Annotated in this window: 53 protein-coding genes (2 of these 53 running past the window's edge); 27 read left to right on the plus strand and 26 right to left on the minus strand. The window is 70.2% G+C overall.

Annotation, left to right across the window (positions count from 1 at the left end; all coding sequences use genetic code 11):
* From AB0H50_RS13410 to AB0H50_RS13435, 6 genes are all read right to left on the minus strand, one after another.
* Positions 1–711, minus strand: partial view of a DEAD/DEAH box helicase gene (locus AB0H50_RS13410; protein ID WP_357450921.1) — the beginning only. Its footprint begins 1,110 nt before the window's first position; 711 of the gene's 1,821 nt are visible here — the first part of the coding sequence; the start codon lies at positions 709–711; the stop codon falls past the left edge of the window.
* 126 nt (positions 712–837) lie between these two features.
* On the minus strand, positions 838–1,776 hold the full coding sequence (locus tag AB0H50_RS13415; RefSeq protein WP_357450924.1) for a M56 family metallopeptidase: 939 nt from the start codon (positions 1,774–1,776) through the stop codon (positions 838–840).
* A gap of 79 nt (positions 1,777–1,855) precedes the next feature.
* Complete coding sequence (locus AB0H50_RS13420) at positions 1,856–2,248, minus strand: BlaI/MecI/CopY family transcriptional regulator (RefSeq protein ID WP_067778283.1); 393 nt, start codon at positions 2,246–2,248, stop codon at positions 1,856–1,858.
* A gap of 100 nt (positions 2,249–2,348) precedes the next feature.
* Positions 2,349–3,182: an ABC transporter ATP-binding protein gene (locus tag AB0H50_RS13425; RefSeq protein WP_357450927.1), complete on the minus strand. Its 834-nt coding sequence runs from the start codon at positions 3,180–3,182 to the stop codon at positions 2,349–2,351.
* Positions 3,179–4,288: an iron chelate uptake ABC transporter family permease subunit gene (locus AB0H50_RS13430; RefSeq protein WP_357450930.1), complete on the minus strand. Its 1,110-nt coding sequence runs from the start codon at positions 4,286–4,288 to the stop codon at positions 3,179–3,181. Before AB0H50_RS13430 ends, AB0H50_RS13425 begins: the two co-directional genes overlap by 4 nt.
* Positions 4,289–4,340: 52 nt before the next feature.
* Positions 4,341–5,387 carry an iron ABC transporter permease gene (locus AB0H50_RS13435; RefSeq protein ID WP_357450933.1) on the minus strand — a complete coding sequence of 349 codons (1,047 nt, stop codon included), beginning with the start codon at positions 5,385–5,387 and terminating at the stop codon, positions 4,341–4,343.
* 125 nt (positions 5,388–5,512) lie between these two features.
* Between AB0H50_RS13435 and AB0H50_RS13440 the strand changes: the two genes are divergently transcribed.
* From AB0H50_RS13440 to AB0H50_RS13450, 3 genes are all read left to right on the plus strand, one after another.
* Positions 5,513–6,223, plus strand: coding sequence for a hypothetical protein (locus AB0H50_RS13440; RefSeq protein ID WP_357450936.1), 711 nt, complete (start codon positions 5,513–5,515; stop codon positions 6,221–6,223).
* A 134-nt stretch (positions 6,224–6,357) separates the two neighbouring features.
* Positions 6,358–7,062, plus strand: a complete 705-nt coding sequence (locus AB0H50_RS13445) for a response regulator transcription factor (RefSeq protein ID WP_357450939.1) — start codon at positions 6,358–6,360, stop codon at positions 7,060–7,062.
* On the plus strand, positions 7,049–8,443 hold the full coding sequence (locus AB0H50_RS13450; RefSeq protein ID WP_357450942.1) for a HAMP domain-containing sensor histidine kinase: 1,395 nt from the start codon (positions 7,049–7,051) through the stop codon (positions 8,441–8,443). Before AB0H50_RS13445 ends, AB0H50_RS13450 begins: the two co-directional genes overlap by 14 nt.
* A 348-nt stretch (positions 8,444–8,791) precedes the next feature.
* Here AB0H50_RS13450 and AB0H50_RS13455 read toward each other — a convergent pair whose 3' ends face one another.
* Both AB0H50_RS13455 and AB0H50_RS13460 read right to left on the minus strand, forming a co-directional pair.
* The gene (locus AB0H50_RS13455) at positions 8,792–9,466 is read right to left on the minus strand and encodes an MspA family porin (RefSeq protein ID WP_357450945.1); all 675 of its coding nucleotides are present in this window, start codon (positions 9,464–9,466) and stop codon (positions 8,792–8,794) included.
* Between the two features lie 67 nt (positions 9,467–9,533).
* Positions 9,534–10,208 carry an MspA family porin gene (locus AB0H50_RS13460; protein WP_357450948.1) on the minus strand — a complete coding sequence of 225 codons (675 nt, stop codon included), beginning with the start codon at positions 10,206–10,208 and terminating at the stop codon, positions 9,534–9,536.
* A 610-nt stretch (positions 10,209–10,818) separates the two neighbouring features.
* Between AB0H50_RS13460 and AB0H50_RS13465 the strand changes: the two genes are divergently transcribed.
* The 5 genes from AB0H50_RS13465 to AB0H50_RS13485 all read left to right on the plus strand — a co-directional run bounded on the left by AB0H50_RS13465 (position 10,819) and on the right by AB0H50_RS13485 (position 14,645).
* Entirely contained in the window at positions 10,819–11,640 is an 822-nt protein-coding gene (locus AB0H50_RS13465) for a carbonic anhydrase family protein (RefSeq protein WP_357450950.1), read from the plus strand.
* 43 nt (positions 11,641–11,683) lie between these two features.
* The gene (locus AB0H50_RS13470; protein WP_357450953.1) at positions 11,684–12,130 is read left to right on the plus strand and encodes a PaaI family thioesterase; all 447 of its coding nucleotides are present in this window, start codon (positions 11,684–11,686) and stop codon (positions 12,128–12,130) included.
* An 80-nt stretch (positions 12,131–12,210) separates the two neighbouring features.
* Positions 12,211–12,513 (plus strand): urease subunit gamma, encoded by a 303-nt coding sequence (locus tag AB0H50_RS13475; protein WP_357450956.1) that lies wholly within the window; start codon positions 12,211–12,213, stop codon positions 12,511–12,513.
* A gap of 78 nt (positions 12,514–12,591) precedes the next feature.
* The gene (locus AB0H50_RS13480) at positions 12,592–12,927 is read left to right on the plus strand and encodes an urease subunit beta (protein WP_357450959.1); all 336 of its coding nucleotides are present in this window, start codon (positions 12,592–12,594) and stop codon (positions 12,925–12,927) included.
* Positions 12,924–14,645 carry an urease subunit alpha gene (locus tag AB0H50_RS13485; RefSeq protein WP_357450962.1) on the plus strand — a complete coding sequence of 574 codons (1,722 nt, stop codon included), beginning with the start codon at positions 12,924–12,926 and terminating at the stop codon, positions 14,643–14,645. The genes AB0H50_RS13480 and AB0H50_RS13485 overlap by 4 nt, the downstream gene beginning before the upstream one ends.
* Before the next feature lie 75 nt (positions 14,646–14,720).
* Here the strand turns inward: AB0H50_RS13485 and AB0H50_RS13490 are convergent, their stop codons facing one another.
* Positions 14,721–15,503 (minus strand): VOC family protein, encoded by a 783-nt coding sequence (locus AB0H50_RS13490; RefSeq protein WP_357450965.1) that lies wholly within the window; start codon positions 15,501–15,503, stop codon positions 14,721–14,723.
* Between the two features lie 179 nt (positions 15,504–15,682).
* Here AB0H50_RS13490 and AB0H50_RS13495 point away from each other — a divergent pair, with 179 nt between their 5' ends.
* From AB0H50_RS13495 to AB0H50_RS13505, 3 genes are all read left to right on the plus strand, one after another.
* A complete protein-coding gene (locus AB0H50_RS13495; protein ID WP_357450968.1) occupies positions 15,683–16,231 on the plus strand; it encodes a YbaB/EbfC family nucleoid-associated protein in 549 nt (182 codons plus the stop codon).
* A 154-nt stretch (positions 16,232–16,385) separates the two neighbouring features.
* On the plus strand, positions 16,386–16,745 hold the full coding sequence (locus tag AB0H50_RS13500) for a hypothetical protein (protein WP_357450971.1): 360 nt from the start codon (positions 16,386–16,388) through the stop codon (positions 16,743–16,745).
* Entirely contained in the window at positions 16,742–17,737 is a 996-nt protein-coding gene (locus AB0H50_RS13505) for a hypothetical protein (RefSeq protein WP_357450975.1), read from the plus strand. The genes AB0H50_RS13500 and AB0H50_RS13505 overlap by 4 nt, the downstream gene beginning before the upstream one ends.
* Before the next feature lie 12 nt (positions 17,738–17,749).
* Here AB0H50_RS13505 and AB0H50_RS13510 read toward each other — a convergent pair whose 3' ends face one another.
* Complete coding sequence (locus AB0H50_RS13510) at positions 17,750–18,610, minus strand: SGNH/GDSL hydrolase family protein (RefSeq protein ID WP_357450977.1); 861 nt, start codon at positions 18,608–18,610, stop codon at positions 17,750–17,752.
* 162 nt (positions 18,611–18,772) lie between these two features.
* Here AB0H50_RS13510 and AB0H50_RS13515 point away from each other — a divergent pair, with 162 nt between their 5' ends.
* Positions 18,773–19,438, plus strand: coding sequence for an O-methyltransferase (locus AB0H50_RS13515; protein ID WP_357450980.1), 666 nt, complete (start codon positions 18,773–18,775; stop codon positions 19,436–19,438).
* 25 nt (positions 19,439–19,463) lie between these two features.
* Here AB0H50_RS13515 and AB0H50_RS13520 read toward each other — a convergent pair whose 3' ends face one another.
* The 3 genes from AB0H50_RS13520 to AB0H50_RS13530 form a co-directional block, all read right to left on the minus strand.
* Complete coding sequence (locus AB0H50_RS13520) at positions 19,464–20,225, minus strand: TetR/AcrR family transcriptional regulator (RefSeq protein WP_357450983.1); 762 nt, start codon at positions 20,223–20,225, stop codon at positions 19,464–19,466.
* A gap of 136 nt (positions 20,226–20,361) precedes the next feature.
* A complete protein-coding gene (locus AB0H50_RS13525; protein ID WP_357450986.1) occupies positions 20,362–21,357 on the minus strand; it encodes a zinc-binding dehydrogenase in 996 nt (331 codons plus the stop codon).
* Positions 21,358–21,391: 34 nt separating this feature from the next.
* On the minus strand, positions 21,392–22,066 hold the full coding sequence (locus AB0H50_RS13530) for a TetR family transcriptional regulator (RefSeq protein WP_357450988.1): 675 nt from the start codon (positions 22,064–22,066) through the stop codon (positions 21,392–21,394).
* A 90-nt stretch (positions 22,067–22,156) separates the two neighbouring features.
* On the opposite strand from AB0H50_RS13530, the gene AB0H50_RS13535 reads away from it, so the two are divergent.
* The gene (locus AB0H50_RS13535) at positions 22,157–23,644 is read left to right on the plus strand and encodes an MFS transporter (protein ID WP_357450991.1); all 1,488 of its coding nucleotides are present in this window, start codon (positions 22,157–22,159) and stop codon (positions 23,642–23,644) included.
* Position 23,645: 1 nt separating this feature from the next.
* Here the strand turns inward: AB0H50_RS13535 and AB0H50_RS13540 are convergent, their stop codons facing one another.
* Positions 23,646–24,377, minus strand: coding sequence for a hypothetical protein (locus tag AB0H50_RS13540; protein WP_357450994.1), 732 nt, complete (start codon positions 24,375–24,377; stop codon positions 23,646–23,648).
* Positions 24,378–24,527: 150 nt separating this feature from the next.
* Here AB0H50_RS13540 and AB0H50_RS13545 point away from each other — a divergent pair, with 150 nt between their 5' ends.
* The 4 genes from AB0H50_RS13545 to AB0H50_RS13560 all read left to right on the plus strand — a co-directional run bounded on the left by AB0H50_RS13545 (position 24,528) and on the right by AB0H50_RS13560 (position 27,522).
* Complete coding sequence (locus AB0H50_RS13545; RefSeq protein WP_357451558.1) at positions 24,528–25,346, plus strand: SDR family NAD(P)-dependent oxidoreductase; 819 nt, start codon at positions 24,528–24,530, stop codon at positions 25,344–25,346.
* A 75-nt stretch (positions 25,347–25,421) separates the two neighbouring features.
* Complete coding sequence (locus AB0H50_RS13550) at positions 25,422–26,072, plus strand: urease accessory UreF family protein (RefSeq protein WP_357450997.1); 651 nt, start codon at positions 25,422–25,424, stop codon at positions 26,070–26,072.
* A 27-nt stretch (positions 26,073–26,099) separates the two neighbouring features.
* Positions 26,100–26,801 carry an urease accessory protein UreG gene (gene ureG, locus AB0H50_RS13555; protein ID WP_357451000.1) on the plus strand — a complete coding sequence of 234 codons (702 nt, stop codon included), beginning with the start codon at positions 26,100–26,102 and terminating at the stop codon, positions 26,799–26,801.
* Positions 26,802–26,805: 4 nt separating this feature from the next.
* Entirely contained in the window at positions 26,806–27,522 is a 717-nt protein-coding gene (locus tag AB0H50_RS13560; RefSeq protein WP_357451002.1) for an urease accessory protein UreD, read from the plus strand.
* Positions 27,523–27,645: 123 nt separating this feature from the next.
* Here the strand turns inward: AB0H50_RS13560 and AB0H50_RS13565 are convergent, their stop codons facing one another.
* On the minus strand, positions 27,646–28,419 hold the full coding sequence (locus tag AB0H50_RS13565; RefSeq protein ID WP_357451005.1) for a hypothetical protein: 774 nt from the start codon (positions 28,417–28,419) through the stop codon (positions 27,646–27,648).
* Between the two features lie 172 nt (positions 28,420–28,591).
* Positions 28,592–30,025 (minus strand): NAD(P)/FAD-dependent oxidoreductase, encoded by a 1,434-nt coding sequence (locus AB0H50_RS13570; protein ID WP_357451008.1) that lies wholly within the window; start codon positions 30,023–30,025, stop codon positions 28,592–28,594.
* 231 nt (positions 30,026–30,256) lie between these two features.
* Here AB0H50_RS13570 and AB0H50_RS13575 point away from each other — a divergent pair, with 231 nt between their 5' ends.
* The gene (locus AB0H50_RS13575) at positions 30,257–31,744 is read left to right on the plus strand and encodes a cytochrome P450 (protein ID WP_357451011.1); all 1,488 of its coding nucleotides are present in this window, start codon (positions 30,257–30,259) and stop codon (positions 31,742–31,744) included.
* Between the two features lie 6 nt (positions 31,745–31,750).
* Here AB0H50_RS13575 and AB0H50_RS13580 read toward each other — a convergent pair whose 3' ends face one another.
* Both AB0H50_RS13580 and AB0H50_RS13585 read right to left on the minus strand, forming a co-directional pair.
* Complete coding sequence (locus tag AB0H50_RS13580) at positions 31,751–32,596, minus strand: tat pathway signal sequence (RefSeq protein WP_357451014.1); 846 nt, start codon at positions 32,594–32,596, stop codon at positions 31,751–31,753.
* Between the two features lie 152 nt (positions 32,597–32,748).
* Positions 32,749–32,955 carry a hypothetical protein gene (locus tag AB0H50_RS13585; RefSeq protein WP_357451017.1) on the minus strand — a complete coding sequence of 69 codons (207 nt, stop codon included), beginning with the start codon at positions 32,953–32,955 and terminating at the stop codon, positions 32,749–32,751.
* Positions 32,956–33,211: 256 nt separating this feature from the next.
* Between AB0H50_RS13585 and recC the strand changes: the two genes are divergently transcribed.
* From recC to recD, 3 genes are all read left to right on the plus strand, one after another.
* Positions 33,212–36,559 (plus strand): exodeoxyribonuclease V subunit gamma, encoded by a 3,348-nt coding sequence (recC, locus tag AB0H50_RS13590; protein ID WP_357451020.1) that lies wholly within the window; start codon positions 33,212–33,214, stop codon positions 36,557–36,559.
* A gap of 142 nt (positions 36,560–36,701) precedes the next feature.
* Complete coding sequence (locus AB0H50_RS13595; protein ID WP_357451023.1) at positions 36,702–40,115, plus strand: UvrD-helicase domain-containing protein; 3,414 nt, start codon at positions 36,702–36,704, stop codon at positions 40,113–40,115.
* A 49-nt stretch (positions 40,116–40,164) separates the two neighbouring features.
* A complete protein-coding gene (gene recD / locus AB0H50_RS13600) occupies positions 40,165–42,063 on the plus strand; it encodes an exodeoxyribonuclease V subunit alpha (protein WP_357451026.1) in 1,899 nt (632 codons plus the stop codon).
* Positions 42,064–42,159: 96 nt separating this feature from the next.
* Here recD and AB0H50_RS13605 read toward each other — a convergent pair whose 3' ends face one another.
* Positions 42,160–43,041, minus strand: a complete 882-nt coding sequence (locus AB0H50_RS13605) for an amidohydrolase family protein (protein ID WP_357451029.1) — start codon at positions 43,039–43,041, stop codon at positions 42,160–42,162.
* Between the two features lie 43 nt (positions 43,042–43,084).
* Entirely contained in the window at positions 43,085–44,182 is a 1,098-nt protein-coding gene (locus AB0H50_RS13610; RefSeq protein WP_357451032.1) for a nucleoside hydrolase, read from the minus strand.
* 353 nt (positions 44,183–44,535) lie between these two features.
* On the opposite strand from AB0H50_RS13610, the gene AB0H50_RS13615 reads away from it, so the two are divergent.
* On the plus strand, positions 44,536–45,120 hold the full coding sequence (locus AB0H50_RS13615) for a TetR/AcrR family transcriptional regulator (RefSeq protein WP_357451035.1): 585 nt from the start codon (positions 44,536–44,538) through the stop codon (positions 45,118–45,120).
* Positions 45,121–45,128: 8 nt separating this feature from the next.
* On the opposite strand, the gene AB0H50_RS13620 is transcribed toward AB0H50_RS13615, so the two are convergent.
* Both AB0H50_RS13620 and AB0H50_RS13625 read right to left on the minus strand, forming a co-directional pair.
* A complete protein-coding gene (locus tag AB0H50_RS13620; protein WP_357451038.1) occupies positions 45,129–46,727 on the minus strand; it encodes an MFS transporter in 1,599 nt (532 codons plus the stop codon).
* Between the two features lie 336 nt (positions 46,728–47,063).
* Entirely contained in the window at positions 47,064–48,410 is a 1,347-nt protein-coding gene (locus tag AB0H50_RS13625) for a CoA transferase (RefSeq protein ID WP_357451041.1), read from the minus strand.
* Between the two features lie 40 nt (positions 48,411–48,450).
* On the opposite strand from AB0H50_RS13625, the gene AB0H50_RS13630 reads away from it, so the two are divergent.
* Entirely contained in the window at positions 48,451–49,227 is a 777-nt protein-coding gene (locus AB0H50_RS13630) for an alpha/beta fold hydrolase (RefSeq protein ID WP_357451044.1), read from the plus strand.
* Positions 49,228–49,260: 33 nt separating this feature from the next.
* On the opposite strand, the gene AB0H50_RS13635 is transcribed toward AB0H50_RS13630, so the two are convergent.
* Positions 49,261–50,055, minus strand: coding sequence for a class I SAM-dependent methyltransferase (locus tag AB0H50_RS13635; protein WP_357451047.1), 795 nt, complete (start codon positions 50,053–50,055; stop codon positions 49,261–49,263).
* Positions 50,056–50,125: 70 nt separating this feature from the next.
* Positions 50,126–51,556: an SDR family NAD(P)-dependent oxidoreductase gene (locus AB0H50_RS13640; protein ID WP_357451050.1), complete on the minus strand. Its 1,431-nt coding sequence runs from the start codon at positions 51,554–51,556 to the stop codon at positions 50,126–50,128.
* Between the two features lie 270 nt (positions 51,557–51,826).
* On the opposite strand from AB0H50_RS13640, the gene AB0H50_RS13645 reads away from it, so the two are divergent.
* Positions 51,827–52,492, plus strand: coding sequence for a PRC-barrel domain-containing protein (locus AB0H50_RS13645; RefSeq protein ID WP_357451053.1), 666 nt, complete (start codon positions 51,827–51,829; stop codon positions 52,490–52,492).
* 56 nt (positions 52,493–52,548) lie between these two features.
* Positions 52,549–52,821: a flavin reductase family protein gene (locus AB0H50_RS13650; RefSeq protein ID WP_357451056.1), complete on the plus strand. Its 273-nt coding sequence runs from the start codon at positions 52,549–52,551 to the stop codon at positions 52,819–52,821.
* 18 nt (positions 52,822–52,839) lie between these two features.
* On the opposite strand, the gene AB0H50_RS13655 is transcribed toward AB0H50_RS13650, so the two are convergent.
* Positions 52,840–53,778 (minus strand): alpha/beta fold hydrolase, encoded by a 939-nt coding sequence (locus tag AB0H50_RS13655; RefSeq protein WP_357451059.1) that lies wholly within the window; start codon positions 53,776–53,778, stop codon positions 52,840–52,842.
* Positions 53,779–54,057: 279 nt separating this feature from the next.
* Here AB0H50_RS13655 and AB0H50_RS13660 point away from each other — a divergent pair, with 279 nt between their 5' ends.
* On the plus strand, positions 54,058–55,203 hold the full coding sequence (locus AB0H50_RS13660) for an acyl-CoA dehydrogenase family protein (RefSeq protein ID WP_357451062.1): 1,146 nt from the start codon (positions 54,058–54,060) through the stop codon (positions 55,201–55,203).
* A gap of 97 nt (positions 55,204–55,300) precedes the next feature.
* Positions 55,301–55,861: a helix-turn-helix domain-containing protein gene (locus AB0H50_RS13665; RefSeq protein ID WP_357451561.1), complete on the plus strand. Its 561-nt coding sequence runs from the start codon at positions 55,301–55,303 to the stop codon at positions 55,859–55,861.
* A gap of 805 nt (positions 55,862–56,666) precedes the next feature.
* Here the strand turns inward: AB0H50_RS13665 and AB0H50_RS13670 are convergent.
* Positions 56,667–56,675, minus strand: partial view of a hypothetical protein gene (locus AB0H50_RS13670; RefSeq protein ID WP_357451065.1) — the 3' end only. The gene runs 330 nt beyond the window's last position; the window shows 9 of its 339 coding nt (coding positions 331–339); its start codon lies off the right edge, out of view — the gene reads right to left on this strand; its stop codon occupies positions 56,667–56,669.

Raw genomic sequence — 56,675 nt, forward strand, 5'->3', positions numbered from 1 at the left:
CTTGCGCACGTACAGCAGGTGGTGCGACATGGTGGTGACCGCGGCCGACGGCGGCGCGGTGGAGTGCGTGACGGGGGAGCGCAGGTAGCGCTTGACCAGCTTGTCCACCTCGCCGTCCAAGGTGGCCGAGAACAGCAGGCGCTGGCCGTCTCTCGGTGTCCGGTCGAGCAGCTTGGTGACCTGCGGCAGGAAGCCCATGTCGGCCATGTGGTCGGCTTCGTCCAACGCGGTGATCAGCACGTCGGACAGGTCGGCCGAGCCTTGCAGGATCAGGTCCTGCAACCGGCCGGGGGTGGCGATGAGCAGGTCGACTCCGCGCGCCAGCCGGTCGGCCTGCCGCTTGATCGGCGAGCCGCCCACCACCGAGGCGATGCGCAGGCCGAGGGCCAGCGCGGGCTCGTCGAGCGCGCGTTCGATCTGCGCGGCCAGCTCCCTGGTCGGCACCAGCACCAACCCGCGCGGCCTGCCGGGCTTGGCGGCGCCGCCCGCGAGGCGCGCCAGCATGGGCAGTCCGAATGCCAGCGTCTTGCCGGAACCGGTAGGTCCGCGGCCGAGCACGTCCTTGCCCGCGAGGGTGTCCGGAACCGTCGCGGCCTGGATGGGGAAGGGCGCCTCGATGCCGTCGCGGCGCAGTGCCTGGACGATCGGAACGGGCAGGCCCAGGTCAGCGAAGGTGACGCTGGGTGCCGCGGCGGCGGGCGAGGGAGTCAAAGGGGTGCAGGCCTTTCGTGTCTCGTGCGCGCGCGTGATCGGCGCGCGAACGGGCGTGGTGGTGGACGGCGACGTCCCGAGGTGAGGTGCATCGAAGGCGACCGGCGCGACGCCGGCTCGGCGATATCAGTGGTTGAACAACCGGCTGAGTTCGACCAGCCAGGGTACCGCGACGGCCAACGTGGGAACCACGAGGATGGCGATCGAGCCGAGATAGGCGGCCGACGCCACCCGGAAATCACCGATCCGTCCGCTCAGTCGCTGGATGCGAATCAGCGTGGTCGGTCCGCCCGCGGCCAGCGCGCCCTGCGGCGCGGTGGACTTCGCGCACGCCACCAGAGCCCGCGCGAGCGGCGTGGGTCCGGTGACCTTGACCGCGGAATCGTCGGCGAGCAACTCGATGAGCAGCTTCACCGAGCCGAGTGCGGCCTTGCTGCGCACCACCCGGGGAAACGCCTCGTGCACGGCGGTGAACGCCTCGAGCACCAGGTCGTGCCTGGCCCGCAGGTGCGAGCGCTCGTGGCTGACGATGGCGGTGACCTCGGAATGGTCCAGGTTGGTCAGCGTGCCCGCGCTGAGCACGACGCGCTGACGCAGGCCGGGCAGGCAATAGGCGATCGGCTCGGTGGCGGCGAGCACACGGATGTCGTGCGCGCGCCGGTGCGGGCCGCTCTGGTCGAGCAGGTCGACCAGCATGCGGTGCCTGGCCCGCCGCCTGCGGGTGTGCACACCGACGCGGATCACCGAGAAGATCAGTCGCGCGCCGATCAGCAAGGTCAGCGCGAAGACGGTGACGTAGGCCAGCCACAGGGGCAGCCCGAGGGCGTCGATCTCCCGGGTGGGGGAGGTGGTCGGACGTCCGTCGGGTCCCGGCACCAGCAGCTCGGCGGCGATGGCGAGCCCGGAACCGAAGGCGCTGAGCACGGCGGCGAGCGCGATGGCCTGCCACAGCACGAGCGCGGCGCGCGGTGTCCGGTACGGCCAGGTCGCACGGCTGAGAAGCGCAGGGGCGGGCCCCGCGAGAAGCAAGGCGAGACCGGCGAAGACCGGCGCGGTTGCGTTCATCGACTCAGCTCACTGCGTTGTGGGGACCGGCGCGCTCACGGCATTGTGAGGCCCGGGGGCCGAGAGGCCATCCCCGATACTACTTGGGCGGTGGTTGATTGCCTTCGGATGCTTCGAGCTTAGCGAGTGCCTCGCGTAGCGCATCCGCTTCGTCGCGTCCGACCTGTTCCACGAAATGCACCAAGGCGGCGGCGCGGCTGCCCGCCGCGTCGGCCTGTTGCAGCGCGTCGACCATGAGCGAGGCGACCAACTCGTCACGGGTGTGCACGGGCGCGTACCGATGCGCGCGATCGTCGCGCCGCTGGACCACCAGATTCTTCTTGGCGAGTCGCTGCAACACGGTCATCACCGTGGTGTACGCGAGTTCGCGGCGCGCGGCGAGCGCTTCGTGCACTTGCCGGACGGTCTGCGGTTCGTCGCTCGACCACAACTGGTCCATGACCGCTTTCTCGAGTTCACCGAGTCCTGCCATTCCCCAAGTTTACGGACACAACGACACGAATGCGTACTACACCCTGTCGTAACTGTTTGGTTGCTGTGTGGTATTGGTCATATCTCGCGCCCCGGATGGATCACTCCGCCGACGCGCCGGGCAGTACGTGCCGTGTACCGATCGGCACGATCATCGGCCTGCCGGACACCGGGTCTTCGAGCACCGACGCGTCCAGCCCGAAGACCTCTTTCAGCAGCGCGGCGGTGACGATGTCGGACGGGCCGCCCTGCGCGACGATCCGTCCGGCGTGCATGACGATCAGCTGATCGCTGTATCGAATGGCCAGGTTCAGATCGTGCAGCACCATCACCACGGTGCGTCCGAGCTCGTCGTGCAGCCGGTCGACCAGATCGAGGACCTCGAGCGAATGCGCGAGGTCCAGGTAGGTCGTCGGCTCGTCGAGCAGCAGGATGTCGGTGCCCTGCGCCAGTGCCATGGAGATCCATGCGCGCTGACGCTGGCCGCCGGAGAGCTCGTCGAGCGCGCGGTCGGCGAGATCGGCGATGCCGGTTTGCTCGAGCGCGGTCGTCACCTCGGCCTCGTCGGCCGCGGACCACTGCCGGATCCAGGACTGATGTGGATGACGGCCGCGCGCGACGAGATCGGCGACGGTCAGCCCCTCCGGCGCGACCGGCGTCTGCGGCAGCATGCCGACCACGCGCGCGACGTCTTTGGTCTTCATCGACGAGATGGCCTTGCCGTCCAACAGGATTCGACCCGCCCGCGGCCGCAGCAGCCTGCCGAGCGAGCGCAGCAGGGTGGACTTGCCGCAGCCGTTGGGGCCGATGACGGTGGTGATCACGCCGGGCGTGATGTCCAGGGTGAGGCCGTCGACGATGACGCGATCGCCGTAGCCGAGACTGATGCCATCGGCGGCCAGCTGGTGCGCGGCGGCGGTGGTGGTGACGGTCATGACAGGGTCGCCTTCCGATTCATACGCACGAGCAGGTACAGCAGGAACGGTCCGCCGAATCCGGCGGTCACGATGCCGACGGGCAGGTCCACCGGGAACAGCGTCCGCGCGGCCGCGTCCGCTCCGACCACCAGGATGGCACCGATCAACGCCGAGCCGATCAATGGTTCCCCCGGCGTGCGCAGCAGTCGCCGCGCGATCTGCGGCCCGGCGAGCGCGACGAACGCGACCGGACCTGCGGCCGCGGTCGCCACGGACGCGGCCACCACCGAGGCGCCGATCAGGATGGCCTGCTGGGTCTGGATCCGCACGCCGAGCACCCGGGTGGTCTCGGTGCCCAGCCGCAGCGCGGCCAAAGTGCGCGCCGAACCGAGCGCGACGAGCGCGACGAAAGCCAGCGCCAGCGCGGCGGGCACGAGCTGGTCGCGCTGCGCGCCGTTGAGCGATCCGGTCAGCCACAGCTGCGCCCTGGCGGCGTCCTGCCAGGTCCCGCGGGTGAGCACCCAGTTGATGCCCGCCATGAGCAGCGCGTTGACGCCGATGCCGATGAGCACCAGCCGCAGGCCGGTCGCGCCGAATTCGCCGGTGGCGGTGCGGCCAAGCGCGAGGACGTAGATCGCCGCGGCGGTGAGCAGTCCGCCGAGCAGCGCGGCCAGCGGCGCGCCGAAGGTGGCCGCGAAGCCCGTGGTGGCGCCGCCGCTGGCGACGAGCACCGAGACCGCGCCCAGGCTCGCGCCGGTGGTGATGCCGAGCATGTCCGGGCTGGCCAGCGGGTTGTGCAGGATCGACTGGGTGATCGCGCCCGCCAGTCCGAGCGCGGCGCCGACGACGAGGCCGGTGAGCGCACGCGGCAGCCGCGAGTCCAGCACGATGTAGCGCTGCGAGCGGCTTCCGCCGCCGGAGAGTACGTCGAGCACCCGCCCGATCGGAATGTGCGTGTCGCCCACGGCGATGTCGAGACAGAACAGCGCGAACGCGAGCGCGGCGAGCACGAGCACGATCGCGACCATGGCCGGTCGCAACACCAGCGACACCGGGCCGAGTCGCAGGGCGGGCCGCACCCGGCGCAGATTCGTCGAATCTGATTGTCGGGCGGCTGTTTTCACGCCGACATTCATCGCGACCTCCCGGCGGGCGCGGGGGTGGAGCAGCCGAGTCTCACAGGTTCACCAGCTTTCGACGGCGCACGAGCGCGATGAAGAAGGGAGCGCCGACGGCGGCCAGCATCACACCGGCCTGGAGCTCGCCCGGGCGCGCGACGAGCCTGCCCGCGGTGTCGGTGACGAGCAACAGCAGCGCGCCGATCAACCCCGAATACGGCACCAGCCAACGGAAGTCGGGCCCGGTGATCATCCGCGCCAGGTGCGGGACGATGAGGCCGAGGAAGGCGATCGGCCCCACGGCGGCGGTCGCGGCGCCGCACAGCAGCACCACCGCGGTGAGTCCGAGGGCGCGGCTGCGGCCGATGTGCACGCCGAGCCCGCGCGCCACCTCGTCGCCGAGGGTGAGCAGGTTGAGTCCGGGCGCGGCCGCGACGGCGAGCGCGAGCCCGGCCGCCAGGAATGGCAGCACCTGCCAGAACACCTGGGCGTCTCGCCCGGCGACCGCGCCGACGACCCAGAAGCGGTAGGTGTCCAGCGCCGCGGGGTCGAGCAGCACGATGGCATTCGTCATCGCCTGGAGCAACGCGGTGAGCGCCGCGCCCGCGAGCACCAGGCTGAGCGGACTGGCCTTGCCGCCGCCGAGGGAGGAGAACCCGAAGACGGCGAGTCCGGTCAGCAGCGCTCCGGCGAAGGCGAACCAGATGTACTGCTCGGGCAGGGTGAAGCCGAATACGTACATGCTCAGCGCGGCGAGAAACGCTGCGCCGGAATTGAGTCCGAGCAAGCCCGCGTCGGCGAGCGGGTTGCGGGTGTAGCCCTGAATCAGCGCGCCGGTGATGCCGAGCGCCATCCCGGTGACCACCGCGAGCGCCGTGCGGGGGAGTCGCAGCGACCGCACGATCTGCTCCTCGACGGTCTGCGCGGGGCAGCTGAACGGGCCGCCCTGGCAGGTCAGCGCGTCGTGCACGGCGTCGTAGACGGTGCCGGGCGCGAGCGAGCGGGAACCGAGCGCGATGCTGGCCACCGCGGCGAGCGTGAGCAGCGCGAACAAGAGGACGAGACCGGTCAGGCGACGCCGCCTCACGGTGCCAAGGGGTGTCACGGCGACGAACTGCTCCTGACTCGATGTGCTGCCGACTTCACGTAGCCCTGGGCTTGCCAGGTTGGGTAAGCCTAACCTATCTTCCGAATCCGACTTCTATGAGGAGCCGACCCCGAGGAGGTTCGATGCTCGAGCCATTGACAACCCGCCAGGCCCGCGACGCCGAGGCGCCGTTCGGTCGCGCCTGCAACCGGCTGCGGGCATTGCAGCCGGAGCATCCGCGAGTGTATGCCGTTGCCGCGATGGCCGATCAGGGCAAACGCCGGTGGTGGAAGCTGTCGGAAGGCTTGCGCGAGGGCCGGATCGAGCTGATGTACCGCCGCCACGCCGCCGAGATGATCAGCGCCGACACCGCCGCCGAGGTGGTCGCGACCGCGCTCATCCACGCGGTGATCGGCCGGGTGGCCGCGCTGCTCGTCGCCGAGGGCAAGGCGTGGGATCCCGGCCTGGAGAACCTGTGGGTGCACCACGACAACGACGGCGGTATCGACTGGGCCGGCTTGGAGGACACCACGATTCGAGTGATCGATAGCGAAAGCCGCGCCGGCCGCGCCGGTGTCGTGACGCTGCCGTGCGAGCGCGCCATGTTCGTCTGGCTGGCCCACCGCTGCGAGCCCTCGCTGACCTTGATCCAACAGGGTCTGGCCAAGTGCTCCGGACTGAGCTCGCGGCGATTCTGGTCGCTGGTGGGCGAATCCCTCGTGGGCGCGGCGACCTACGTGCCCGCTCTGGCCCGCACCGACGCCGAGGACGGCGCCCGCCGCGGCCAGGGACTGCTGCTCGCGCTGGAGGAGCGCGGCCTGCCGGTCCGGCGCACCGCCTGCCTGGTCCGCTGAGTCCACCGTCGTTCGCCGCGCGTCCGTTTCGTCGTCACCTACGCCGGGTATGTTGCGCGCTGGTGAACCGCGGCCGATGCTGACGCGGCGCGGCGATGTCCGGGAAGGCCCGATCGTCAGCGCGAGGAGTGGCTATGAGTACGCAGCTGATGATCGTGGAGGACGACGACCGGGTGCGGACCGCCCTGCGGCTGGCGATGGAGGACGAGGGCTACGACGTCGCCGAGGCGGAAGCCGCGGAATCCGCGCTGGATCACCTGCGCGACAACGGCGCACCGGACGTGATGATCATCGACCTGGTGCTCGGCGGTATGGACGGCTTCACCTGCATCAGGGAGATCCGGCGCGACCACCAGGTGCCCATCATCGTGGTGAGCGCCCGCGACGACACCCACGACGTGGTGGCCGCCCTGGAGGCGGGCGCGGACGATTTCGTCACCAAGCCGTTCGAGGTCAAGGAGATCACCGCCCGGATGCGGGCGCTGCGCCGGCGCGCGGGTCTGACCGCCGAACGCGATGCGCCGCAAGACATCCTGCTGGACGCCGCGCGTCGCATCGTGCTTTCGCCACAGCGCGGCATCGCACGGTGCGGCGGGGACGACCTGCACCTCACGCTGACCGAGTTCCGGCTGCTCTGCGAGCTGGCCGAGAATCCGGGCTTCGTGCTGAGCCGCGCCGTGCTGCTGGACCGGGTCTGGGACCGCGGCTTCTTCGGCGACGAGCGGATCGTCGACGTGCACATGCGACGGCTGCGCACCAAGATCGAGCGCGACGCCTCCGACCCCCGCCTGATCGTCACCGTGCGCGGCCTCGGCTACCGCCTCGATGTCCAGGAGTGATCGCCGCTGCGCGCCGACCCCGTTGCGAAGTCTGCGGGGGCGCGTCGTCTTCGCGTTCGCGTCGAGCGCGAGCCTGGTGGCCTTGGTCCTGGTGGCGGCGGTGTTCCTGATCGGGCGTGACTACATGGAATCCCAGCGTGTCCGCGCGGTGGAGCGCGGCGCGGAGGCGCACGCCGAAATGCTCGGTACGCTGCTCGACGAACCGGGCGTGACCGGCGCCGCCGCCCTCGGCGCGCTGAGCCCGCCCGCAGGCACGGTGGTGCTGCTGCGGTGGAACTCCGAATGGTTCAGCAGCGACCCGGATTTCGACGCCGACCCGGCGGTGGTGCTGCCGCGGGGGCACGGCAGGCGCGGCCCCGGCCCCACCGAACGCGTCACCCTGGACGGGCGGTCGTACCTGCGCACCGGGGTGGCGCTCGGCGAAAAGGGCGGCGTGCTCTACGAATTCGCCCCGCTGGCCGAACTCGAGGCCACCCTGCGCATGCTGCGCAACGTACTCGTCGTCTGCGGGCTCGGCGCGGTCGCGATCGGCGCGGCGCTCGGTGTGTGGGCCAGCAGGCACGCGCTGAAACCGCTGCGCCAGGTGGCCGGGACCGCGGCGCGCATCGCCGCGGGCGAGCACGAGATCCGGCTGCCGCGCTCGCGCGACCGCGACCTGTCGACCACGGTGGACGCGTTCAACGCCATGGTCGACGCACTGCAGCAGCGCATCGAACGGGAACGCAGGCTGGTCTCCGACATCGGCCACGAACTGCGCACCCCGCTGACCACGCTGACCACCGGGGTCGCCGTGCTGACCAGGAACACCGAGGAACTGCCCGAGCGGTCACGCCAGGCCTTGGGGCTGGTGAACGCCGAACTCGACCACCTGCGGCGGCTGCTCGAGGACCTGCTCGCGCTGGCCAGGGCGGAGGCGGGCATTCACCGCTCGGATCTGGAGCCGCTCTCCCTCGCGGACCTGCTGACCAACACCCTGGCGGCACGGGCCTACGACACCGGGCTGCTGCACGTCGAGGACGACGTCGTCGTCGACGGCCGCAAGATCGAGCTGGAACGCGCGGTGGCGAATCTGCTGGAGAACGCGGACCGGCACGGCGAGGGCGTCGTCGCGGTGCGCGTCGGCAGGGAGGGTTTGCGCGCCGTGCTCACCGTCGACGACGCGGGTCCCGGTGTGCCGGAAGCGGACCGGGCGCGCATCTTCGAGCGCTTCGCGACCGTCCGCACCGGCCGGCGTTCGACGGCGGGTACCGGCATCGGGCTCGCCCTCGTCGCCGAGACGGTGGCCGCGCACCGCGGCAGCATCGCATGCCTGGAACGGCCGGCGGGCGGCGCCCGTTTCGTCGTATGGCTGCCTGCGGCGGCGGTCACGAGTTCGTCATGAAATCGCAATCCGAACGATCGAATCACCGCAACGAATTTCGGTCATCATGATCAGCGTGCGGCAGCGCACCGAACCGGTCACCGGAATCTCCGGCCGGACATCGTCGTTCGTCACGGAGGAGGACGCTGCGCGTCGCCTGAGGCGGGTCATCCGCTCGATGGGCCGAGCGCGCGACCGACGAATCAGGCGGTGTGCCACCGGCGATTCCGGTGCCCGACCGGTGGTCCCGCTCCTCTAGCGGGATATGGCCGATCCTTCGACGAGGTCCGCGGGCGCTCGCGTTCTCTCGGCGCACGACGCCGGGGCCCGGCGTAACGACGCCGGGCCCCGATGCTGCTGGTCGCCGAATCAGCCGATGCTGAAAGGCTGGCCCCACAGCGTGACGACCGACATGACGTTGCTGGTCTCGACCTTCACCCTGACGAACGAGCGCGCCTGCGCGTACCCGCCGCAGCCGGACAAGCCGATGGTCTCGTCCGCCCAGGTGACGCTGCCGGTGGTGCCCTTGAACTTGTTGCGCCGCTCGTGCGACTCGTTGCCGAAGTCGTCGGCCTCCTCGATGTCGAGGACGTAGAACGACCTGGCCTGACCGGGGCCGAGCGAGAGCTCGCCGCCGCTCTCGGCGCCGACGTTCCCTTCGACCTGGTCGCCGCTCCAGTCGAGCTCGCCGGTGACGCCGCCCTCGACGCCGCCGCCGTCGATATTGACCTGGCAGCCGACGACGTAGCCCGGATAGATCTTGCCGCCCTTGGCATTCGAGCCGGACAGCTCGACCTGCGCGCTGGCCGACACCCAGGCGTTGCGGTGCACCGGGGTCGAGCCGAGGGACGGGCTGATGGTGGCGGATTCGCCGACCAGGCGCACCGTGACGACGGTGCCGTCGGACAGGGTCTTGGTGAGCTGGCCGCCCGGCAGCGGCACGAAGGTGTCGGCGTGCGCGGCGCCGGTGGAGAACAGGCCCATCGCGAGAGTGGCCGCGGCTCCGAGGCCCGCCGCTCGTGCGATGCTCTTGCGATCGATCATTGTGGTGTTGCCCCTCTAGGGTTGAAGTCGCTTCGGCGCGAGTGTGTTTCGTGGACCACTGCCGGAATCAGCCGATGCTGAACGGCATCCCGTAGAGGGTGGTCTTGGAGTAGTGGTCGCCGATGATCTCGACGACGGTGTAGGCGCGGGCCTGGGCGTAGCCGGCGCAGCCCTGGATCTCGATCTCCACGTCCTGGTACTCGACCGAGTACACGCCCGGTTTCAGGATGTCCTTGTAGTCGATCTGCACGAACTTCACCTGGCCGGGACCGAGCTCGAGGCCGATCGAGCCGCCGAGGCTGCCGCCGCTGAGATCGATGCCGCCGGAGAGACCCGCGCTGATCGCGTCGTCGCCGATGCTCACCTGGCAGCCGACGATGTAGCCGGTGTTCAGCTGGGAGGCGCCGTGCGTCGAGGAGTTGTTGGTGCCAGGCCCGTTGGCGGGACCGTTGTTGGGACCGACCTCGCCCTCCGGGGTGACCGTGACGTCCGCGACGACGGTGCCCGAGACCCAGGCGACCCGGCCCGCGCCGTTGGCGGCCAGCGAGGGCGAGATCACCGCGCGCTCACCGGTCCTGGCGATCGTGACGCCCGCTCCGACCCGCTCGCCGTTCGGCAGCGGCACGAAGGTGTCCGCGTCAGCGGCGCCGGTGGACAGCAGGCCCATGGCAACGGCCGCGGCGGCGCCGACACCGGCGATGCGGCCGCCGCCGCGCAGACCGCTGGAGCGATTCATGCTCATACTTCCCCTCATCAGATCTCGAACGGTGCGCCTCGGCGTTCGAGGCGTCACCGCCTCCGCGAGGTGCACTCGAGCTTGTCGAATCGCGTTGTCCGACCGATGAACCGGCGTCGCCCGCGCCGATGAACGCTCCCCGAAGGTCGCGTGTCCGGTTCTTTGCGATCGTGTGTCGACGGTCGACATGAAGTCGACATGTGGTGTGACAGCAGGAAATTGGAACGGATAGCGGTGAGATCGGCGGCGCGGGAAAGTAAAGAGCGACGGGCTCCACGTTGGGACGTGGAGCCCGTCGCGGCAGTGGATCGGGGTCACCGCAGCCCTCGGGACTCGCTCGATCCTGACGCCGGAATTAGTATAGGTCAGGCTTACCTAACTTGGCAACAGGCTGTTTCTCCGGCGTGTCCTGTGAGATTTTTCGCCCTCCGCGGTCCTGGCGCGTCGAATCGGCGCGGTCCTAGTCTGTCGCCCCGACACGAGTCGCGAGATCCCCTGACCCAAAGGGATATTCGTCGTAAACCGTACAGACCGGCGCGTCGACCACCGCCGAGTACCGATCCGTCCGGGCACGTGTCGGGACCGTGTGTGCCGATGCCGAGGAGCAGTATCCGCTTTGTCCGTTCACCGTTCGTTCCGGTCGCGCTCGATCACCGCGCTGTTCGCCGCGACCGTTTTGCTCGCCGTGCTCTCCTGTAGCGCTGAACAGCCTGGCCTGCGCGGTCATATCGAGAGTCCGTCCCCGCACGTCCCCGCGCACTGGGACTACGACGCGGAGGGGCCCGATCACTGGGCCGACCTGGACCACGACTTCCTGACCTGCCGCAGCGGCCACGAGCAGTCGCCGGTCGATCTGTCCGGTTCCGCCCGGCTCGACCCCGCCGACCACATCGATGTCGACTACCGGCCGATCTCCGGGGTCCGGCTGATCAACAACGGTCACACCGTGCAGGCCGAACTGCCTGCGGGGAGCGGCAACCGCATCCTCGTCGCGGGCGAGCCCTACGACCTGCTCCAATTCCACTTCCATCTACCTGGCGAGCACACCGTCGACGGCCACGGCGCCGCGATGGAACTGCACCTGGTGCACAAGAACGCCGCGGGACGGATCGCGGTGCTCGGCGTGCTGATGGAGTCGGGTGCGGGCGCCTCGGTGTTCGGGCCGATCCTGGCCGCCGCGCCGAAGACCTCGGACGCCGCCGTCGACTTCGGCGGCCCGCTGGATCCGTCGGCGTTCCTGCCCGCAGCGCGGGATCAGTTCCGCTACAACGGTTCCCTCACCACGCCGCCGTGCAGCGAGGGCGTGTCCTGGACGGTGCTCAGCACGCCCGTGACGGTCGCGCCGGGCGAGGTCGAGCTCTACCACGGGCTGTTCGCGCACAGCAACCGGCCGACTCAGCCGCTGAACGGCCGGACGGTCACGCTGGCCGGGAACTGAACCCGCCGCGCCCTGCGGTTTCGTCGGGTGTAAAGCTGGGGTCATGTCGCAACAGGAGACCGGGGCCGTGCGTTCGCTGGCCGATGTCACGCCGGAGATGATGAACGAGCTCAGCGAGGGCACCTTCGCGGACCTGATCGGCCTGCGATACACCGAGCTCAGCGGGGAGCGGGTGCGCGGCGAGTGGGTCGTCAAGCCGCACCTCTACCAGCCGGCGGGCATCCAGAACGGCGGCGTCTACTGCACCGTCATCGAGACGCTCGCCAGCGTGGGCGGCGGCTTCTGGTACGGCGAGCGCGGCACCGTCGTCGGCGTGAACAACAACACCGACTTCCTGCGCGCCGTGCGCGAGGGCACCCTCTACGGCGAGGCGACCCCGGTGCACCAGGGCCGCACTCAGCAGCTGTGGCAGGTCGTGATCACCGACGAGCAGCAGCGGGTGGTGGCCCGCGGCCAGGTGCGCCTGCAGAACCTGCCCAAGCGCGACTGAGCCTGCGCCGTCGAGCGGCGACGCCGGATCGGGCGTGCCAGAATGGCCCTCACCCGTCCACCGACCGGTGAGGAGCCCCGATGCGACTGTCGCCGCACGAGCAGGAGCGCCTATTGCTGAGCTACGCCGCCGAACTGGCCAGGCGCAGGCAAGCACGCGGGCTCGAGCTCAACCATCCCGAGGCGGTCGCGCTCATTACCGATCACGTGCTCGAGGGCGCGCGCGACGGCAGGACCGTCGCCGAGCTGATGTCGTCCGGGCGCACGGTGCTGCGTCGCGACGACGTGATGGCGGGTGTGCCGGAGATGATCCACGATGTGCAGGTGGAGGCGACCTTCCCGGACGGCACCAAGCTCGTCACCGTCCACCACCCGATCGCCTAGGGCGTACCGCCGCCTTCGCTCCGGCCGTGCGCGGTCTGCGGACGGACTGCGTCCGGCAGCGCCATCTGAGAGGACACCGTGATTCCTGGCGAATACTTCTGCGCGGAGGGCGAGATCGAGCTGAACGCGGGCCGCGACCGCATCGAGCTCGACGTGGTGAACACCGGCGACCGGCCCGTACAGGTCGGCAGCCACGTGCACTTCCCGCAGGCCAACGCCGCGCTCGACTTCGACCGCGTCGCCGCGCACGGGCGGCGGCTGGACATCCCCGCGGGCACCGCGGTGCGTTTCGAACCCGGTCTCGGCCAACGGGTTTCGCTGGTGCCGCTGGGCGGGACCCGCGAGGTGCACGGCATCGGCCTGACGCCGCCGGGGTCGCTCGACGCGCCGTCGACCACCGAGGGGGAGCGGTGAGCGCACTCAGCAGGGCCCGCTACGCCGAACTGTTCGGGCCGACCGTTGGTGACCGAATCCGGTTGGCGGACACCGATCTGATCATCGAGATCACCGAAGACCGCTGCGGCGGACCGGGTCTCGCGGGTGACGAGGCCGTGTTCGGCGGCGGCAAGGTGTTGCGCGAATCCATGGGCCAGTCCCGCGCGACCCGCGCCGATGGTGCGCCGGACACGGTCGTCACCGGCGCGGTGATCATCGATCACTGGGGAATCGTCAAGGCCGACATCGGCATTCGCGACGGACGCATCTGTGGCATCGGGAAGGCCGGCAATCCCGACACCATGTCGGGCGTGCACCCGGATCTGGTGGTCGGCCCGTCCACCGAGATCATCGCGGGCAACGGCCGTATCGTCACCGCCGGCGCCATCGACTGCCACGTGCACTTCATCTGCCCGCAGCTGATGGACGAGGCGCTCGGCGGCGGCATCACCACCCTCGTCGGCGGCGGCACCGGGCCCGCCGAGGGTTCCAAGGCGACCACCGTCACCCCCGGCGCCTGGCATCTGGCCCGCATGCTGGAGGCCACCGATCACTGGCCGCTGAACATCGCGCTGCTCGGCAAAGGAAACACCGTCAGCGAAGAAGCCATGTGGGAGCAATTGCGCGCGGGCGCATCGGGTTTCAAGCTGCACGAGGACTGGGGGTCGACACCGGCGGCGATCGACGCCTGCCTGCGGGTCGCGGATGCTTCCGGCGTGCAGGTGGCGCTGCATTCGGACACCTTGAACGAGGCCGGATTCGTCGAGGACACCCTCGCCGCCATCGCCGGACGCGGTATCCACGCCTATCACACCGAGGGTGCGGGCGGCGGGCACGCACCGGACATCATCACCGTCGCCGCGCATCCCAACGTGCTGCCGAGTTCGACCAACCCGACCCGTCCGCACACGGTCAACACCCTCGACGAGCACCTGGACATGCTCATGGTGTGCCACCACCTGAGCCCGTCCATTCCGGAGGACCTCGCGTTCGCGGAGAGCCGGATTCGCCCGTCCACCATCGCCGCCGAGGACCTGCTGCACGATCTCGGCGCCATCTCCATGATCGGCAGCGATTCGCAGGCGATGGGACGGATCGGCGAGGTGGTGCTGCGCACCTGGCAGACCGCGCACGTGATGAAGCGCCGTCGCGGGTCGCTGCCTGGCGACGGCGCCGCCGACAACGTCAGGGTGCGCCGCTACGTCGCCAAGTACACGATCTGTCCCGCGATCGCGCACGGCATGGACCACGAGATCGGCTCGGTCGAAGTCGGCAAGCTCGCCGACCTGGTGCTGTGGGACCCGGCGTTCTTCGGTGTGCGCCCGCACGCCGTGCTCAAGGGCGGCGCGATCGCCTGGGCGGCGATGGGCGACGCCAACGCCTCCATCCCCACGCCGCAACCGGTGCTGCCGCGCCCGATGTTCGGCGCGGCCGCGCCGGTCGCCGCCGCCACCTCGCTGCACTTCGTCTCCGAGCAGGCCGTCGAATCCGGTCTGGCGGATCGCCTGGCGGTGCGGCGGAAGCTGGTGCCGGTCAGGAATGTTCGCCGACTCACCAAGTCCGACATGCCGCTCAACGACGCGATGCCGCGCATCGAGGTGGACCCGGACACCTTCACCGTCCGGGTCGACGGCGAGGTGTGGGCCGAGCAGCCCGCGACGGAACTGCCCATGGCCCAGCGGTATTTCCTCTTCTGACCGGCGTTGACGGACGCGTTCGTCGACTGCCCGCGGATGGCCGGAGCCCAAGCGGAGATGTGCGCCCGACCGATCTCAGGCGCCGAACGACATGATCGCGAAGGCGGCCCCGGCCGGATCGGCGAGTGCGGCGACGCGCGAGGGACCCGGCATGTCCTGCGGTTCGGCGAGCAGCTTGCCGCCCAGTTCCGTGGCGCGAGCGACCACGGCGTCCACGTCGGCGACGCGGATGGTCATCGACCAGAACGGCGCGGGCTCGCCGGGCTGCGCGTGGTGCGCTCCGCCGAACTCGTGGCCGCCCGCGCCGGGAGAGACTGCCTGGTAAGGGTTTTCGGCTGAGGTCTCCCACGCGGCGTTGGTGTACTTCCAGCCGAGTACCTCGGCGTAATGCGCCATCGCGTCGGCGGGAGCGCCCGTCGTGGAGTATTCCACCCAGCAGGGACCGTTGATCGCGCCCCAGTTCTGGGTACCGGGATGCGTGATCAGCCGCGCGATCGCATAGGTCGCGCCCGCCGGATCGGCGAGCACCGAGAAGGTCAACTGCCCGAAGACATCCATCGGTTCGCAGAAGACGGCCGCGCCCGCGTCCCGCGCGGCGGCGACGGTGGCCGCCGCGTCGGACACCGCGAAATAGGGCGTCCACGCCGACGGAACGGTGCTGCCGTCCGGCGTGGTGGCCGGTGCGATGCCCGCCACCTGTGCGTCCCCCTGCCGCAGCAGCGTGTAGTGGGCCGCCTCGGGGCCCAGATCCTCGGCGGTCCAGTCGAACAGGGCGGTGTAGAACTCGGCCGCGGCCGGGATGTCCGGGGTCGTGACATCGAACCAGCAGGGGGCGCCAGTGGCGAATGCAGCGTGCATCGTGGTCTCCTCGATGTGTCGTTGTCGTACATCGATACCGACGGCGTTCGGCTGGGAAAATCATCGCGCCTTGTGGCGGCCGCGTCGCGTCGGGCTGGGTAAGGTGCTGCGAACGAACTCCCGGGCCATTCCGCCGATGCCCGGGCGACCGAGCTGTCACTGCGTGGAAGGGGACGCGAGTGCTGGGCAACGACCCGAGCCAGGCCGCCGACGAATTGGCCCGATGGGCCGAGAATCTGGAACGTACGGCGCAGAAGTACCAAGACCTGCAAGGCAGGATGGAGACTTTGTCGGTCACCGAGAGCTCGGCCGACAACCGGATCAGCGTGACGGTCGACGCCAACGGTGTCACCACCGGCATCACCCTCGCCGCGGCCACCCGCGGCATGGACCCCGCCGCCGTCGCCGCCGAGCTCATGGCCTGCACCCGCCGCGCCCAGGCCCGGCTGCGCAACCAGGTCACCGATCTCGTGCACGACATGGTCGGCGACGACGGCGCGGGGCAGGCCATCGTCGGCCAGTACGCCGCGCGCTTCCCCGATCCCGAACCTGTCGCACCGCCTGCTCCCGCGCAGCCGGTGTACACGCCGCCCGCCACCTACGCTCCGCCGCCCGCGCCCGCCCAGCCATCCCATAGCACCCGTAAGCCCGACCGCGATCAGACTTTCACGCCGGACGAACCGGACGAGGACGACCTGTACTACCGCCGCAAGTCCTGGCTGGAGTGAGCCGCGCGACGTCGTCTCGGCGGCCCCGCGAGAAATTCGCCACGGGAGGGAACCGGCGGTGTATCCGTCGCGTCCTAGACGATGACGAACCCGATGCCGGTCTCGCGTTCCGCGCATCGATGAGGAGTTGACGGTCGGCAACCAGTCGCAACGGATGAGGGAGGGTGCTGTGGCGATGGCGGGCATCGAGTTCGACCCCGAAGGGACTCGCGCGCACGCGAAGAAGGTCGAGGCAGTCCTCGCGGGACTGGGCATGGCCCTCGAGGCCGCGTCGTATCTCGCGCACGCCGACGACGGCTACGGATTGCTCGTGCGGCCTTACGCGGTGTCTGCCCTGGACCCGATCCACGATCGGATCGTCGACAGTCTGGGCAAGCTCAGCGACGAAGCGGGCACGATGCCACAGAAACTGCGCTATGTCGCCGACACCTTCGAAGGCCAGGACCGCGACCGCAAGCACGCCACCGATCAGCAGACAGCACAGATCGCATCGGAGGGAGGTGTGATGCGATGACCGAGCAGACACAGGTCGGGAAGTTCCTCGACGAGGCGCAGATCAACGTTCCGAACATGCTCTTCGACGACGCCGCGAGACCGGAGGGTAACGAACTGCTCCGGTCGGGTGTCGACTTCCGCGAGGAGTACTACCGGGAGGGAAACCCGTTCCTGCGGAATGTGGGTGTGCCGCGCGGGCAGACCACGAACGCGGCGGGCGAGACGGAGAACCCGAACGCGGGCATCCTCGCCGGTACGCCGGCGGGCGACATGTTCGAGGGCCTGCACAAGGTGTTCGGCGACGGCTCCAGCAAGGCTGCGGGCGCTCTCCAGGCATGGGGCGCGGCAGGCAGCCTGAAGGACGCCGCGAACATCGCCGCCGACATCTCGAAGGGGATCACTCTCGCCGAATTCGACCCCTTCGACTACCTCGGCTCGATGCTGATGGGGTGGGTGCTCGAACACGTCGAACCGATGCGCAAAGCGCTCGATTCGCTCGCGGGCAATCCGGGCATGGTCACCGCGTATTCCGAATCCTGGAGCGCCACATCGGAGAAGCTGGCCGAGGTGGCGGTGACGTGGACCGCGGCGGTGGCCGACGACCTCGCCCGATGGGTCGGCGCGGCCGCTGACGCGTATCGCGCCAAGGCCGACAGCCTGATCGCCGACATCATCGCCGAGGCCGCGTTGGCAGATCTGCTCAGCGGGGTGAACGAGAAGATGTCGAAGGTGGTCGACGGGGTCCGCGGCATCGTCACCGAGATCCTGGGTAACCTCGCCGGGATTCTGGTCGAGATCGCGGCCATCCTCATCGCCACCGCGGGAACCGCGTCCCCCGGGCTCATCGCCCGCGCGGTCTTCGAGATCTCCGCCGCCACCATGACCGTCTCGCAGATGCTCGTGAAGATGGCCTCGGCACTCATCAGCCTCGGCGCGCTGTTCCGCAATCTCGTTCAGATGGTCACGGCGGTCGTCGGAATCGAGAACGAGACGGCCGAGGCGGGCGTGTAGCCGAAGCTCCGGTCAGTCCTCGAATCCGGAAGCGCGCACCGCCGCCACGACGATGTCGGCGACGCCGCGCATGCCCGTCAGGGTCGGGTGGTAGGGGACCAGGGTCTCGGTGGCCACGAGCGGATCGAACCAGCGGACGCCCTCCGGTGCGCACATGTCGTGGCCCGCGGAGGGGGTGCGGGTGTCGACATAGGTCGCTCCGTATTCGGTTGCGGCCCTGGCGACTACGGAATTCAACCGGTCGAACGCGCGCTGCACGACGGCGGCGTCCTCCGGACGAAGGCCGATCAGCGCGGGGCAGCCCCCGTCGCGGACATACAGCGGCCAGCCGTCCACGAAGATCTTCGCGTTCGGGGCGAGTGCCGTGATCTGTTGCAGCGCGGCGGAATACGCGGCGAAGATCTTGTCGATCGCGGGATCCCACGCCGGGTCGGCGCACACGCCGCCGCGGAGCCCGGCCGTGTGGCAGGCGACGACGAACCCGGTCATTTCCGTGTCGTTCGCGCCGATGTGCACCGTCACCAGCCGGGTGTTCGGACCGAGCCCGTCGAATTGCGGTGCGATGCCGGGACCTTGGCTGGTGGTCAGGTGCGGGATGCGGGCCCCGCTGCAGGTGCGGTCGTCGAGCCGGAGGCCCAGATCGGCGGCGACCAGCTTGGGGGTGTTGGCGGTGGAGCGTGCGCACCGGAGCGGGGCGCCGGCATCGAACCGCTGGACACCCGTGGTCGCGGCGCCGGAATCGCCGAGCGCCACGTAGTCGGCTCCGCCGTCGGCGGGGGCTGCCGATGCCGGGGCGTGCATCGCCGCCGCGAAGAGGGTGAGCAAGCCCGCGGCGACGGCGATGGCGCGCGAGCGGTTCCGGACGGTCGTCATGGTCGATGGTGCTCCGGTTTCGGTCGGGTCGGCGTCGGTTGGTACTGCGCGGTGAGGCTCGGATAAAGTGAGACGCACTGGTCTCTGTTTGTTGGCAAACTCTACTGCTACCCGGACCTCGGGCGACCGGTTTTCGACGACTTCGGGTGGCAGACTTCAGGTATGACGACTTCTGACTGGGCCGACGTCGACGCCTACCTCGTGGACAATCTGGTGCGCGATCCCGATACCGCCGCCGCGCTGGCGGCGAACGCGGCGGCGGGTCTGCCCGCGATCGATGTGTCTGCGGCGCAAGGGAAGTTCCTGTCGTTGCTGGCCCGGTCGATGGGAGCGCGGCGGGTGCTCGAGATCGGCACACTCGGCGGGTTCAGCACGATCTGGCTGGCCAGGGCGGTGGGGAAGGCGGGCCGCGTGATCACCCTCGAATTCGAGCCGCGGCACGCGGAGGTGGCGCGCGCGAACGTCGACGAGGCGGGCGTGGGTGACCGGGTGGACATCCGGGTGGGCGCGGCGCTGGACAGCCTGCCGATACTCGAGGCCGAGGAGCTCGAGCCGTTCGATCTGGTGTTCATCGACGCCGACAAGGTGAACAACTCGAACTATGTGCGCTGGGCGCTGCGGTTGACCCGGCCCGGCTCGGCGATCATCGTCGACAACGTGGTGCGCGGTGGCGCGCTGGCGGACGGCGCGTCGGACGATCCGATGGTGCGGGCGAGCCGCGAGCTGGTCGAAATGCTCGCGGCCGAACCGCGTCTGGATGCGACGGTGCTGCAGACCGTCGGCGCGAAGGGCTGGGACGGTTTCGCCTACGCGGTCGTGAACGAGTAGGCGCTCAGCAGAACAAGTTTCGAGTTCACCGGTGCTCGGCAGTGTCGACGAAACGCTCCAAGCCGTCGAGTAGGCGGTGCAGCCCGAATTCGAAGGCGCGGTCGGGATCGTACGCGGCGTCGTACTCGGCGCCCGCCGCCCCGCCCACCCGGACGGCGGTGGGGAATCGGGCGGGATCGAGGACCTCGGCGAGTGCGGGCCCGTACGCGTCCCACCACTGCCGGTCGGTGCGGCCCGTCTCGGACTCGGCCCGCGCGGCGTCGACGGCGGTGCGGGCGGCGCCGCGCACGTAGTCGTTGACCAGGGTGACGACGAGATCCATCTCGGTGTCGGACAGGCCGAGGTCATCGATGGAACGGAGCTCGTAGTCGTACTTCGCGGTGAGGTGCGGACCGGGGATGGGCCTGCTCGCCGCGATCTGCAGCAGCCAGGGATGGGTCAGGTACATCGTGCGATTCGCGCGGGCGATGGTCTCGAGCCGCGGGCGCCAGCCGGAGGGCGCGCCGTCGGGCATCGGGTAGTCGCGGTAGACGCGGTCGGCGATGAGGTCGAGCAGTTCGGCCTTGCTCGGGACGTACCCGTACAGCGACATCGCGGTGACACCGAGGTCGTCGGCGACGCGACGCAGCGTGACCGCGGCGAGTCCCTCCAGGTCGGCGAGCCGGATCGCCGTTTCCGCGATGTCGTCGACGGTCAGCTTGGGTTTCGGGCCACGCTTCGGACGCGGCGTGCGCCCCCAGAGCAGCTCGATCGTGCGCTGGGGGTCGCCGCTTCCGCTGTAGTCCATGCCGCCATCATCTCCGATCGGGCTTCCCGTGCCCGCATACAGCCCTTGCTAACTCTCTACAACGTATCTGATTCCTTGTGGAGTTGGGGCCGGGCTGGGCGACGCGATCGTCTCCGATCGGGTGCAGGCGCGCCGATCAGGGGATCAGCACGACTTTGCCCATGGTGGCGCGGGTTTCGATGGCGCGGTGCGCGGCGGCGGCGTCGGCAAGCTCGAAGCGTTGCAGTGCGGGGCGCAGCCGTCCGGCGGCCGCCTCCGCCATGGCGCGGTCCTCCAGGACGCGGATGTCGCCGCCGACCTGCCGCAGCATCGGCGGCCCGAGCACGACCTGGGAGGTGATGCCTCGTTCGGCGAGCTCGTCGTCGGTGAAGGTCAGCGCCACGCCGTCGTTCGGCCCCTTCCCGGCGAAACCGTAGATCAAGTGGCTGCCGCCCTTGGCGAGGAGATCGACGGCGGCCCTGGCGGTCTCGCCGCCGACGGCGTCGAAAACCAGCGTCGCGCCGCGATCGCCGAGGTGGGCGCGAACCCGGTCGGGCCAGTCGGGCAGGAGGTAGTCGACGGCGATGTCGGCGCCGTTGTCCGCCACCCGCGCAGCCTTCGGCTGTCCGCCCGCGAGTCCGATCACGGTGGCGCCGTTGGCTTTCAGGTACTGCACCAGCAGGGTGCCGATGCCGCCGGCGGCGGCGGTCACCACCGCGACGCTCTCCGGCCCGACCTCGGCGAACTGCAGGATGCCCATCGTGGTGCGACCGGTGCCGATCATCGCGACCGCCTCGGCCGGATCCAGATTCTCCGGAATCTCGTGCAGCCGGGCGACATCCACGACCGCGAGTTCGGCGTAGCCGCCGGGTGCTGTGCCGAGATGGGCGACCACCCGCTTCCCGATCCAGTGCGGGTCGACGTCCGCGCCGACGAGATCCACCACGCCCGCGACCTCCCGGCCCGGCACGGTCGGCAACTCCGGCAGCGGATACGGTCCCGGCATGCCGCTGCGCAGCGCGGTGTCGACGACGTGCACTCCCGCCGCCGCGACGGCGACGCGGACCTGTCCCTGCCCCGGCTCGGGCTCGGAAACGGTGTCGTAGCTGAGGTTTTCGGCGGGCCCGAAGGCGTGCAGTCGAATCGCGTGCATGGTGACCACCTTGCGACCTCGAGCTGGGTTGAGGTCAAGTCGTGCGGTGGCGAACCCGGGCGGCGAACCCGTCACACAACGCCTCCAAGCCGAGGAAGAGCAGTTCTTCGGAGGTCAGATCGCTGACGCCTGCGCCAAGCAATTCGGCGAGCCCGTCGGGGACCGGCGAGCTCGGGGCGCCCTCGAGCAGCGCGCGTAGTCCGTTGTCGCCGTGGGTGTCTATACCCTTGCGCGTCATCAGCGCCGAGCTGATCTGCGGCAGCGTCGCGCCCGAGATGTAGTTCCACACCGAGAACGCCATCTGCAGCGCCTCGCGCGCGGAGACGTCCAGCTCCCGGAAGCCCTCGACCAGCCAGCCGAGGCACGCCATGCTGTGCGGGCCGAAGCTGTAGCGGGGCATGGCGAAGGTGAGGATGACCCACGGGTGCCGCTGATAGAGATCCCAGTCGATCTCGGCGGCGATGCGGACCCGGTCGCGCCAAGTCCAGCCCTGCCCCTGCGCACTCGGATAGGGATGTCGGCGGGTCACCTCGTCGGTCATCGCCGCGAGGAGTTCGTCCTTGTTCGCGATGTGGCGGTACAGCGACATCGCGCCGACGCCCATCCGGTCGGCGATGCGGCGCATGGACAGCGCGTCCAAGCCCTCCTCGTCGGCGAGCGTGATCGCGGTGTCGACGATGGCGGCGCGGTGCAGCTTCGGCTCGGTCATCCCATGACTTTCTTTCGATTCAGGGCCCGGGTGCGTACACTGTACCCGGACTCACGCGTACGGCGTACGCGACACGGGAGAGGAAATCGGATGACAGACGTGGAGACAGTGCGGCCTGCCGAAGGTGCGGGGCCCGTCGCTGTCGGCTCACGGCGCGCCTGGCTCGGGCTCGGGGTGCTGCTGCTGCCGGTGCTGCTGGTGTCGATGGACATCTCGGTGCTGTTCCTGGCCATGCCGACGCTCACCGTCGACCTCGACCCCTCCGCGGCCCAGCAGCTGTGGATTCTCGACATCTACGGCTTCCTCATCGCGGGCCTGCTGATCACCATGGGCAACCTCGGCGACCGGATCGGCAGGCGCAACATCCTGCTGGCCGGCGCCACCGTGTTCGGCATCGCCTCGGTACTGGCCGCCCTCGCGCCCACCGCGGGCGTGCTGATCGCGGCGCGGGCGCTGATGGGCATCGGCGGCGCGACGCTGCTGCCGTCCAGCCTCGCGCTGATCTCCAGTCTCTTCCCCGACGCGCGCGAGCGGGCCGCCGCGATCGGCGTGTGGACGGCCTTCTTCGCGGGCGGGTCCGCGGTCGGGCCGATCATCGGCGGGTTGCTGCTGCATCACTTCTGGTGGGGCTCGGTCTTCCTCATCAACCTGCCGGTACTGCTGATCCTGTTGGCGTTCGGGCCGCTCCTGTTGCCGGAGCACCGCGCGGGGGTGCTGGGCCCGCTGGATCTGCCGAGCGTGGCGCTGTCCATCGGCGGCATCCTGCCGGTGGTCTACGCGATCAAGCACGCGGCCGCGGAGGGCATCGACGCGGACGCGATCGTCATCGGACTGATCGGCGTCGCCGCGCTGTTCGTCTTCGTGCGCAGGCAGCGCACGCTGGCCGAGCCACTGCTCGACCTGCGGCTATTCGGCCGCGCGCAGTTCTCCGTCGCCATCGGCTCCAGCCTGGTCGGCATGATGTCGCTGGCCGCGCTGAGCTATCTGACCAGCATCTACCTGCAATCGGTCACCGGTCGCGATCCGCTCGCCGCGGCGCTGCTCGGCATCCCGATGGCGGTCGCGGTGTTCATCTGCTCGATGAGCGGCGCGCGCGTCGGGCAGTGGATCGGCGTCCGCGCCACCTTCGTGCTGGCGTTGCTCGCCTCCGCGGTGGGCAACCTGATGCTGCTCGGGGTCGGCGTGGACGGCGGGATCGGCTGGTACCTGGCGGGTTCCACCATCGCGGGCGTCGGCTACGGCCTCGCGTTCACGCTGGTGTCGGATGTCGCGGTGTCGTCGGTGCCGCCGGAGCGCGCCGGCTCGGCGGTCGGGATCTCGGAGACCAGTTTCGAACTCGGCAACGCCCTCGGGCTGGCGCTGCTCGGCTCGCTCGCCGCGCTGGTCTTCCGTTCCGGCGGTGACTACGCCTCGACGCTTGGCGAGACCGTTCAGGGCGCCGACGACGCTCTGACGCGCAGCGCGCAGGCGTCGTTCGTGGACGGCATGCACGTCGCGACGACCGTCGGCGCCGGTCTGCTGGTGCTGATGGCGATCGTGGCCTGGGTGGCCACCCGGCGGCCCGCTCGCGCCGGATAGGTCAGCGGCCGAACACGCCCGTCAGTATCTCGGCGGCCCACCGATTGACCGGCGTGACGACGTTGTCGTGCACCCAGCGCAGCGGGCGCACGACGATCGCCACCCACACGGCGGCCATCACGTGCAGCGCCGGGCGCAGCACGGTGCGGTAGACGAACCGGCACGGCGTCACGACCAGCACCCCGACGAGCACGGTGGCCACCCGCCAGGCGTAGGTCAGCACCGCGCGCAGCAGCAGCCACACGGGACGCAGCACCCATCGCCACAGCTGCACCAGCGGCCAGACCACGAACCACTTGCCGAGCCAGTAGATCGCCGCGAGCAGCAGGCCGAGCAGCGGTTCCAGCACAGCGCGCCACAACCAGACCAGCCCGGGCCGTAGCACCGTGCGCCAGAGCCAGCGCTCGACGGCCTGCCGCAGCGGTCGCAGGACGTAGTCGAGCAGCAGCGCGACGAACGGCGTCAGCACCAAGCCCCACAGCACCTGCTGGAGCAGCCAGCCCCACAGAAAGTCCTTGACGAACAACCAGATCGGACGAATCACCCAATACCAGACGAACCGGGCGACGGGCGCGAGCAGCCGGGTGACGAAGTACCGGAGCGCGGCGGCGAGCACGCGCCCGAGCAGACGCACGCCCTCCCAGATCAGCCGAACAGGGACGAGCACCACGAGGGCGATGACCCGGGCGATCCAGGCCCCGAGACCCACCGGTTGGGAAGGTTGCGACGACATCGTCGAATCTTCCCGCACCGGCCGCCCGCCGCACCGCCGTGTTTCTACGCCGGGTCCGGGGTAGAAACCCCCAGCGCGCCATACATTGGTGAGGTGTCCGAGACTCAGCGCACAACCGGGCGTCCGCTCGCGGAGCGGGTCGCCGTCAAGCTGCTGTACCCCACCTCGCGTCCCTCCGGAAGAGACTTGCGCGCCGCGGTGTCCGGACGCAACGTGCTGGTGACCGGCGCGTCGCACGGGATAGGCAAGGCCAGCGCCCGCAAACTCGCCGCCGCGGGCGCGACCGTGCTGCTCGTCGCCCGGTCCGCGGGCGAACTCGAGCGGCTGACCGCCGAGATCACCGCCGCGGGCGGCGTCGCACACGCCTATCCGGCCGACATCACCGACATGGACGCGGTGGATCGTCTCGCGCGCGAGCTGCTCGCCGCGCACGGCCACATCGATGTGCTGATCAACAACGCGGGCAAGTCGATTCGCCGCCCGATCGACGAATCCTATGACCGCTTCCACGATTTCACGCGCACCATCGACGTGAACTATCTCGGTCCGGTCCGCCTGCTGCTGACCTTGTTGCCCGCCATGCGCTCTCGCGGCAGCGGGCACATCGTCAACATGTCGACCTGGGGCGTGCTCATGCCGCCCGCCCCGAGGTGGGCCGCCTACGGCGCATCGAAGGCGGCTTTCGACGTGTGGCTGCGCAGCGTCGCCACCGAGATCGCCGCCGACGGCCTGACCACCACGTCGATCTACATGCCGCTCGTGCACACCAGGATGAGCGCGCCCACCGACTTCAGCCGGGTGCCCGGCCTCACCGTCGACGAGGCATCCGACCTCGTCTGCCACGCCGTCACCGCCAAACCGGTCGAGATCGCCCCCTGGTGGTCGACGCCGATCCAGGTCTGGACCGGCCTCACCAGGGTCCGTGCCCAGCACTTCCTGGCCCGAGCCTTCCGGCGCGGCGCGGCCTGACGCGGCCGGAGGTAGATGGTCGGAAAATCCCGCGCACGGAGGGAGGGAAGGCGGGGGTAGGCCTAGGATCGAGCGATGCGGGAAGCGGGTGCGACGAGTCCGGCGACGCTGTTCGCGCTGGCGGACTCGCGGCTGCCGATCGGCGGGCACGTGCACTCCGGCGGTGTCGAGGAGGCCGTCGTCTCGGGGCTGGTACGCGATATCGCGTCCGTCGAGGCCTACCTGCGCCGTCGCGTGCGTACCTCGGGTCTGGTCGCGGCCTCGCTCGCCGCCGCAGTGTGCGCGGGGGAACTCGACCCGCACCGCGCCGACGCCGAGGCTGACGCGCGCACCCCAGCACCGGCGGCGCGGGCGGCCTCGCGCGCGCAGGGTCGCGGGTTGTTGCGGTTGGCCAAACACGTTTGGCCACACCATGATTGGGCCGAGCTCGCGGCACGTCCGCACCTGCCGACGGTGTTCGGCGCGGTGGGGCGCGCCTGCGCGATCGGTCCGCGCGAGACGGCCGACGTCGTCGTCTACACCACCCTCACCGGCGCCGCCACCGCCGCCCAGCGGCTGCTCGCGCTCGATCCGGCCGCCGTCGCCGCCTGCACCGTCCGGCTGGCCGAGCTCTGCGACCGCACCGCGGCCGACGCCGCCTGCGGTCTCGCCGCGCTGTCCGATCCGCTGCAAGACGTGCTCGCCGAGCGGCACCGTCACCGCGACATGCCGCTGTTCGCCAGCTGACACGTTGTCGAGAGAGGAGATGCTCGCATGCCACCGCACCTGATCGACGGTGAACCGCACGATCATTCGCACGACCGGCCGAAACGGGAGCGGACACCGGGGGAGCCGCTGCGCATCGGCATCGGCGGTCCCGTCGGCTCGGGCAAGACCGCGCTGGTCGCGGCGCTGTGCAGGCAGCTGCGCGAGGAACTGTCGCTGGCCGTGCTGACCAACGACATCTACACCACCGAGGACGCGGACTTCCTGCGCCGCCACGCGGTGCTTCCGGACGAGCGGATCGCCGCCGTGCAGACCGGCGGCTGCCCGCACACCGCCATCCGCGACGACATCACCGCCAACCTGGACGCCATCGACGACCTGATCGCGGCCAACCCGCCGCTGGATCTGATCCTGGTGGAATCCGGCGGCGACAACCTCACCGCGACGTTCTCCTCCGGCCTGATCGACGCGCAGATCTTCGTCGTCGACGTGGCGGGCGGTGACAAGGTGCCGCGCAAGGGCGGCCCCGGCGTCACCTTCTCGGACCTGTTGGTGGTCAACAAGACCGACCTCGCCCCGCTGGTCGGCGCGGATCTCGGGGTGATGGAGCGCGACGCGGCCACGGTGCGCGAGGGCAGGCCAACCGCGATGCTCTCCCTGACGGAGGACCCCGCCGCCACCCCGGTGCTGGCGTGGGTGCGCGAACAACTCGCCGCGGCGGCCCTGGCCGCGGCCGCCGACGCGCAGTGAACCGTTGCGCACGGAGCTGAGAATCGTCGCGGCGGCGGGCACGCTCCCGGAGATCCACGCGTCCGGCGGCTTGGCCGCCCGCCGGACGGGACCGGACACCGTGCACCTGATCGGGACCGCCGCCACCCCGTTGGGCGGCGACGAAATCGACGTCGCGGTCGCGGTCGGCCCCGGCGCCCGGCTCGCGCTGCGGTCGGTCGCGGCGACCATCGCGCTCCCCGGCGTCGCGACCCGAATGTCGATCGCGCGCTGGCGTTTCGAGGTCGCCGACGGCGGCGAACTGGACGTGGAGACCGAGCCGACGATCGTGGCAGGTGGCGCCGACCACCGCGCGGTCACCACCGTGCTGCTCGCGGCGGGCGCCCGCCTGCGTCTGCGCGAACGCGTGCAGATCGGCCGTGCGGACGAGGATGGCGGCGCGTGGCGCGGTGACCTGATCGCCGATCTGGCGGATCTGCCGCTGCTGCGCCATCGTCTGGAACTGGGGGCGCACACCGCCACCGACGACGCGCTCGCGACTCCGCGCGCACTCGACAGCGAACTCGTCTACCCCGACGATCGGCCCGTCGAGACCTTCGGACTGACCGCGGCGCGATTGCCGCTCGCCGCGGGCGGGAGCCTGTTCACCGCGGTGGGGCCACGGCTGAGCGCGACGGCGAGCCCACAGACACCGAGTGGGACAACGGTTTCGATGTCGGCCGGTGGTCAGCCGCCCGGCTGACATGTGGTGGCCACGACTTCCCGCTGACGCCGAAAGGGCGGGGCTCCGACATTGGCGTCGAAACCCCGCCCCGCTCTCTGCCTTCCGGAAACACCTTTCCAGCCGGAAGCGCGTGCCGCGCGTTCAGTCGCCGAGAACCCGCGCGGGGGCGACGAAACCGCCGGCCGCGCCGACTGCCGCACCGGCAGCCGCACCGACGATGGCGGCGGGGATGAGGACCGCCGCGGCGCCGACCGCAGCGCCGAGCACCGGTCCCGCGACGAGGCCGATCGGGAAGAACGGAGCACCGGCCGCCAGCCCGACCGTCGCGCCCATCACGCCCGCGCTGATCGCGATCGGCACCGCCGATGCGGCGCCCTGCGCGGCGCCCATGGCCGCGGTGCCGAGGGTCTGCGCGGCGATGCGGTCGGACCGGCTGCGCTCCATACCGACCGAGTCGAGGAACGTCGTGAGATTCGCCTCGGCCACTGCGGCGGCGTCGTTGATCTGGATCGCCTGTTCGTGGCCGATCCAGCCGGGAGTTGGCACCGTGACGTCGCCGAAGCGGAACCGGCCCGGCGGCGGCGCGATCGGCGGCACCGGTGCCACCGGGACCGGCGGGTGCAGCACACCGACCGGCGCGAGGTAGCTCTGCTCCGGCGCGGGCCGCGCCCACTGCAGCGAACTGTGGATGTCGTCCGGAATGACGAAGCCCTCGTACGGAACGACGTTGGGCGCATCGGCCGCGGGCCACTGCTTCGCCTGCTCGGGCTGGGAGACCGTATTCGACTGTGCGGGCTCGGCATTCGCCGTCCCGGTGCCGACGAGCGCCAACACCAGCGGAACCGCGGCCGCCGCGACCATCGAGCCCATCGTCCGCCGCTGCGGGTTGGGAGCTCCGTGCTTGTTTGTGCCCATAACTCACCTCTCGTGGATGACATTGCCCGACGTCCCACATTCGGACCCGAACGCAACACGGATTGGTCGAAATCCGCAGCACGACAAGTGAATCGCGGCCGCTTGACACGGCCGGAGGTGTGAAAAAGCTCGCCACCCGAGGAAGGGTGGCGAGCAGAAGTCTCTCGGAGAGTTAGGAGACCGCGCGGTCGGTTACCGTTTTGCCCGGCGCGCGGCCGTTGCTCGCGGGCGGCGCGCCGAGGGCGGCCGCGAGCTCGTCGGCCTCCTGCTGATCCTCGTTGACCTGTTCCAAGGCGAGTCGCGCGAACACCCACTGCTCGGTGGCGGCCATCTGCCCGCGGGTGCGCCCGAGGAAGGTGACGAACCACTGGATCACCGTGATGATCCGGCTGCGGTAGCCCACCAGGTAGTACAGGTGCAGCGCGAGCCAGGCCAGCCAGGCGACGAACCCGCCGAACTCCAGCTTGCCGACCTGGCAGACGGCGCTGAACCGCGACACGGTGGCCATGCTGCCTTTGTTGAAGTACTTGAACGGCTTACGGTCTGCGGGCGATTCGCCCTCGAGCCCGGCTTTGATCTGTTTGGCGGCGTAGGTGGCGCCCTGAATGGCGCCCTGCGCCTGGCCCGGTACGCCGGGCACGGACATCAGGTCGCCGACGACGAAGACGTTGGGGTGGCCCTTGATGGTGAGGTCGGGCTCCACGATGACGCGCCCGGCCCGATCCACCTCGGTGCCCTCGGAGCGCTCGGCGAGCATCTTGCCCAGCGGGCTCGCCTGCACGCCCGCCGACCAGACCTTGCACGCGGATTCGATCCTGCGGATCGTGCCGTCGGAGTCCTTGACCGTGACGCCGTGCGCGTCGATGTCGGTGACCATGGCGTTGAGCTGGATCTCCACGCCCATGCTCTCCAGCCTGCGCTGGGCCTTGCCGCCCAGTTTGGGGCCCATCGGGCCGAGTACCGCGCCCGCGCCCTCGATCAGGATGACTCTGGCATCGCGCGGATCGATGTTGTGAAAGGTGCCCTCGAGCGTGCGATCGGCGAGTTCGGCGATCTGCCCGGCCAATTCGACGCCGGTCGGTCCCGCGCCGATCACCACGAAGGTGAGCAGCCGGTCGCGCAGTTCCTGGCTGGTCGCCAGCTCCGCGCCCTCGAACGCGCCGAGGATGCGGCCGCGCAGCTCGAGCGCGTCGTCGATGGTCTTCATACCGGGGGCGTAGGTGGCGAACCGGTCGTTGCCGAAGTACGACTGCTGCGCGCCGGTGGCGACGATCAGGCTGTCGAACGGGGTGACCGTGCTCTGGTTCAGCAGCCGCGAGGTGACCGTCTTCTCGGCTAGGTCGATGTCGATGACATCACCTAGTAGCACCTGGCAGTTGCGCTGCTTGCGCAGCACGAGCCGGGTGGCGGGCGCGATCTCGCCGACCGAGAGGATGCCGGTGGCGACCTGGTAGAGCAGTGGCTGGAAAAGATGGGTCGAGGTCTTGGAGATCAGGGTGATGTCCACGTCGGCGCGCTTGAGGTGCTTGGCGCCGAACAGGCCGCCGAAGCCCGAGCCGATCACCACCACCCTGTGGCGACGGTTCTCCACAGACTGAGTGCTCATCGTCCTGCTCCTCGACAATCGGGGGGCTGGTTCCCCCGCGAACGGTTATCGACAAGCTTCAACCGTAGTCGGCTCGCCCTGGACCGTCACGACGAGATCCCCGTTCCGGGCGTGCAGTAGTGCGGAACCTCACGATCGGCGGGGTGGAGATGTGAAGCCACCGTCGCCGATCCGCCTGAACGATTGCGAAGAAGAGAATACGATAGATGCTGTCGTTCAGGGAGGTGTTCGATGGTCGCCGAAGACCGGGTCGCCGTCCGAAATCGCAGCGTGCATGCCGTATCGGAGAACGCGTATCTCATCGACATTCCCGAGACGGGTGTCATCGATCGCATGCTGCGCAGGCTGCCCGAACGCCACCGTGTGCTGGCCGCTCCGCCGCGCGGCAGCGCGACCGTCCCGGTGCGCGGCGATATCGGGCTGCCCTATCTGGGTCGCGCGCTGCACTACATGCGCTGGGGCCCGGCCGAGATGATGGAGCGGCACCGCCGCTACGGACCGGTGTCGCTGAACACCTCGCTCGGCGTCGACCGTGTGCTGGTGTCCGGACCGGAGGCGCTCGACGAGGTGCTGGGCAAGCGACGCCGGGATTTCGGTCAGGGCTGGGACTATTTCATCGGCCCGTTCTTCCGGCGCGGGCTGCTGCTGCTCGAATTCGACGAACACATGTTCCATCGCCGGATCATGCAGCAGGCCTTCACCAGGGACCGCCTCGCGGCGCACCTGGCTACGCTGACGCCGGTCGCGCTGGCCGCGGTCGCCCGCTGGGTGCCGCCGGGGCGGGACGGCGCGACCGTGCGGCTGTACCCGACGATCAAGGAGCTGACACTCGAGATCGCGGGGGAGACCTTCATGGCCGTCGACGTCGGGCCGCAGCGGCGCGAACTCGTCGACGCCTTCGTCGATTGCACGCACGCCGGTCTGTCGATCGTGCGCCACCCGATCCCGGGCGGGCACTGGCGCGCCGGCCTGCGCGGCAGGCGGGTGCTCGAGCGGTATTTCACCGAGATGCTGCCCGCCAAACGCCGCTCCCAGGACCCCGACTTCTTCTCCGGCCTGTGCCATGCCCGCAGCGAGGACGGCGAGGTGTTCACCGACGCCGACGTGGTGAATCACATGATCTTCCTGATCATGGCCGCCCACGACACCACCACGACCACCGCCACCGCCGTCGCCTACTACCTGGGCAAACATCCGGAATGGCAGCGCAGGGTGCGCGCGGAGGTGCTCGCGGCCGACGCCGAAACCGGCGACGCCGCAACGACCATCGCGGATCTGGACCGCCTGGGCGAGCTAGACCTCGTGGTCAAGGAGTCGCTGCGGTTGATGCCGCCGGTGCCAGGCCTGGTGCGCCGTGCCGTGCGCGACACGGAGATCCTCGGCCACTACATTCCGGCGGGCACCGCCGTCGACCTGGCCTATCAGGTCAACCATCTGCTGCCCGAGCTGTGGACGCGTCCCGAGGTGTTCGACCCGCTGCGATTCGCCGAACCGCGCCGCGAGGACCACTCGCACCGGCTGGCCTGGCTGCCCTTCGGCGCCGGCGCCCACAAGTGCATCGGCATGCACTTCGGCACCTTCGAGGTGAAGACCCTGATCGCCGCGATGGTGCGCGAATACGAGTGGCGGATCCCCGACGACTATCGAATGCCGTGGGGATTCACCACGATTCCGTTCCCGCGCGACGGCGCCCCCATGCTGCTGCGCCGTCGGCGGTAGGACCGGTCAGCGACCGGCGAGCAGCATCTCCGCGACCTTGGTGTCGGTCTCGGCGCCCTCGGTGTACCCACCGGCGTCGCCCAGCGAGGTCATGATCGCCAGGGTGTACCGCTCGTCGGGGCCCGCGAAGCCGACCGAGTTGACCACCCAGCCGCCCTGCTCGGCCGACCAGCCGTTCTTGAGTCCGGGCCGCATCCGCGCGCCGGCGCCCCAGACGCCCCAGTGCTGGTTGAAGTCGACCGAGCGCATCCGATCGAGCAGGTAGTTGCGGTCGTCGGGGTGCATCGCGGTGAGCACGTGATCCATCAGCCGGTCCAGGTCGGCGGCGGTGCACTTCTGGAACGACCAGTCGGGGAAGAGCGCGGTGCTGGTGGGCTGGGGGATGAGCGAGACCATGCCGTTGGCGCGGAAGGCGTTGTTGTAGGCCATCCGGTCGGGGCCCGCGTACTTGTTCCAGAGCAGGTCGGCGGCGGCGTCGTTGGAGGTGGCGAGCATCGACTCGAGCAGGCCGCGGTCCTCGGGCGGGAGCCCGATGGCGCCGACGCGGGCCCGGTTCAGCAGGTCGGCGGCGATCGCGAGCTTGATGGTGGAGGCGGTCCACACGGAGTCCTCCGCGTGCTCGTTCGCGTACACCCCGCCGGTCACCCGGTCGCGGACGACGTAACCCGTGACGCCGGGCCGCGTCTTCAGGTAGGCGTCTACCGCGGCGATCCGGCTGCTCATATCGCAGTCGAAGCCGACGCGGCAGCCGGGCGCGGCGTAGGCGCTCGGCGCCGCGGCACCGGTGAGGAAGGTGGGCGCGGTCGGGATCAGGATCGCCGCCGCTGCCAGGACACAGGCGGATGCGGCCACGCGGGGAACTGTCCGGGTGGGGGCCATGGGGTAACGCACGAGGGACCACGATCGCACATCCGCGCCGCGGACGCACGTCTTGAGCTCGGCAGCCCGGTGTGTTACGGCGATCGTTGCGCGCTTGTACCGCAGCGTGTTTCGCGGGACCGCGGTCAGTGGAAGGCGGCGCGAAGTTCTTCGACGGTGCGTCCGTTGAGCCGGTAGCAGTGCTCGAACGCCTCGGTGTGGCGGTCGCGCGGCCAGCTGTGCAGGACGGCGGTGCGGCCGTAGTGGCGTGAGTTGACCAGTTCCCATCGTTCGCCGACACGGCGGACCATGAACCCGTCTCTCGGCAGCAGGGGAATCACCATCGCATTCATGAATGCGAACCAGCCTTTCGATGCAGCTCTCCCATTCCTCCCCGGATGAGCGAACGAAGTGAGTGAATCATGTGCCTGCGCGCCGTGCGCGTGCCGGAGCCGAGCGCCGGCGGGGCGCAGGCACGAGCACTGTCGCACACGGGTCCGACCGGTTCGGCGTGACACGGCGCAGTATTCCGTTCCCGTGTGGCTCAATTCACTCCTGACCGGGCGGGGCGGCGCGGTTGCGCGACGGTCGCTGGCGTATAAACGTGCAATGCCGCTGCACATCCACCGGGCCGAGCGCGCCGACGCCCTGGCGGACGCGCTCGCCGAGCTGTTGGCGACGCCGCAGCCGGATCCGTTCGCGGCGGAGATCGTCGCCGTGCCCGCCAAAGGCGTGGAGCGCTGGCTCACCCAGCGGTTGTCCGCGGTGCTCGGCGTCTCGGCGGGCGGCCGGGACGGTGTCGCGGCGAACATCCGATTCCCGTCCCCGTCGGCGCTGGTCGCCGAGGCGCTCGCGGCGAGCACCGGGATAGCGCAGGACGACGATCCGTGGTCGCCGCAGCGCACCGTGTGGACGCTGCTCCGGGTGATCGACGCCGCGCTCGGCGAGCCGTGGTGCGCGGTGCTGGCGCGCCACCTGGGCGGCGCCGAACCCGCGGGCCGCGATCACCGGATAGGCAGGCGCTATGCCACCGCGGCGCACTTGTGCGGGCTGTTCGACGGGTACGGCGCCCAGCGCCCCGCCCTGATCACCGAGTGGGCGGCGGGCGACGACACCGACGGGGCGGGCCGCCGGGTGCCAGGCGATCTGCTCTGGCAGCCGACGCTGTGGCGGCGGCTGCGTGCCGAGATCGGCGCGCCGAGCCCCGCCGAACGGCTGGACGCGGCGTGCGCGCTGCTGCGCGCCGAACCCGATCTCGTCGAACTGCCGCAACGACTTTCACTGTTCGGGGTGACCCGGCTGCCCGCCGACCAGCTGGCCGTCCTCGACGCGCTCGGCCACGCGCGGGACGTGCACCTGTGGCTGGCGCACCCGAGCCCGGTCATGTGGTCGGAGATCGCGCGGCTGCCGTCCGCGATGTCGCGTGTCGCCGACGGTTCCGGGCCGGCGGTGCGTCATCCGCTACTCGCCGGGCTGGGGCGCGACGTACGCGAGTTGCAGCAACGGCTGACCGGACCGGCCGCCGGCGGATCGGATACGTGTCTTCCCGGATCGGCGCGGGACGCGACACCCCCTTCGCTGCTGGCCGCGTTGCAGGCGGGCATTCGCGACGACGCATGGCCGCCCGCCGAACTCGTCCCCGCCGACGACAGCGTGCGGGTACACGCCTGCCACGGACCGGCCAGGCAGGTGGAGGTCCTGCGCGAATGCCTGCTCGGCCTGTTCGCGGCCGATCCCACGCTGGAACCGCGCGACGTGCTGATCATGTGTCCCGAGGTCGAGGCGTACGCGCCGCTGGTGCGCGCCGCCTTCGGCTCCCGCGCGGGATCGGGTGAGACGACGCAGGAGGCGGCGCATCCCGCACACCTGCTGCGGGTCCGGCTGGCCGACCGCGGTCGCGGCGTGACCAATCCGCTGCTCGCGGTGATCGAGGTGCTGCTGGAGATGGCCGACGGGCGCGTAACGGTCACCCAGGTGCTCGATCTCGCCGCGTCCGAAACCGTCCGTCGCCGTTGCGGATTCGACGACGACGCGATCGAACGGCTGCGCGGCTGGGCGGCGGAATCGGGAGCGCGATGGGCCATCGGGCAGCGGCAGCGCCAGGCGTTCGGGCTGGCCGATTTCGCGCAGAACACGCTGAACGGCGCGGTCGACCGGATCCTGCTCGGCGTCACCGCCGACGAATCCGCCGACGACTGGCTCGATCTCGTGTTGCCGCTGGACGACGTGGACAGCAACGACGTCGATCTGGCCGGCCGGTTCGCCGAGTTCATCGATCGGCTCGCGGTGTGCCTGCGTGATCTGCGCGGGCCGCGTCCCGCGCGCGAATGGGCCGCCGTGCTCGGTCGAGCGCTCGACCTGCTCACCGATGTCCCCGACAGTCAGGCGTGGGTGCGCACCGAGGCGCGCAGGGAGATCGCCTCGGCCACCGACCACGCGGGTGAGGTGCCGCTGCGCTTGGCCGATGTGGCGGTGCTGCTGTCGAGCAGGCTCGCCGCCCAGCCGACCCGCGCCAACTTCCGCACCGGCGAGCTCACCGTCTGCACCATGGTGCCGATGCGGTCGGTGCCGCACCGCGTCGTGGTGCTGCTCGGCCTCGACGACGACGTGTTCCCGCGCGCGGGCGGAGTGGACGGCGACGACGTGCTCGCCCGCAATCCGCTGCTCGGCGAACGGGATCCGCGCAGCGAGGACCGGCAGCTGCTGTTGGACGCCGTGCTGGCGGCGCGCGAGAAGCTGCTGCTGTTCCACACCGGCGCCGACCCGGTCAGCGGCGTGCACCGCCCGCCCGCGATTCCGGTCGCCGAACTGCTCGACGCGCTGCGCGCCCACGTCGGCGCGGCGGGAATGGACGCGGTGCTCACCCGACACCCGCTGCAAGGCTTCGACCGCCGCAACTTTCACGCCGAGCGCCCGTTCAGCTTCGACACGGTCGCGCTGGCCGGTGCGCTGGCCGCGGGCCGCCCGCCCGAGTCGCGTCCGGCGTTCCTGCCGGAAGCGCTGCCCGCACCGGAACCGTCGGATGTGGCGCTGGCCGACCTGATGTCGTTCGCCGAACATCCGGTGCGCGCCTTTCTGTGGCAGCGGCTCGGATTGCGGGTCCCGGAACACGAGGAGGACATCGCCGACCGGCTGCCCATCGAACTCGACGGTCTCGCCAAATGGGAACTGGGCGAACGGATGCTCACCGCGCGGCTCACCGGCGCGGACGCGAACGCGCTGCGCGCCGCGGAATGGCGGCGCGGCACCCTGCCGCCGTTCGGGCTCGGCGGCGCGGTGCTCGACGAGATCGAGCACACCGTGGACAAGCTGGTACGCGCCTCGCTGCCGGACTACGAGGGCCAGGCCAGGGCCGTCGACGTGGCCATCGATCTGGGCAACGGCCGCAGGCTCACCGGCACGGTGCCGGAGGTGCGCGGGGAAACCTTGGTGCGCACCACGTTTTCCCGCCTCGCGCCGAAACATCGCATCGCCGCGTGGGTCGCGCTGCTCGCGCTGGCGGCCACCGAGGACCGTTCCTGGCGCGCGGTCACAACGGGGCGCGGCCAATTCGGCCGTCCCGCATGGCGATCCGTGCTCATCGCACCGGATGCCCCTGCCGCCGTGGCGATCCTGCGCGAACTGGTGCGACTGCGGGACGCGGGCCTGTGCGAACCGCTCCCCATCGCGCCGGCCGCGACCGCGGCCTACGCCGAGCGGCGCTTCCGCGGCGCCACCGCGGACGAGGCCTTCGCCGCGGCCGAACGCGAATTCAACGGCGGACCCAACGGCCCCGGTGCTTTCGGGGATCACACCGACCGCCACTTGCGCTACGTGTGGGGCTCGGCGCCGCGGCTGGAACACCTGATGGACGTGCCCGCCCCGGCGGGGGAGCCGGGGGAGACCACCCGATTCGGCGCGATGGCGCGTCGCCTGTGGGCGCCGCTGCTCGGCGCTGAAAGCCAGGGGCAGCCGTGATCGCGGTGGCGTCCCTCGGAATTCGTGTGCGCCACGGCGTGTCTTCCGGCCTTCCGTCGGCGGCGTGGTGCGATTTCTTCAGGCGGCCGTGCGACGCCCGGATCGACGATGCGTGGCGGCAGGGCGAAAGGCGGTGCGTGGCATGACAGTTCAAGACGCCGTCCTTGCCCCGGCGACGGAGGCGATCGCGCCGTTCGATCCGTACGGTCCGCTGCCCACCGGCACGACAGTGCTGGAAGCCAGCGCGGGCACCGGGAAGACCCACGCGATCGTCGGGCTCGCGGTGCGCTACGTGGCCGAAGCGGGCGTCGACATCGCCCAGCTGCTGCTGGTGACCTTCAGCCGGGCCGCGACGCAAGAGCTGCGCGAACGGGCTCGCGACCGGTTCGTGGCGGTGGCGGCGGCGTTGGCCGATCCCGCGGCGGCACAGGCGCATTCGGACGACCTGGTCCGCCACTTGGCCGACGCCGACGCCGCGGAGGTCGGGCGCAGGCGGGCCAGGCTGCTCGCCGCGCTCTCGGATTTCGACGCGGGCACCATCGCCACCACGCACAGCTTCTGTCAGCGCATGCTCGACGAACTCGGGCTGGCGGGCGAACACGATCCGGGCGCCCGCCTGGTCGAATCGGTCGACGAGCTGGTCGGCACGGTCGCCGACGATCTCTATCTGCACCGCTACGCGCGCGACACGCCACCGTTCTCGCTGAAGGAGGCGCACACACTCGCGCTGGCGGCGGTCCGCGACCGGCACGCCCGCCTCGTCCCCCGCGCGGAGGGGCCCGCTGGCGAGCGGGTGGCCTTCGCCGAGGCCGTGCGCGCCGAGACCGAACGCCGCAAACGCCTTGCGGGGCTGCGTGATTTCGATGACCTGCTGGTGCTGCTGCACGACGTGCTCGCCGATCCCGACCACGGCCCCGTCGCGTGCGCGCGCATCCGCGAGCGCTACCGGGTGGCGCTCGTCGACGAATTCCAGGACACCGACCCGCTCCAGTGGGACATCCTGCGCCGCTCCTTCCACGACGAGACGACCCTGGTGCTGGTCGGAGATCCCAAACAAGCCATCTACGCCTTCCGCGGCGCCGAGGTGCTCAGCTACCTGGATGCGGTCGGGCATGCCGACCGGCGAAGCGAGCTCACCACCAACTGGCGCAGCGACGCCGGACTGCTGGCCGCGCTGGAACGCGTCCAGGGCGGTGCGGCGCTCGGGCATCCCGAGATCACCGTCTATCCGGTCGCCGCGACGCGTCCATGGTCACGGCTGACCGGGCCCGCCGAACTCGTCACCCCGATGCGGGTGCGGTGCCTGCCGCGCACGGGCGCGGGCCCGCTGAACAAGTCGGGGTTCCCGTCCGTCGGCCGCCAGCGCGCCAAGGTCGCCGACGACCTCGCCGCCGATGTCGTGCGCCTGCTCGAATCCGGTGTGCGGGTGACCGTTCCGGCGCCGAAGCCGCGTACCGAATCCGATCCGGCGCGAGAAGACGTGGCGGACAACGAGAACGACGGTGTCGTCCGACGTCCTGTCGGTCCCGGTGACATCGCCGTGCTCGTCCGCACGCGATCCCAGATCGACGTGGTGCGCGCGGCGCTGGACCGGGTGGGCGTCGCCTCCGTACTGGCGGGCGGCACCAGCGTTTTCGGCACGCCGAGCGCCACCGACTGGTTGTGGGTGCTGCGCGCGCTGGAGCAGCCGCACCGCTCCGACCGCGTCCGCTTGGCCGCCTGCACGCCGATCCTCGGCTGCACCGCCGCCGACATCGACAGCGGCGGAGCCGATCTCGTCGGGCGGGTGAGCGCGCAGCTGCGCGAGGCGGCTCGGCTGTTCACCCGCACCGGATTCGCCGCGGTCTTCGAAAAGCTTTCCGCCGAGGCCGGTCTCGCGCCGCGGCTGCTCTCGATCGAGAACGGCGAACGCCAGCTCACCGACCTGCGGCACATCGCCCAGCTGCTGGACCAGGTCGCGCTGACCGAAGGGTTCGGCCTCACCGCGTTGACCCGCTGGCTGGCCGACCAGGTGCGCGACCCCGCCGCGAGCGTCGTCGCCGACCGCTCCCGCAGGCTCGATCGCGACGCGGCGGCCGTGCAGATCGCCACCGTGCATGCCAGCAAGGGACTCGAATTCCCTATCGTCTACCTGCCTTTCGCGTGGGACAGCGCCAAGAACCCGTACCCGGCCACGCTGCTGTTCCACGACGACGACGGCACGCGCGTGCTCGACGTGGGCGGGCAGGAGGCCGGGGGCTACGCCGAGCGCAAGCTGCGCAGCGAAGGCGAGGAGGCGGGCGAGGAGCTGCGACTGCTCTACGTCGCGCTGACCCGCGCCATGTGCCAGATCGTGGCCTGGTGGGCGCCCGCCATCACCACCGCGGCGGCGCCGCTGCACCGCATGATCCTCGGCAGGCCCGACGGCGGCGAGACGGTGCCGGGACGGGCCGCGGTACCCGCCGACCAGCAGGCGGTGCCGATGCTGGCGGCATGGGCGGCCGCCGCGCCGGAGGCGATCTCGGTGACCGCGGTCGCACCGGCCGAGGAGGTCGAGCCGCGCCGGGCGCGCACCGAACCGGTCACCGGCGACCTCGCGGCGGCCCGTTTCGACCGGTCCATGGACCAGCACTGGCGGCGCACCTCCTACTCCGCGCTCACCGCGGGTGCGCACGAGCCGGCGGTGGACGCCGAGCCCGAGGGCGAGCGTGGACCGGAGGACGAGCCGTCGACGCCGCCGCCCGCCACTGCCGAACCGGTGACCGTGGCCGCGCCGTCGCTGATGAACGACCTGCCCTACGGCGCGGAGTTCGGAACGCTGGTGCACGGCGTGCTGGAGGAGATCGACACCGACGCGGCCGATCTCGACACCGAAGTGCACGTGCGGTGCCGCGCCGCCGTCGAGGAGTTGATGGCGGAGATCGATCCCGCCGTGCTCGGCGTCGCGCTGCTCGCGGTGCTGCGCACGCCGCTCGGAATCGGTTGTCTGGCCGATATTTCCCGTCGCGATCGACTCGCCGAACTGGAATTCGAATTGCCGCTGGCGGGCGGCGACGCTCCGGCCGCGGGCGTGGCGACTTTGCGTGGCATCGCCGACCTGCTGCGCGCGCACCTGTCACCCGATGACGACCTGGCCTCCTACGCCGACCTGCTGGCCGGCTTGGACGACGTCCAGTTGCGCGGCTACCTCACCGGCAGCATCGACGCCGTGCTCCGCGTCGACGATCCCTCCGGCACACCGCGTTTCGTCGTCGTCGACTACAAGACCAACCGCCTCGGCGCGGGCGACCTCACCGTCGACCACTACACCAGGGAGCGCATGACCGCCGAGATGCTGCGCTCGCACTATCCGCTGCAGGCGTTGCTGTATTCCGTCGCGCTGCACCGGTATCTGCGCTGGCGGCTGCCGGGCTACGACCCGGCCCGGCACCTTGGCGGCTGCCGCTACCTGTTCGTGCGCGGCATGGTGGGGCCCGAAACACCGCCCGGCCGAGGCGTTTTCGACTGGACGCCACCGGCCGCCCTGGTCGCCGCGCTGTCCGATCTGCTCGCGGGCGAAACCGGGGAGGTCCGATGACGGTGGTTGAGTGCGGGGCTGGCGGGCGCAGCGGCGCGGAGGAGGCCCGATGACGTCGATTCAGCTGGCGCAGCGCGGTACCGGCCTGCTGCGGATCTTCAACGAGGCCGGGGTGTTGTCCGCGGCGGACGTGCACGTCGCGGTGCGGCTCGGGCGGCTCGGGCGCGAGGAATCGGAAGAGGTGCTCTTCGCGGCGGCGCTGGCCGTGCGCGCGGTGCGGTCGGGCTCGGTATGCCTCGAGCTGAACCGCATGCGCGAGATCGGCGTCGACGCGGACGAGGACTGGGACGCGGGTGCCGGCGTCGATCCGGCGGCCCTGCCGTGGCCGGACATCGACGCGGTGACGGCCGCGCTGCGGGTCAGCCCGCTGGTGTGCGGCGGCGCGGCCGGACCGCTGCGCCCGCTGCGGCTCGTGCCGCCCCAGCGTGGCGACGACTCCGGCACCCTGCTCTACCTGGACCGCTACTACCAGCAGGAACAGACCATCCGGCGGGTGCTCACCGAACGCGCGGCCGGCCATCCGACAGTCGACGTCGCGGTGGTGCGCCGGGAATTGGACAGGCTCTTCGACAGTCCACTCGGCGAGGGACCGGACCGCCAGCGCCTCGCCGCCGCGCTGGCCGCCACGCACTGGACGACCGTGGTGGCCGGCGGTCCTGGCACCGGAAAGACGCACACCATCGCCAGGGTGCTGGCGCTACTGGAGGCGCACCGCAGGGCGAATCCCAAGGCGGCCGCGCTGCGCATCGCGCTCGCCGCGCCGACCGGCAAGGCGGCCGCGCGGCTCCAAGAGGCGGTCCGCGAGCAGGCGGGCGACCTCGGTCTGCCCGAGCTGACAGCCGCCACCTTGCACCGGCTGCTCGGCTGGCAGCGCGGCCGCCGCACCCGGTTCAAGTACCACGAGTTCAACCGCCTTCCCTACGACGTGATCGTGGTCGACGAGACCTCCATGGTGTCGCTCACCATGATGAGCAGCCTGCTGGCCGCGCTGCGCCCCGACACGCGCCTGGTCCTGGTGGGCGACCCGGACCAGCTCGCCTCGGTGGACGCGGGCGCCGTGCTCGCCGATCTGGTCGCCGGACCCGTTGTCGGCGAACCGAATCCGGTGCTCGACGAGATCATCGGCGCGGGTTCCGCTGCGCGGGAACATGATACGGAGGCGCTCACCCCCTTGGAGCGAACGAGGCTGCGCGGCGGCATCGTCCGGCTCACCAGGGGGCGGCGTTTCGGCGGGCGGATCGCCGACCTGGCCGTCGCGGTGCGGGCCGGGGACGCCGACGCGGCTTTGGAGCTGCTGCGCGCCGGCGGGCCGGAGCTGTCACTGTGCGCGCCGGAGGACACGGCACCGGTGCGAGGGGACGTGGTCCGGGCGGCGCGCGCGGTCACCGACGCGGCACTGAACGGCGATGCGGCGGGCGCGCTGGTCGCGTTGGAATCGCACCGGCTGCTGTGCGCGCACCGGCAGGGTCCGTTCGGCGTGGAGCGCTGGGACCGGATGGCCGCGGACTGGGCGGCGGCCTCCGGCGCGGGACCCGACACGCATTACGCGGCTTGGTATCCGGGCCAGCCGTTGCTGGTCACCGCCAACGATCACGAGGCCCGCATCTACAACGGCGACACCGGCGTCATCGTCCGCTTGCCGGACGGATCGCTGCGTGCCGCCCTCCAGCGCGGCAGCGAACCGTATCTGGTGCATCCCACCCAATTCCCCGCGGTGGTCACGGTTTTCGCGATGACCATCCACCGGAGCCAGGGCAGTCAGTACGACACGGTCTCGGTGGTGTTGCCCGAACCCGAATCCACGCTGCTCACCAGGGAATTGCTCTATACCGCCATCACCAGGGCGCGCAAGCACGTGCGCGTCATCGGCACCGACGAGGCCATCCGCGCGGCCGTGGCCCGCAGGGTGCTGCGCGCCAGCGGGCTCTCCCGGCGCGAGGCTCGCTGACCGGTGCTGTTCGCCGGCAGCTGCTGCGGTCTCGTCGAAGAAGGTCACGCCGTTGCGGTGCTGTCGCGAGGCGCTGTCTCGCAATGCCCGCCTGGGTCAGCTGATCGTGAAGAGCTCGGCGGCGTTGCGGTAGCAGACCTGACGCAGCCAGTCCGCGCCGAGGTCGAGGCGTTCCAGTGCCTGGATGGCGTGGCCGTAGCTGTAGGGAATATTGGGGAAGTCGCTGCCGAAGAGAATTCGCTCGCCGAACTCGCGCAGCCGTCCGTGCTCGGCGACGGGGAACGGCGAGTCGGCCTCGCTGAAATCGGTCCACACCATGGTGGTGTCGAGGTAGACGCCATCGTGCCGCTGCGCCAGGTCCAGGAATTCCGAGTACTCCGGCGTGCCCATGTGGGCCACGATCAGCCGCAGTCGCGGAAACCGTTGCAGGAGTTCGGCTATCGGATCGGGGCCGGTGAAGCGACCGGGGGCGGGTCCGGAGCCGCAGTGGATCAGCGCCGGGACCCCGGCGTCCTCGAGTAGTCCCCAGACCGGGCTGAGCAGCGGGTCGCCGGGCGGGAAATCACCGACCTGGATGTGCACCTTGAAGACGCGCGCACCGCGGTCGAGTGCGGTCGCGACGTAGCCGGCCGCGCCGGGTTCTGGGTAGAAGGTGGCGGTGTGCAGGCAGTCGGGGGTGCGGGCGGCGAACTCGGCGGTCCAGTCGTTGAGCCACGCGGCCATCTCCGCCTTGTGCGGGTACACCAGCGAAGTGAACGCGCTAACTCCGAAGTCGCGCAACGTCTTCAGGCGCACCTGCTCGTCCTCGCGGTATGCGATCGGCCAACTGCGGCCGATCAGCGGGCCCACCGAGTCGAAGTACGACCACACCTTGCTCAGCACCCGCTCCGGCATGAAATGAGTGTGCACGTCGATGATTCCGGGCAGGTCGAGCCGCGCACGGAAATCGGTCAGGTATGTGTTGTCGTCGTCGATCACCGAGGGTCCTTCGCCGGCCGTAGTGGAGCGGGGAGAGCGTGCCTCATGCGCGGTTCACCCGAGGGGGATGGAGGTTCCTGGCGAAATCGCCGACGCGGGTGATGAGCCGTTCGAAGAACAGCTCGGGATCGGTGCCGACGACGATGTCCGCGTTGGGTTCGCGTCCCCACATGCCCGCCCAGTCGGCCACCGTCGTCGCGCGCGTCAACGTGCCGGTCAGCTCCACATCGACCGTCGCGGGCCTGGTCCTGGCCAGAGACGGATCGAGGGCGACCGCGGCGGCGAATGGGTCGTGCATGTGCGCGAGATAGCCCTGGTCGTAGGCGCGGTGGAACTCGAAGTAGAACCGCACGGCGTCGGACACGTGGCGCACAATGGGATTCGAGGCCGCGGACCGGGAGCCGGGAACGTCGTCCTCGGACACCGTCTCGGCGGGGTGGCTGAGCGCGCGCTCGGCCAGCAGCGCCAGATGCTTCGGATGCATCTCGATGGTCTCGGTGATGTCGAGCGCGCACACCAGCGGGCGGCGATCCGGCGGGGCGGCGGAGAAGGCGTCGAACACTTCCTTGGCCGACTCGGGATCGACGTGCACGTTCCACTCGTTGGTGGGCGTGGTGTTGCCGGGATGGTTGAACGCGCCGCCCATGATCACCAACCGGCGCAGCAGCCGCGGCAGTTCGGGTTCGATGCGCAGCGCCAGCGCGAGGTTGGTCAGCGGACCGGTGCACAGGCCGACGATCTCCCCGGGATGTTCGCGCACCAACGCCATCCACATCTGCGCGGCCGTGCGGTCCGAACAGGTGCGCCGGGTTTCGGGCAGCTCGGCGTAGCCGATGCCCTGCGGGCCGTGCGTGTCCTCGGTGGTGCGCAACGGGACAGCGAGCGGTTCGGCCGCGCCGAGGGCGACCTCGATCTCCGGCGCCCGGCACACCTCCAGCCACGCGAGATTGTTGGCGGCGACCTGGGCGGCGGGCACATTGCCCGCGGTGGCCGCGATACCGAGGATGTCGGCCTCGGGGGAGGCGAGCAGGTACAGCAGGGCCAGCGAATCGTCGATTCCCGTGTCGACGTCCACGATCATCTTCTGCCGCACGATTCGACAGTAATCGACGCTGCCGAGCGCGCTCCGTCGGAGTCCCATCCGGCGGAGCGAAGGCGGAGTTATCTCCGGCGGATGTGCCGGACCTGTCCGTCCGGAGTCTCGCCTCGGGCTGGAGCGAAGGCGGAGTTATGTCCGGTGCACGCTGTCAGACCTGTCTGTCCGGAGTCTCGCCTCGTGGAGCGAAGGCTGAGTTTCGTTCGGTGCACCCGAGCGGGCCTGTCCGTCTGAAGTCCGTGCATGGCCGGAGCGAAGGCGGAGTTACGCCGCCAGGTGAGTCCGTCCAGCGGCGTGCGCATATCGGAACGAAGAGCGGTGTAGCGGTGCAACGAGCACCGAAGCGCTAGAACATTCGTCTTGGACAATCGTCTGAGACGTGCGGTAGCCTGAAGCGCATGGGAAACCGCGAAGACCTCTTGGCCGGAGCCCGCAAGGCGATCATGGAGCGCGGCGTCGCCAAGACCACCGCGCGCGACATCGCGAACGCCGCCGGGGTCAGCCTGGCCGCCATCGGCTACCACTTCGGTTCGAAGGACAGGTTGATCACCGAGGCGCTGGCCGAAGCGCTCGGCACCGGCATCGGCGACAGCATGGCCGAGCTGATCCAGGCGACCGAGGGGCGTCCGATGCCGGAAGCCTTCGCGTCGATGATCGACGGCCTGCCCGCGGTGTTCGCCGCCAACCACGAAGGCATGCTGGCCAGTTTGGAGAATCTGCTGCGGGTGGCTCGCTCGCCGGAGTCGCAGCGGTACATGGCCGAGAGCATTCCGCACGCGCACGCAGACGTCGCCGTCATCCTGCGCGAAACCCATCCCGGGCTGACCCAGCAGCAAGCCGAAGCGATCAGCAAACTCTATTTCGCACTGACGCAGGGCCTCTCGGTACTCTGGATGATCGGCTCAGAGGGCGTCCTCCCGGACGGAGATACCCTGTCGACCGCGTTCGCGGCGATCGCCGGTTCGCGCGAAACCACCGGGTGACCACGGGGTCAGTCCTCGTGCGTCAGTGGGCCCGCCGGGATGTCGCGTAGCTTGCGCACCGAGATCAGCGCGATGGCCAGTGCGGTGACGCCGGCGATGCCCGCGGTGATGTGCACACCGTGCAGGAATGCCTCGCGTGCCGCCGCGAGCACGGATTCGCCCAGCGCCGTTGGCACTTGGGTGGAGACCTGCACCGCAGCGCCCAAGGTGTCGCGGACCGACTCCGCGTCGGCCTCGGCGAGCCCGGCGGGCAGTGAGGACGACAGATCGCCGCGGTAGATCGCGATACTGATGCTGCCAAGGACCGAAATGCCGAGCGCGCCGCCGAATTCCGCGCCGGTCTCCGAGACGCCGGAGGCGGCGCCCGCCTGTTCGGGCGGTGCGGCGCCGACGATGAGCTCGGTGGTGATGCCGAACACCGGGGCGAGCCCGAGGGAGGAGATCACCGAGGCGGCCACTGCCAGACCGTAGCCGCCGGACGCGCTGAGCTGCGTCATCATGAGTAATCCGACACCGGCCGCGGCGAGTCCGCCGCCGATCAGGTAGGCGGGCCGCATCACTTGGACCAGCCGCGGCGCCAGCTGCGATCCGATGATGAAACCGAGGCCGGACGGCACCATCGCCAGACCGGTCCGCAGCGGCGACATCCCGAGCACCAGCTGGAAGTACTGCGCGACGAACAGGAAGTAGCCGAAGGCGACGAAGATGCCGACCATATTGATCAACAAGGCGATACGGAACCGGCTCAACCGGAACAGCCGCAGGTCCAGCATCGGGTCGGCGCCGGTGAGCTGGCGCCGCACGAACAGCACGCCGAGCGCCGCGCCGCCGACGAGGCCGGCGAGCGCCGCCGCACCGACACCGTCCTGGGCGATCTTCTTCATGCCGAACACGACGGCGATCATGGTCCCCACGCAGAGCGCCGCGCTGAGCGGATCGAGGCGTCCCGCGTCGGGATCGCGAAACTCGGGAAGCACCTTCGGGCCGAGCGCAAGCAGCAGCACCATAACGGGAACGGCGAGCAAGAACACCGAGCCCCACCAGAAATTCTCCAACAGCGCGCCACCGAAGATCGGACCGACCGCGCCGCCCGCCGAGAACGCGCCGACCCATACGCCCACCGCGACCGAACGCTGCCGTGGATCGCGGAACATGTTGAAGATCAACGACAGTGTCGACGGCGCCAGCGTGGCGCCCGCGATGCCGAGCAGGGCGCGGCAGACGATCAGCGCTTCCGCTGTCGGCGCGAATGCCGCCGCCACCGACACCACGGTGAACAGCGCCGCGCCGATCATCAGCATGCGCCGCCGCCCGATCCGGTCGCCGATGGTGCCCATGGTGATCAGCAGCCCCGCCACCATGAAGCCGTAGACGTCGATGATCCAGAGCAGCTGCGAGCTGGTCGGGTGCAGGTCGGCGCTGATCATGGGTACCGCGAGATGGAGCACCGTGAGGTCCATCGCGTAGACCAGGCAGGCGAGCGCGAGCACCACGAGGCCGACCCACTCGGTCCGTCCGGCGAGCGCCCCGACGTCCCTGTGCGCGCTCTGGTCGACGGTATCCAAGGTGTGAGTTCCTTCCGGCGTGCGGATGTCGATGGCTGTCATGTGAGTGCAGACGACCTGCGAATACACATTTCATCGCCCCCGCGGCGACAGGGCAACGGATTTTCCGCTGGCCACCGGACCGCGAATAATTCGGTGGCGCCATGATGCGCTCTCGTAACGGAGTACGAGAGCCTGTACACCGACGGAGGCCACGACTACGACAAATGCAGGCAGCAGCGACGCGAACCCGGCATCACTCCCGATCATCGCCCCCGGCAATACGCGCACGGCTCCGGTCTCGGTGTCCCTTCGCCAGCCGGTCGAACGCAGCTCCGCCTGCTCCACGCCTTCCGTCACGAGTCGGCGGCCGAACGCGATCGCGCGGGCCGGCGTCGGCTACCGGGTACGCACCGGCCAGGCCGGCGCGCTGGCCCCGTATTGCGGTGCGGGCCAAGCGTAATCCGGGTATTCGGCCAAGGCGGGCGCGGCCGTCACCAGGGATCCGTGGCTGACGGTCAGCTCCGGGTTGGGCGCCGCGGCGGGGCCCTGGCTCAGGCCGCGGTCGGGGTTGGCGAGGAGCCAGGACGCCGTGCGCGCCAACGAGACTCGCACGTCACGGCCGACTCCGTCGTAGGTGCGCGCAGCGAGGGCGTCGATCACGCCCGCCGCGAGGAGATAGCCGGACGCGTGGTCGAGCGCCTGGGCGGGCAGCGCGCCGGGCACCGACGGCGCGCCCTCCAGAATGGCGATGCCGGTGGCGGACTGCACGATGCTGTCGAAGCCACGGCGCCCGCCCCACGGACCGGACTCGCCCCAGGCGCTGACCCGGCCGTACACCAGGCCGGGGCGGACCGCGGTGGTCAGGCCTGCGTGCTCCAGCGCGCCGGGGCGGTACCCCGTGACGAGCACGTCGGCCGTGGCGAGCAGGTCGTGGAAGACCGCCGAGTGGGCGCGTAGGTCGACCATCGCGGAGTGCTTGCCCTGGCAGGTGTCGGCGTATTGCCACGGGATCTCCGGCAGCCACGGCGGATCCACCCGCAGCACTTCCGCGCCGAGCAGCGCCAGCGTCCTGGTCGCGACCGGGCCCGCGATCACCCGGGTCATGTCGAGCACACGCACCCCGCGCAACGGCTGAAACGGCGTTGCCTCGGAACGGAAAGGGGCGCCGGCGCGGTCCTGGCGCGGTTCCATGGCGACCAGCGGACCGGACGCGGCGGCCGCCGCCTGCGGTGTGGCGGCCCACTCCTCCTCGGTACGCACCTGGACCGCGATCGCGCCCGCCATGGCGGCGTTGTCCTCGATATCGGACGCACGGCTCATGGCGATATGGGCGACCGCCAGATCGAGTGGCGCGTCGTCCGGTAGGCCGAGCGCGGCGAGCAGACGGGTCCGATGGTGCGGATAGTTGGCGTGAGTGCGCACCCAACCGTCGAAAGTGGGGAAGAATCCGGAGAGATCGGCGAACATGGGCACCTGACGGCCGTCCGCGCGCAGCAGGCGGTCGCTGGAGAACGCGGCGGTGATCCGCTCCGGGTCGATTCGATGCGGCACAGGAGCGAGTCCGTGCGCGTCGCGCAACCGGTTGGCGGCGGCCGCCACCGCGGCCACCGAGCCCGCGGCCAGCGCCCAGACCGGCAGTGTCGCAGCAAGATTGCTCCCGGGATCGGGGGCGTGGGTAATGCCGGAAACGGGGACACCGATTCCGGATTCGTACTCGTGGACCAGCCGTGCGTGCGCGTTCACCAGATCGAGACTAGCCGCACCGGCGGAGAAGGAGACGGACGTGGACGAGACGATCACCGCCACCGATTGGCTGCGGATCCTGCGGACCGACCCGGCGCCGCGCCACTACCTGGTGTGTTTCCCGCCCGGCGGCGGTTCCGCGGCGGCCTACCGTGAGCTCGCCCTCGAATTCGGTTCCGGCGTGGCGGTACTGGCCGTCCAGTATCCGGGACGGCAGGACCGATACGGCGAAGCGGCGATCCCGGATCTGCACGCACTCGCCGATCTGATCGCCGGAGAGTTGCTGGGACACGGTCCTCGGTCCGGTCTCGCGCTGTTCGGGCACAGCATGGGCGCCACCCTGGCCTACGAGACGGCCCGCAGGCTGGAGGCACGCGGGCAAGAGCTCGCCGCTTTGTTCGTGTCGGGCCGTCCCGCACCGTCTTTCGCCGAGCACCGCCGCCTGCACCTGGAATCCGACGAGGCGCTCATCGCGGATCTGGAGCGCCTCGCCGCCGACCCCGCGCCGATCGCACTGCTGCGCACCGAGCCCGGCCTCGCCGATCTGGTGCTGCCCTCGGTGCGCAGCGACTACCGGGCCGTGGAGACCTATCGGCACCGGCCGGGCGAGCCACTCGCCTGCGACCTCGCCGCGCTGGTCAGCACCGGCGACCCGACCACCACACCCGAGCAGGCCGACGAATGGCGGGCGTTCACCTCGGGCGCGTTCGCCCGCGGGACCTTCCCGGGCGGGCACTTCTACCTCGACGAACACGTCGGCGCGGTAGCCGATTTCGTCACTCGGCAGCTGGACGATCCCGCAGGCCGCGCCCGATAGCCGGCGGCGGGTCGTCGGGCACCGCCGGGGCGATCAGCCCAGGTACTCCGACTCGAGGACGAGATCGCGCAGCAGGGACTGGTATTCGACGTGGGTGCGATGCTCCACGGTGCGCCAGGTCTTGCCCTCCTGCGCACGCATGTAGCGCAGGTAGCGCGGCGCTCCAGGGATCCTCACGTTGTCGGCGACCACGATGGAGCCGGGGTGCAGCCAGTTGACGGTGAGCAGCGCGAGCAGATCGGGCAGATACGCGGTCTTCAGGTGATCCAGGAAGACGAAATCGACTGCGCTCGCGGTGAATCCGTGGTCAACGGCGAGCCTGCGCATGGTCGCCCCGCCGTCGCCGATCTTGCCGACCACCACCTCGACCCGATCGGCGAGTCCGGCGTGCGCGATCACGTCGGTCGCGATCGCCGCGTTGGCGGCGCTGGCCTCCACCGACAGCAGCCGTCCGCGCGGCGGCAGCAGTCGTCCGGTGCGCACCGCGCTGTACCCGCAGTAGGCGCCCAGTTCCAGGGCGAGCAGCGGCCTCGCGCGCCGGACCGCGGCGTCGAGCAGCAGACCCTTCTCGTCGCCGACGTTCATCAAGATGCTGCGGGTGCGCGCGAAATCATCGATCGCGGCGAGCACGCTCTCGGGATCGCCAGGCGTCGCGGTGGTCAGCACATGCTGTCGCACGGCTTCCTCGCGGCCGTCGCCCACCTGCCCGGTGCGCAGCACCGACCTGCCGCCGAGCGCGAAGCGGATCGTCGACCAGCGCAGGAAAGGCGCTTTGTCACGCAGCAGCGCGCCGAGTCCGGTCCGGCGCGATCCGGTCCTGTCCGCCATGCGCCCTCCAAGTCGTGGTCACAGTGTCACCACCGATCTTGCTCGTCCGCCGCCGCGCGGCGGCGGAGGCTCACCAGGGCGAGGGCTGATAGTCCTTGAGGAAGCACCCGTAGAGGTCGACGCCGTCCTCGCCACGCACGATCGGGTCGTAGACGCGGGCGGCGCCGTCCACCAGGTCGAGCGGGGCGTGGAAGCCTTCCTCGGCGAGGCGGAGCTTGGTGTAGTGCGGGCGCTCGTCGGTGATCCAGCCGGTGTCGACGGCGGTCATCAGGATGGAGTCGGACTCGAACATCTCCTTGGCGCTGGTGCGGGTCAGCATGTTCAGCGCCGCCTTGGCCATATTGGTGTGTGGGTGCCCGGGGCCCTTGTACCCGCGGCCGAACTGACCCTCCATGGCGGAGACGTTCACGATGTACTTGCGGCGAGCGGACGCGGCGGCCATGGCCGGGCGCAGGCGCGACACCAGGATGAACGGCGCCACCGAATTGCACAGCTGTACTTCGAGCAGCTCGGTGGGATCGACCTCGGCGACGGTCTGCACCCAGCTGTTGGTGTGCGCGAGATCGGGCACCAGACCGCCGGCGTCGATCGCCACGCCACGCGAAATCCGTTCGGGGGTGGCCGATCCCGCGACGAGCGCGAGCTCGGCGACATCCGCGGCGGTGAGCGTCGGCGCCAGCGACGCGGTGAGCGCGGTCGGATGCGCCTGCATGGTCTTGCCGAAGGTCACCACATCGGGCAGCGCGCCCGCGGGCAGCGGACCCGATTCGGCCTCCACCAAGGCGCTGTAGGCGCCGGGGGAGCGGCGCACGGTCTGCGCCGCGTTGTTGATCAGGATGTCCAGCGGGCCCTGCGCGGCGATGTCGTCGGCGAGGGCCACCACCTGCGCGGGATCGCGCAGGTCGATGCCGACGATGCGCAGCCGGTGCAGCCAGTCGGCGCTGTCGTCCATCGCGGCGAAACGGCGGATGGCGTCGTTGGGAAAACGGGTGGTGATGGTGGTGTGCGCGCCGTCGCGCAGCAGCCGCAGCGCGATGTACATGCCGATCTTGGCGCGGCCGCCGGTGAGCAGCGCGCGGCGGCCGGAGAGATCGGTGCGCGCGTCGCGCTTGGCGTGGCTGCTCGCGGCGCAGTCCGGGCACAGCTGGTGGTAGAAGGCGTCGACGCGGGTGTAGCGCTGCTTGCAGATGTAGCAGGGGCGCGGGCGGAGCAGGGTGCCCGCGCTGGCGCCCTTGGACGTCGAGGTCAGCGGAATGCCCGCCGTCTCGTCATCGATGCGATTCGGTGAGCCCGTGGCGGTGGCCGCGACGACCGCGCGGTCCGCGGTCGCGATCTTGTCGCGCGCTTCGACGCGGCGGCGCTGCTTGAGCTTCTTGAACATGCGACCGACCGCGCGCTGCACCGCGATCGAGTCGGGGTGTTCCTTCTCCAGCTGTCCGGCCTGGTCGAGTACCCGAAGACAGGTGGCGAGGTCGTCGGGATCGATACTGCTGTCGGCCATCGGGTGTGCGGAGGTCCTTCGTGAGCTGGGCAATCGAAGTTCCCATTGTCGCAAACCCTGGTGGGCGGTCGCGGTCCGGCCATGCCTCGTTCGCGCGCGTCGGTCGTGACCGCGCGGAAACAGACGCTCGACCGAGCGCTGTTTGCCGGTGGGGACAGAGGGTAGTTGCCGCTGTGTACTCGATTGATCATGCAGGTCCGCGGTGTCTTGCCGATTGCTCTTTCGGCCGGTCGCCGCAATCGTCCCGGAGTGAGAATCGAGGAGGAGACCATGAGTAGTCTGCTGGATTCGGTACTCGGCAACATCGTCTACGACCGTGACGGGGACAAGGTCGGCAAGGTCAAGCGGATCTACGTGGACAACGCCAGCGGCTTCCCGACCTGGGTGGCCATCTCCACGGGGTTGTTCGGTCACGACGCGCTGGTGCCGCTGGCGGGCGCCGAGCATCGGCGCGAGCGCGCGACGCTGCAGGTGCGGGTCGGCAAGGAGCAGGTCAAGTCCGCGCCGTACCTCGACGACGACGGCAACATCAGCCAGCGCAGCGAACGAGAGTTGTTCGAGCACTACGACATCGACCCGGCTCTTTCGGCGTGGAAGACCTACGGCAGGCCCTACGGCGAGCACCCGGTGAACGCTCGGGCCACCACCGCCGAGTGGGCTGCCGACAGCGGCGGCCGGACCGACGACGAACTGATTCGTTCCGAGGAACGGTTGAATATCGGCGCCGATCCCGCGTTGGCGCGCACCGCGCGCGGCCGCGGATACGTCGATGACGAGCCGACGGTGGCGATGTCGACCGGGCGCGACGCGTCGGCGCCCGCGGAACCGGTGCAGCTGGAGATCGACGACGTCCTCGAAGAACAGACCGGGTCCGACAGGGTGCGCACGGAACGCGTCGACGGTATAGACGAAACCCGCGGACCGGATCGATGGTGACCGGCGCGCCGGTGTCGTCGAGGGCGAAGCGCATCCCTCGGCGGCGCCGGCGGCCGGTGCTCACGGAAGGGACAGCGGATGCAGAACGACTCCGAGCACGCCCGCGCCGCCTTCGACGCGCGCGCTGCGAGTGGACCGAGGGCCCGCACGGGCTGCCGATCCTGAGCGCCGCGCCGTACTGGTTCACCGGGCGGATCCTGGCACGGTACGACTTCGGCGACCACATCGGCGTGGTCATGGAACCAACCGCGGGACACGCCGCCGACTCGGCGCGCCCCGCGCTGCGCACCGGCGCGGTCGCCGATCTTCCCCCTGGCCACGAGGCCTGAGCTGGCGGCGGTGCCGCGTCAGCCGCGGGGCAGGCTGCTGTCGGCCGCGGCCAGATCTTCGACGAAGTTGCCGAGCGCCTCGGCGACCAGCAGCGGTTCGGTGCTCGGAAGCCAGTGGTCGGCGGGGATCGAGCAGCGCCACAGCCGGTCCACCCAGCGGGCGCTGCCGTAATAGAGGAACGGCGGGACCAGCACGTCGGTGGTGTCGACCACCATCTGCACCGGCACCGCCGTCGACCGCGGGCGCGGGCACAGCAGCCGGGGCGCCAGGTTGGTGTGCACGATGCGCGCGCCCGTGAGCAGATCCGCCCGCCAGGTCGGCGCGATGGGCGCGTGCGCCGGGGGAATGCCGCCGAGCCGTTCGATGAGCCAGGTGCGGACACGGGGCGGATAGGTGATGCGCAGCGCGGCCGTGCGCGCCGAGGCCCCGCCGTGCCGCCAGAACTTGCGGTCGGTCGCAAGCCGCCGCATCCGGTGCGGCCGCGCCGCGAGCTCGCGCAGCTGAACGCCGAGGTGATCGAGATTGGGTCCAGAGATGGCGGTGAAGGAGGCGATCCTGGTGTTGGCGCGCGGGTCGCAGACCGCCTCCCAGCCCTGGATCGCGCCCCATCCGTGCCCACAGACGTGCGCGGGCCGGTTCGGGCTGAGCGCGTCCACGACGGCGAAGAGGTCGTCCGCCAACCGATCGAGACGGAAAGTGCTTGCACCGGAAGGCGTTTCGGAGTCGCCATGGCCGCGTGCGTCGTACGCGATCACCCGGAAGTCGTCGGCGAGCAGCGTGGCGACCTCGCGCCACACCCGATGGGTGTCGCTGAGACCGTGCACCAGGACCAGCGGGACGCCGCGCGGGTCGCCCCATTCGAAGACCGCGAGGTCACCGTCGGCGCCGCGGACCCGGCGCTCTCGTCGCGGGAGATGGGTCCCGCGCGGTCCGATGCTGTCGAACGATTCGGTCATGTGCTCGCCTCGGTCACTATCCGTCGGGGTGCGGAGTCCCGAACGTACTGCCGGTACGTTCCACGATACTGACTTCTCCGGCACCCCACCGTATTTCGATTCCTCCGTCAAGTGCGGGTGAGCCTGCGGGCCGACGGCTCGGTGCTGCGGTTCGACCTCGGTCGCGCGGCGCCAGGGCCGAACTCGCGCTCTGTTGTTGACAAGCCGCCAATAGTGCTGGAATCTGATGGCGGTGGACCGGCGTCGAGGCCGGGCCGACGTGAGCAAAGGATCGAGACCATGGCACGGGCCGCGTGGAGTGACGACGAGGTGGAGGCCGTGCGCGACCTCGCACGGACGTTCTTCGAGAAGGAGGTCGTCCCGCACGAGGAGAAGTTCGTCGCGCAGGGCCACCCCGACCGGCATTTGTACAACCGGGCGGGCGAGCTCGGTCTGCTGTGTACCGCGATCCCGGCCGAATACGGGGGTGGCGGGGGCACGTTCGCGCACGAGGCGGCGATCATCGAGGAGCAGGCCTTCGCTGGCGACGGCTCGCTCGGCATGGCGGTGCACAGCTCGATCATCGCGCCGTACCTCATCGAATTCGGGTCCGAGGAGCTCAAGCGGCGGGTCCTGCCCAAGGCGGCCAGCGGCGAGATGGTGCTGTCCATCGGCATGACCGAACCGAGCACCGGCTCGGATCTGCAGAACATCAAGACCCGCGCGGTGCGCGAAGGCGACGAGTACGTCATCACCGGCTCGAAGATCTTCATCACCAACGGCTGGCTCTGCGACGGCATCATCATCGCCGCCAAGACCGATCCGGCGAAGGGGGCGGCGGGCGTCTCGCTGATCTTCGCCGAGGTCGGCGACGACATTCCCGGCTTCACCCGCGGCCGCATCCTGAACAAGATCGGCGGCAAGGCGCAGGACACCGCCGAACTGTTCTTCGACGGACTCCGGGTGCCTGCGTCCAACCTGCTCGGCGAGGCCGAGGGGCAGGGCTTCTACCAGATGATGCAACTGCTGGCGCAGGAACGACTGGTCACGGCCATCCTCGCGACCGCCATGATGGAGAAGGCCGTCGAGCTGACCGTCGACTACACCAAGGGCCGCGAGGCGTTCGGCAAGCCGCTGTTCGCGATGCAGAACACCAAGTTCGAGCTCGCCGAGTGCGCCACTCTGGCCAAGGTCTGCCGCACCTTCCTCGACGACGCGATCGGCAAGCATCTGCGCGGCGAGCTCGACATCCCGACCGCGGCCATGTCGAAATACTGGATCACCGACCAACTCGGTATCGTTGTCGATCGCTGCCTGCAACTGTTCGGCGGCTACGGCTACATGACGGAGTATCCGATTTCCCAGCTCTACACCGGCGCCCGCGTCCTGCGCATCCTGGCGGGTAGCAACGAAGTGATGAAGGATCTCATTGCGCGGTCTCTCTGAAACCCGAAGCGGCGGGGCCTCCGCGGCGGCGTCGAACGGCGCCGCCGACGGGTCGCCGCGCCGGCGCAGGCTCGAACCCGACGAGCGGCGCGCGCAGATCCTCGCCTGCGCGATCGACATGTTCGGCGAGCGGCCCTACGCGGCGGTGTCCACCGCGGAGCTCGCGCAACGCGCCGGGGTGGCCCGCGGGCTGATCAACCACTACTTCGGCAACAAGCGGGACCTGTATCTCGCCGTGGTGCGCCGCATGGTGACCCTGCCCAAGCTGGACGCCATGGTCGTGCCCGCGGGCACCGATCGCGAACGCGTCGACGCCAGCGTGCACTGGCTGCTCGACACCATCGGCGAACACGGCAGCACCTGGGTCAAGGTCACCAGCCACGAAGGCGTCGGCGACGATCCCGAAGTGCAGCAGATACTCGACGAGGCCGACGACGCCGCCGCAGAGCGCACGCTGGTGATGGTCGGGCTGGCCGATTCGGCACACAGTGCGGAATTGCGCGCGATGGTGCGGGCCTACGGCGGGCTGGTGAAGGTGGCGGGACGCGAGTGGATCACGCGCGGCAATCTCACCCGCGAACAGGTGCACGAACTGCTCGCCGACATGCTGTTCACCCTGGTAACCGAGACCATGCCGAAGGTCGACAGCCGACGCTGACCGCGGCGGGACCGGTGATCCCGCGGTCCGGACCATGCCCGATCTGCCCGAATTCCTCGCGCGGAAAGGGCATTTGGCCGGGGTGAATTGCTTGATTTTTCCTGATCCTGTTTTCACTTTTGGTAGCCGGAAGTAAGCTGATCTGGACGCCTTTCCGTGGTGAACGAGGGTGGGCTGTCAGCGGGCGGGGCCGCGGCGTTTCCACCCGTCCGTTTGCTCGATGCCGCGGAAGGCTGTTACCTGATGATCAGGCACCGGCCAGTTGCCGGTCGGCGTGCCGATCTGGACGCGTGGGCGTCGAGCCGCCTCTCCGCCACAGGTAAACCTGGGCTGCCAGGGACTACGACTTCGCGAATCCTCTGCATGCGCTCACGGGGAATCCTCCGGCGATCGGCAGATCACGCCTGCTCACCAGGCTCCGGCACGTCAGCCCGCCAGCAGAACTGCGCCGGGCTACCGGCAAGGCGCCCCGTCCCGCCATTCACTGCGGCTGTTCCGGGCGTTGTGAACTACTCGATCGAATCAAGGGATTGCACAATGTCTAGCAAAATGATCAAAACCGCCGCCGCGACCGCGATAGCTCTTCCGCTGTGCTTCCTCGCAGCTCCCGTGGCTTCGGCGAATCCGGCCCCCGCGCAAGCAACCCCGGCTTCCGCCTACGCGGTCACGCCTGTCACCGGATCTGGCGCCGGGTCTGCCGGCGGGTCCGTCGTGCTGTGTTTCCCTCTCGGCAGTGTCGTCTTCTGCATCTGAGATCTTCGAGTTCGCCCCGTGTCGGGCGCCTGGGCCGGCCTGCGTCGGCGGCTCAGGCGTC

It is taken from the genome of Nocardia sp. NPDC050793 (assembly GCF_040654065.1).
Lineage (GTDB): Bacteria > Actinomycetota > Actinomycetes > Mycobacteriales > Mycobacteriaceae > Nocardia.

Coding starts and splice junctions, on each gene's coding strand:
- AB0H50_RS13415 (WP_357450924.1), bottom strand. CDS start 1,776: ATGAACGCAACCGCGCCGGTCTTCGCCGGTCTCGCCTTGCTTCTCGCG.
- AB0H50_RS13420 (WP_067778283.1), bottom strand. CDS start 2,248: ATGGCAGGACTCGGTGAACTCGAGAAAGCGGTCATGGACCAGTTGTGG.
- AB0H50_RS13425 (WP_357450927.1), bottom strand. CDS start 3,182: ATGACCGTCACCACCACCGCCGCCGCGCACCAGCTGGCCGCCGATGGC.
- AB0H50_RS13440 (WP_357450936.1), top strand. CDS start 5,513: ATGCTCGAGCCATTGACAACCCGCCAGGCCCGCGACGCCGAGGCGCCG.
- AB0H50_RS13445 (WP_357450939.1), top strand. CDS start 6,358: ATGAGTACGCAGCTGATGATCGTGGAGGACGACGACCGGGTGCGGACC.
- AB0H50_RS13450 (WP_357450942.1), top strand. CDS start 7,049: ATGTCCAGGAGTGATCGCCGCTGCGCGCCGACCCCGTTGCGAAGTCTG.
- AB0H50_RS13455 (WP_357450945.1), bottom strand. CDS start 9,466: ATGATCGATCGCAAGAGCATCGCACGAGCGGCGGGCCTCGGAGCCGCG.
- AB0H50_RS13460 (WP_357450948.1), bottom strand. CDS start 10,208: ATGAGCATGAATCGCTCCAGCGGTCTGCGCGGCGGCGGCCGCATCGCC.
- AB0H50_RS13470 (WP_357450953.1), top strand. CDS start 11,684: ATGTCGCAACAGGAGACCGGGGCCGTGCGTTCGCTGGCCGATGTCACG.
- AB0H50_RS13475 (WP_357450956.1), top strand. CDS start 12,211: ATGCGACTGTCGCCGCACGAGCAGGAGCGCCTATTGCTGAGCTACGCC.
- AB0H50_RS13490 (WP_357450965.1), bottom strand. CDS start 15,503: ATGCACGCTGCATTCGCCACTGGCGCCCCCTGCTGGTTCGATGTCACG.
- AB0H50_RS13500 (WP_357450971.1), top strand. CDS start 16,386: ATGAGGGAGGGTGCTGTGGCGATGGCGGGCATCGAGTTCGACCCCGAA.
- AB0H50_RS13505 (WP_357450975.1), top strand. CDS start 16,742: ATGACCGAGCAGACACAGGTCGGGAAGTTCCTCGACGAGGCGCAGATC.
- AB0H50_RS13510 (WP_357450977.1), bottom strand. CDS start 18,610: ATGACGACCGTCCGGAACCGCTCGCGCGCCATCGCCGTCGCCGCGGGC.
- AB0H50_RS13515 (WP_357450980.1), top strand. CDS start 18,773: ATGACGACTTCTGACTGGGCCGACGTCGACGCCTACCTCGTGGACAAT.
- AB0H50_RS13520 (WP_357450983.1), bottom strand. CDS start 20,225: ATGGACTACAGCGGAAGCGGCGACCCCCAGCGCACGATCGAGCTGCTC.
- AB0H50_RS13525 (WP_357450986.1), bottom strand. CDS start 21,357: ATGCACGCGATTCGACTGCACGCCTTCGGGCCCGCCGAAAACCTCAGC.
- AB0H50_RS13530 (WP_357450988.1), bottom strand. CDS start 22,066: ATGACCGAGCCGAAGCTGCACCGCGCCGCCATCGTCGACACCGCGATC.
- AB0H50_RS13535 (WP_357450991.1), top strand. CDS start 22,157: ATGACAGACGTGGAGACAGTGCGGCCTGCCGAAGGTGCGGGGCCCGTC.
- AB0H50_RS13540 (WP_357450994.1), bottom strand. CDS start 24,377: ATGTCGTCGCAACCTTCCCAACCGGTGGGTCTCGGGGCCTGGATCGCC.
- AB0H50_RS13550 (WP_357450997.1), top strand. CDS start 25,422: ATGCGGGAAGCGGGTGCGACGAGTCCGGCGACGCTGTTCGCGCTGGCG.
- ureG (WP_357451000.1), top strand. CDS start 26,100: ATGCCACCGCACCTGATCGACGGTGAACCGCACGATCATTCGCACGAC.
- AB0H50_RS13565 (WP_357451005.1), bottom strand. CDS start 28,419: ATGGGCACAAACAAGCACGGAGCTCCCAACCCGCAGCGGCGGACGATG.
- AB0H50_RS13570 (WP_357451008.1), bottom strand. CDS start 30,025: ATGAGCACTCAGTCTGTGGAGAACCGTCGCCACAGGGTGGTGGTGATC.
- AB0H50_RS13575 (WP_357451011.1), top strand. CDS start 30,257: ATGGTCGCCGAAGACCGGGTCGCCGTCCGAAATCGCAGCGTGCATGCC.
- AB0H50_RS13585 (WP_357451017.1), bottom strand. CDS start 32,955: ATGAATGCGATGGTGATTCCCCTGCTGCCGAGAGACGGGTTCATGGTC.
- recC (WP_357451020.1), top strand. CDS start 33,212: ATGCCGCTGCACATCCACCGGGCCGAGCGCGCCGACGCCCTGGCGGAC.
- AB0H50_RS13595 (WP_357451023.1), top strand. CDS start 36,702: ATGACAGTTCAAGACGCCGTCCTTGCCCCGGCGACGGAGGCGATCGCG.
- recD (WP_357451026.1), top strand. CDS start 40,165: ATGACGTCGATTCAGCTGGCGCAGCGCGGTACCGGCCTGCTGCGGATC.
- AB0H50_RS13610 (WP_357451032.1), bottom strand. CDS start 44,182: ATGGGACTCCGACGGAGCGCGCTCGGCAGCGTCGATTACTGTCGAATC.
- AB0H50_RS13615 (WP_357451035.1), top strand. CDS start 44,536: ATGGGAAACCGCGAAGACCTCTTGGCCGGAGCCCGCAAGGCGATCATG.
- AB0H50_RS13620 (WP_357451038.1), bottom strand. CDS start 46,727: ATGACAGCCATCGACATCCGCACGCCGGAAGGAACTCACACCTTGGAT.
- AB0H50_RS13635 (WP_357451047.1), bottom strand. CDS start 50,055: ATGGCGGACAGGACCGGATCGCGCCGGACCGGACTCGGCGCGCTGCTG.
- AB0H50_RS13640 (WP_357451050.1), bottom strand. CDS start 51,556: ATGGCCGACAGCAGTATCGATCCCGACGACCTCGCCACCTGTCTTCGG.
- AB0H50_RS13645 (WP_357451053.1), top strand. CDS start 51,827: ATGAGTAGTCTGCTGGATTCGGTACTCGGCAACATCGTCTACGACCGT.
- AB0H50_RS13655 (WP_357451059.1), bottom strand. CDS start 53,778: ATGACCGAATCGTTCGACAGCATCGGACCGCGCGGGACCCATCTCCCG.
- AB0H50_RS13660 (WP_357451062.1), top strand. CDS start 54,058: ATGGCACGGGCCGCGTGGAGTGACGACGAGGTGGAGGCCGTGCGCGAC.